Raw genomic sequence first — 49,743 nt, 5'->3', positions numbered from 1 at the left:
GCTATACCAGCACGGTTCGCCGCGAAGCCGAGAAGCGGGGCTTTCCCTGGGCCTATTGGCAGTTCGACGGCGACTTCATCCTGTACGACCTCGACCATGATCGCTGGGTGACACCGATCCGCGACGCCCTCGTCGGGCGGTAGTGCAGCCAGCGGCGCTGCGGCCGTGGCGGAGGGCACGTCGACCTTCGTGCCGCGCAGCAGGACGCGCGCGCGGACGGCACGCACCCATGTCAAGCAATTGGAGGCCCGACCGGGAATCGAACCCGGGTGCAAGGATTTGCAGTCCTCTGCGTCACCACTCCGCCATCGGGCCTCGATGCGTGGAGCCGGCGCGCTAATGCGGCCTGCACCCCAGGTCAACCGCCAAGCACCACGCACGGGGCAAACGCATAGCGAACCCGGCCATCCCGGACGGGTTGGCGACCCGGCTCGCGCAGCGAGAAGAAGAATGTTTCGCGCGGAGGCGCGGAGGTCGCGGAGGTGTTGCGCTTCGGGGCAGCGTCTCGCATCAGAGAGGGGCGATCAGGTCGGGAGCAGCGTTGCTGCGCAATAGGCTCGCCCAGAGCGCGACACCTCCGCGAACTCCGCGCGAACCCAATCTTCTTCGCAATCCTGCTGCTTGTCAGTTGGTCAATCGCGAAGCAATCGAACGAGCGCATCCACCAGCGGCCGATCGGCGTGAGGCATGGGAAAGGCCGGCATGTCGGCAGGGCGGACCCAGGCCAAGGCGGTCGCCTCCAGCGCCTGCGGCTCGCCGGTCCAGTGCCGGACCGCATAGAGCAGCAATAGCAGGTGCCGCGTATCCAGCGCAGCGCTTGCGAAAGCGGTGGCGACCAGCGCATCCGCTGCCAGAACTATCCCGAGTTCTTCCTCCAGCTCGCGGATCAGCGCCTGTTCGGGGCTCTCGCGCGCCTCGATCTTGCCGCCCGGAAACTCCCACAGGCCCGCCATCGCCCTGCCCGGCGGGCGCTGCTGGAGAAGCACGCGGCCTTCACCGTCGATCAGCGCCGCGGCCACGACGGGCAGCAGGAAGGTCGCATTATCAGCCATTCCTTAATACCCCGCCCGCTATCCAATCGGCCATGAACGCCCGAACGCGCATCGTAAAGTCTCGCCGCGCCCGCTCGCTGCGCGCCGATACGCGCGCCGCCACCGCGGTAGAATACGGGCTGATCCTTGCTTTGATGGTCCTGGCGATCATCGGAGGAGTTACCACCTTGGCAGAGGCGACGACGGGAATGTGGAACAACGTCAATGACAAAGTAACCAAAGCACATTGATCGAACGGCGCGCGTTTAAACAATTCTCAACCCTGACGGCCTAATGATTCGCTCGCTGGTCCGGTCACCCGGTCAGCCGGGTAACTGAAGCTCTAGACACGCAGGGAGACCGCAATGCAGACCATCCGCAAGTTCATCAAGAACAACAAGGGCGCGACCGCCATCGAATACGGCCTGATCGCCGCACTGATCGCCGTCGCCGCGATCGCCGCGATGCAGGGACTGGGCAACCAGCTGAAGACGACCTTCACGAACGTCTCGACGAACATGAAGGCAACCTAAGCCACGACGGACTTTCGGGTCCGATCGGCTCGGGGGCGGCAGAGCATCTGTTCTGCCGCCCCCTTTGCTCGTCGGCGTATCACGATGGTACGCAGTCTACGCGTGCCGCTGCGCAATGCGCGCGCCCGTTACCTCCGATCAACGCCGCGGCGCTCGCTGCGCGCCGGCACGGATGCTTTTGCCCCGGTGGAATACGGCCCGGCCGATTCGCGGTGATGCTGGCGATGATGGACCATCCAGCGCTTGAGCGTTTTTTAACCCGGACGCCTTAGTTATCCGCGCGCTGGTGCCGTCACCAAGCCGAGCAACTGAAGCAGTAAACGCACAGGGGGCCGCAATGCAAACCATCCGCAAGTTCATCAAGAACAACAAGGGCGCAACCGCCATCGAATACGGCCTGATCGCCGCGCTGATCGCCGTCGCCGCCATCGCCGCGATGCAGGGCCTGGGCAACCAGCTGACGACGACCTTCACGAACGTCTCGAGCAACATGAAGGCCACCTAAGTCCGCAAGAACTTTCGGGTCCGACCGGCTGGGGGTGGCGGGGCATCTGTTCTGCCGCCCCCAACGCTTGTCGGCGAATAGCGATGTTGCATCATCTACGCGTCCTGCTGCACAATGCTCGCGGCGCTACCGCTATCGAATGCGGCCGGATCGCAGCGCCACCCCGCAGGCGATCCGTTCAGAGCCGGCCCATGGCCAGGAATTTCTCGCGGCGCGCACGCCGCAGTGCGGCCGGCGTCTGCGCATCCAGACCCGCAAGCGACCGCTCCAGCGCATCGCCCAGCGCGGCGATCGCCACCGCGGGCGCGCGGTGCGCGCCGCCGACGGGCTCGATGATGATCGTGTCGATGACGCCGAATGCCTTCAGATCCTGCGCGGTCACCTTCATCGCCTCGGCCGCCTCGGCTGCCTTGTCGGCGGTGCGCCACAGGATCGAGGCACAGCCCTCCGGCGAGATCACCGAATAGACCGCGTGTTCGAACATCAGCACGCGATTGCCCGCCGCCAGCGCGACCGCGCCGCCGGACCCGCCCTCGCCCACGATCACCGCGACGATCGGCACACCCGCCGCCAGGCAAGCCTCGGTCGATCGCGCGATAGCCTCGGCCTGGCCACGCTCTTCGGCCTGGATGCCGGGAAACGCGCCCGACGTGTCCACCAGCGTCACCACCGGCAGCCCGAAACGATCGGCGAGCTGCACCAGCCGGATGGCCTTGCGATAGCCCTCCGGCTTGCCCATCCCGAAGTTGTGCTTCAGCCGGGTCGCGGTGTCGGATCCCTTCTCATGGCCCAGCACCATGACCTTGCGCCCGCGGAACGTCGCGAAGCCGCCCTGGATCGCCTGATCGTCGGCAAACGCGCGATCACCGGCGAGCGGGATGAACTCATCGAAAAGGCCGGCGACGTAATCCTTGAAATGGGGCCGTTCGGGATGGCGCGCGACTTGCGTCTTCTGCCACGGCGTCAGCCGCGCGAACGTGTCCTTGAGCAATTTGTCGGACTTGGCCTGCAAGCGCGCGACATCGGCGGAAATATCGACGTTGCCGTCGCTGGCGGTGTCGCGGAGTTCGTCGATCCGCGACTGTAGCTCGGCGATCGGCTTCTCGAAATCGAGGAAACTGGGCATCGGCGGCGGTTAGGGCGGACGAGGGCGCCCGTCAACGCGGCGGTTGTCCTGGCGCCGACAGAGGGAATGTCAGGGATCGGTCAGCGGATGGCGCGTGTTGACCAGTTCGACCAGGCGGCTTGCATCGACGTGCGTATAGATCTCGGTCGTGGCGATGTCGGCGTGGCCGAGCATCGCCTGCAGCGCGCGCAGATCGGCGCCTCCCTCCAGCAGATGCGTCGCAAAGGCGTGGCGCAGGACGTGCGGGCTGATGCGATCGGGGGGCACGCCGGCATCGGCCGCCAGCGCCTTGACGAGCTGGTAGAGCCGCATGCGCGACAGGTGGGTGCGGCCCGAGGGGAACAGCCACATCCGCTCCACCGGCACATGCGCGCGCCAGGCCGCGACGGCGGCGCGGGCGCGATCCGACAGCGGCACCATCCGCTCGCGACCGCCCTTGCCCTTCAGGATCAGGAACGGCCGATCGGGCGCGATCGCATTGCGCGGCAGCGACACCAACTCGCTCGCGCGCAATCCCGACCCGTAAAGCAGTTCGATAAGCGCAGCGAGGCGCAGGTCGAGCGGATCGGCGGGATCGCGCGCCAGCCGATCGACGATCGCAGCGAACAGCCGGTCGATGTCGGCGTGCGACAGGGTTTTCGGCAGTCCCCTGCCAGCGCCGGGCCGGGGCAGCGCGGCGCCGGGGTCGTCGGCGCGGTGCCCTTCGTCGGCCAGAAAGGCGAAGAAGCGCCGCAACGCCGCCGCCTTGCGCGCCACGCTGGACCGCGCCAGCGCCGACCATTCCGCGGCCAGCCGCGCCAGCGATTCGTCGTCCGCGGACGCCAGCGCCCCGTCCAACGATCGCGACGCGAGCGCCAGGTCGCTGCGATAGGCCGCGACCGTGTTCGCCGCCGCCCCGCGCTCGGCCGCCATCATCTCGAGGAAGCGTTCGATCAGCGCTGCGTCGGGCAGCGCCGCGTCGGGCAGCGGGTGGTCAGGCGCGCGCAATGGCTTCGGCGGCGATCATCCGCGCCTCGCCGCCCAGCCCCACGGCACGCAGGGCGCCGACGATGCGATAGAGCATTTCGGGCGGCACCCCGCGCCACGCGGGCGCCTGCATGCCGATCGCGGCGAGCAGCGCGACGGTGCCGGGCTGGTTCTCACGCGCCGCGCGGTCCAGCGCACGGGTCCAGGCATTCTCCGCGCCGATGCGCACGTCCAGCGCCTGCGCCGCGCGTTCGATGTCGTCGGGAGCAAGGCGCCCCAAACCCGCCAGCCCGGCAAACAGCAACCGTTGTTTAAGCGCGGCGTCGCCGCTGCCCGAATAGCCCGCCAGCGCGCCATAGCTCAGCCGCTCCGACGAATCGGGATCGGCGAGCGTCAGCATCGCCCAGGCATCGCCGCCCTCCTCCACGAACCCGCGCCAGCGTACCGCGGTCCGGTCCAGCCCCGCGGTCAGCAGCGACGCGACGATCCGCGCCTCGTCCGCGTTGCCCGACACCGGCCGCACGCGTGCCACCGCGCGCGCGGTCAGGACCAGACGGCCATAATCGGTACGCGGCGCCGTTCCCCACAATTGCCGCATCGCTTCCAGCCGCGCGCCGATGGTGGTGCCGGTATAGGCCATGCGCAGATCCTGAGCCGCGGCGCTTGCCGGCGCGGGCACGTCGTCGGCCGCGTCGATCGCGCCGTAGAGATCGACCAGCGCCAGGTTGGAAAGCACCCCCTGTCCCGCAGTCGCATCCGCCACCGCCGCGCGCTCGGCGAGCGGTATGGCCGGCGACAGCGCGCGCCAATACGTCACCTGCCGCCCGGCACCGGCATAAAGGTCGTCGGGGATCGCCGCGCCGGTCGCGCTGGCCAGCCCGAAGCGCCAGATCGTCAGCCGATCCACGCCAGGCCATTCGATCGTCACCGCGCCGCCGCCGCCCGCCGCGCCGATGACTTTCTGCGCCAACAGCAGGTCCACACCGCTCGCCACGCCGCGCCGCCGCGCCGACTTGAGCAAGGCGTTCGCACGCGTCGTTCCGCCGGCCAGCGCCGCGCACATCGCCTGCGCCATCGTCCAGCCGCGCTCGCCGGTAGCGCGCGCACCCGCGTCCGCCAGCGGGCACAGCCCCGCGGGGTCGCTGGTCGCCAGCATCGCGTTCATCGCCACCTGATAGAGTTTGGGCGTGTAATTGGCGTTGTCGACGCCCTGCACCACCGCACGCGCCGACATCGCCTCTCCCATGCGCAGCAGCAGCCAGGCGCGCTCTGCGGCATAATCCGCGCCGTTCACCCCGTCCGGCGTCCGCAAGCGTGCCGCCAGCGTGCGCCGCAGCAGGATCGACATCCAGCGCGACGGCAGCGGCGCATCGAGCCTGCGCATGAGCCGTTCGAGGTAAGGCCCGTCCGCGCTGCCGAAGGCGTCCGCCGCAATCCCGCTTTCGCGCGCATCCGCCGCGCCCACCAACGCCAGCGACCGCCGCGCGGACACCGGCATCTCATATTGCGCGAGCAGCGCGGCATCGGGCGTCGGCGTAGCGCTGGGCGTAGGGGACGGTGTTGGCGAGGGGGTGGGAAGCGGCTGGATCGTCGTGGACGGCGTGATGGCCGCCGGCGTGCCGGTGGCCACCGGCGTATCGCCGCCGCGCGGCGCCGGGCGTGCCGGCGGGGCCGCGGGTTCGCCGAAACCGGGCGGGAGGATCGATTCGGGCCGGTCCTGCCCTATGGCGGGGAGCGCGACGCCGGCCAATGCCAGCGTCAGCGCGACCCTAACCCTGGAGGTTCGCAAGCGACACCGGCTTCTCGACGCGGGTCTGGGGGCGCTCCGTCGCGCGGCCGGCGAGCAGGAACAGCGCGCCGATCACGACCACGAGGACGACGACGATCGAGACGAGAAAGCGGGACATGATGACCTTTGCAAAACGGGCGCGGCTGTTGCCCGGCGCCGGCACGCTGTATAGCGCGGGGCCTGATGTTGCAAAGCCCGGCTCCCGAAACGGCCAACGAAGGCCCGCCCGCGCCGCCGCGCGCCTGGGACGGCGGGCCGATCGTGCTCGTCGGGCTGATGGGGGTCGGCAAGTCGACGGTCGGGCGCCGCCTGTCGCAGCGGCTGCACCTGCCCTTCGTCGATGCGGATAACGAAATCGAGGCGGCGGCGGGCATGGGCATCCCCGAAATCTTCGAGCGCTTCGGCGAACCCTATTTCCGCGACGGCGAACGGCGGGTGATCGCGCGGCTGATCGACGGCACGCCAAAGGTCATCGCGACCGGCGGAGGCGCCTTCGTTCAGGACGAGACGCGCGCGCTGATCCTGAGCGAGGCCACCGCGATCTGGCTCGACGCCGATCCCGACGTGCTGGTCGATCGCGTCAGCCGCCGCGACACCCGTCCGCTGCTGCGTGGACGCGATCCGCGCGCGGTGCTTCGCGAACTCGCCCGCGTCCGCAACCCGCTCTATGCGCAGGCGCACATCCGCGTCCTGAGCAACCGTTCGCCGCACGAGGTGACGGTCACCGCGATTCTGAAGGCGATCGGCCGATGAAGACCGTTACCGTCGAACTCGGCGCGCGCACCTATCCGATTCTGATCGAGGCCGGGTTGCTCGCCCGCGCGGACCAGCATCTGGCGACGCCGACGAAGGGTCGCCGCATCGTGATCGTCGCCGACGAGAACGTGACGCAGCATCTGGCGACGCTCACCGCCGCGCTTGGCGGCGCTTGCGAAACCGTCATCCTGCCGCCGGGGGAATCGAGCAAGAGCTGGGCGATGCTCGAACGGCTCTGTGATGCGCTGCTCGCGCATGGCGTCGAGCGCGGCGACCTGGTGGTGGCGCTGGGCGGCGGCGTGATCGGCGATCTCGTCGGTTTCGCATGCGCCATCCTGAAACGCGGCTGCCGCTTCGCGCAGGTGCCGACGACGCTGCTGGCGCAGGTCGATTCGTCAGTCGGTGGCAAGACCGCGATCAATGCGCGCGCGGGCAAGAACCTGATCGGCGCGTTCAAGCAGCCCGAGATCGTGCTGATCGACCCACAGGTGCTCGACACCCTGCCGGCCCGCGAACTGGCGGCAGGCTATGCCGAGGTCGTCAAATACGGGTTGATCGACGATGCCGCCTTCTTCGCCTGGTGCGAGGAGAATGGCACGAACCTGCTCGCCGGCGATGCGCAGGCGCGCGACTATGCGATTACGCACGCGGTGTCGGCCAAGGCGCGGATCGTCGCTCTGGACGAATATGAAACCAACGGCACCCGCGCGCTGCTCAACCTGGGCCATACCTTCGGTCATGCGCTGGAGGCGGAAGCGGGCTTTTCCCAGGCGCTGATCCACGGTGAGGCGGTGGCGGCGGGATGCGCGCTCGCGTTCGGCTTCTCGGCAACACGCGGCTTGTGCACGGAGGAGGATGCGGCGCGCGTTGCCGACCATTTCCGCGCCGTCGGCCTGCCCGACGGGCTTGCCGCCGCCGGCATCGACGCAAGTCCGGCCAAGCTGGTCGCGCACATGCGCCACGACAAGAAGATGGACGCGGGGACGCTCCCCTTCCTCCTCGCGCGCGGCATCGGCCGCACCTATCTGGATCGCTCGGTCGATCTCGCCGAGGTCGAGGCGTTCCTGGCCCACGCGCGCTGATGCCCGACGGCACGGCGAAGCGCGACCTGCCGGAAAAAACCTGCCCTGCCTGCAACCGCCCGTTCGCCTGGCGCAAGAAATGGGCGCGCGACTGGGACCAGGTCGTCTATTGTTCGGATGCTTGCCGCAGGAAACGGTGACTCACCCGCGCGTCGCGATCCACGCCAGCCACACCCAGCCGGCGATCAGCAGCAGCCCGCCCATCGGCGTGATCGCCCCCAGCCAGCGTGGCAGCCCGAGCGCCATCAGGTACAGCGTTCCCGCGAACACCGCGCCGCCGATGACGAACAGCCAGCCCGGCCCGCGCGCCTCCATCCTGAGCGCGACGAGCGCGGCGACCGCGTGGACCAGCTGATATTGCCCACCCGTCTTCAGCCACTCCGCCGCTGCGCCGCTCGCGCCATGCGCCCCGAACGCGCCTGCACCCACCGCCACCGCGCCCGACAGCGCCGCCAACAGCATCAAAAGGTTCATGGCCGCACTCTCGCATCCTGGAGGATCGCGCCGTCGATCCCGGCGCGCATATCGCCGGTGTCGGACTGCGCCCTGAGCCGTTCGGCATCGCGGTCGCGGTAATCGTTTTCGCTGCGATCGACCTCCGCCAGATCGACGCCGATCTCATCGAGCGCAAGGCGGGCCATGCACACCGCCGATTCGAACACCTCGCGCACCGCGCCCTTCATCGGTCCGCCGGCCATCTTGATGAGACTGCGCCGGTCATAAGCGCGTGCGAACACAGCCGTCTGGGGAAAGGCGTGCGCTACCGACGTCAGCAATTCGGCGTCGATCGCATCGCCGTCGATGCAGAACAGCAGCAATTGCGCCTCCCCCGCCCCCGCCTGACGCAGCAGATCGAGTCGGGTGCCATCGCCGTAATACACCTTGGCGCCGAACGACCCCGCGGTCTCGATCATCTCGGGATCGCGGTCGATCAGCGTTACCGCGATCTTCTGCAGGATCAACATCTGCGCCACCGTCTGGCCGAAGCGGCCATAGCCGACGACGATCGCGCTGGCGCCATCGGCCTGCGGCACGGCCAGCCCTTCGTGCTCGCGCACCGGCGCCGCCCGGAAGCGGCGGGTGGTCATCATCAGGAACGGCGTGGTCGCCATCGACACGGTGACGATCGCGGTGAACAGGCTCGCCGCCTCGGGCGCGATCAGCAGCGCCTTCTGCGCCTGCGCAAACAGCACGAAACCGAATTCGCCACCCTGGCTGAGCAGCATGCCCAGCGCCAGCGCCGGCCGCCAGGGCATCGCAAAGGCACGCGCGATCCCGAAGATGATCGCGGTCTTCGTCGCGATCAGCGCGATCGCCATGCCGGCCACGAAGAACGGCCGTTCCGCAATGGCGTTCAGATCCAGCATCATGCCGACCGCCAGGAAGAACAGCCCGAGCAGGATCGAGCGGAAGGGCTCGACATCGGCCTCCAGCTCGTGCCGGTAAGGGCTGTCCGCCAGCATCACGCCGGCGACGAACGCGCCGAGCGCGGGCGACAGCCCCAGCGCTTCCATCACCGCAGCGGCGGCGATGACGGTGAACAGCCCGGCGAAGACGAACATCTCCCGCTCGCCCAGATTGCCGATCAGCCGGAACAAAGGCCGCAGGATGAAACGCCCGGCGAACACCAGCCCCGCGACCGCCAACACCGTCTCGACCGCCAGCAGCCAACCCGGCACGGCATCGACGGGCGCGGGCGCGCGGCTGAGCGCCGCCACGATCGTGATGAGCGGGACGATCGACAGATCCTGGAGTAGCAGGATCGAAAAGGCGCGCTCGCCCACCGGCGTCTTCATCCGCCCCGCCGATTGCAGCATCGGCAGCACCTGCGCGGTCGACGACAGCGCCAGCGGCAGGCCGAGCGCGAGTGCTGCGGCCCAGGAGAATTGCGCCGCGCCCCATATCACCACCGCCAGCGCGACGCCGCACAAGGCGACCTGGAGCAGGCCAAGGCCGAAGATGTCGCGCTTCATCTGCCACAGCCGGGTGGGACTGAGCTCCAGCCCGACGAGGAACAGCAGCAGGGTAATACCGAATTCGGCCAGCCCCAGTTTCGATTCGGCGTCGCCGATCAGCCCGAGCACATGCGGACCGACGACCATGCCGGCGACCAGATACCCCAACGTCGCGCCCAGCCCGAGCCGCCGGAAAAGCATCACGAAGACCAGTGCGAAACCGAACAGAATCACCCCGTCGCGCAGCAGCGACACCGGTTCATCCATCGACACGAACCCGTGCGGCGGTTTCCGCGGCCTCGGCGGCGGCCTCGAACGCCAGCCGGATCGACGCATGTCGCGCGCTGTGCGCCAGCGCGGGTTCGAAGATCGCCAGGCCGGGCCAGTCGGGCGCCGCGCCTGCGCCTGCCAGCCACTCCGTCAGCGCATCGCGCGCCTCGGCGAGTTCGGCCGGCGTGCGCCCGATAACATTAGCGCCGAGCAGCGACGCCGCCGCCTGCCCCAGCGCGCAGGCCCGCACCAGCAGCCCGACCGCGCTCACCCGCCCCTGTTCATCAACGTCGATGTCGATCGCCACCCGGCTGCCGCAGATCGGCGACCGTCGCTCCGCCGTGGCCATCGGAGACGCCAGCCGCTCGTGATGCGGGATCGACGCCGCGAGCCGCAGGATCTCGGCATTGTAAAGCGGTGCGCTCACGGCGCGGCATCCGCGCTCGCGTTATCCGGCGCCTCACCCGCGTCGGCGGCGCGCGCGCCGAACACGGGTTGCCCGCGCCGCCGCCGATCGACGAAGTCGCCGATCCCTGCGCTGGTCGCATTCAGCAGCGGATAGGTCCGCGAATCGGTCATCCACGCCGGTCGCTGCGCTGGGCCGCCGCGCGCGGTATCGACGACCATCGCGGTCAGCAGGAACACCAGGCTGACCAGGATCAGCCCCTTGATCGCCCCAAAGCCGAAACCGAGCGCGCGATCGACCGGGCCCAGAATCGATTCGCGCGTCCGCGCCCCGATCGCGCGCGCCACCATCCGCCCGCCGAACCAGGTGATGCCGACGATCACCGCAAACGCCAGCACCGCCGCGCCCGATGCGGTGCCGACGACGCCGGTCAGCGCCTGCGCCAGCGAAATGTGAAACAACTTCAACCCCGCCACCACCGCGACCCACGCGAACAGCGACAACACCTCGGTCACGAACCCACGCTTGAAGCCAAGCGCGGCCGAGCCGAGCACGGCGAGGAGAACGATGATGTCGAGAGCGGTCAGGGCCATGACGACGCTCCTAGAACGGCGCGCGCGCGCGGACAACGATGTGCATGCCTTGCGGTAGTTTGGGTGTGGTGGGCAGCGGTCCTACCGCTTTGGCGGCACTGGTGGCAGGCAGGTAGAAGCGGATTTAGCCGCCACCTTTGCATCGAACTTTTGCATAGCCGGAGTGCCGGAATTTGGGGCATTCTGAGGTGATGCAAAATCTGTGAGTTTCGCATCAAGAACGCGGAAACTGGTGGTTAGCGGACCTAAGCAGATCAGTCGGGCCAGGAGGATCGTTGACGTGGTATTCCGAGTAGCCGGTCAAGGCTGCGCGCGTACCATCGATCGTTCAATCGCCCAGGAGCGAACCACCGTCTCGATCCGTCTGGCATTTTACGTAGCTCTAGTACTACTCGAACAGTCATCAATCTGCGTTCAAAGGCAAGAGTACCGGCCGTTGGTTCGTCATATACCTCAAGGTTCGACAGTTTTGGCCCTTTCAGTACACGCTTGATCCGGAGTATTGCTGGAACTTCAACAGTACCCCTGTAGCCATTTACGCGAATTACATCGGCATCGACGATTGCATCACTTTCGACAAGGATTCCGGCAGCCCGAGCTTCAAGCTCAGGTTGCGATGGCCGTATATAATTACGGCTGGCTTTTTCACGTGCTTCCGCTACTTGCGGTCCAAAGAGCAGCGTAGATGCCTAGAGCAGTCGAAGTTTCATATGGAGGATTAATAAAGCCCTGAGATACGTATGCAATGGGTGTAAGCGGAGGAGTGCCGATGACCGCTAATGGGCGTCAGCCGACTGGCCGCTTTGCGCCTGTGCGTTGATGCAAAACCCTTGATTTTTGCATCAGGGACGACAGGCCGCAGGATTCATGACGGCAGTCGAACGATCCTGGTCGGGCGCAGTCGCCACTTCCCCGCTGTCCTACAACCATTGCGCGTGCAATGAAGACGGCGAGTCGGCGAAGGTCGGCCCCGCCCTTTCTCAATTGTCGGAAACCCAGGCGATCGGCTAGAGCGTGATGCCTTGATACCGATCCGTTCGTCCTGAGGAGCCGCTGAGCGAAGTCGAAAGCGGCGTCTCGAAGGACAGGTGAGACCCACTGTCCATCGAGACGGGCTTTCGCCTGCGCGTGAGGCCTCCTCAGGACGAACAGAAGTAATTCAATTCAACGTCATCATGCTCTAAACGCGCCGCAAATGAACGCCGTCGATGCACGACTACCTCCCCGCAGCGGGAAAATACCGAAAACACCCTGTAGGATGTGACTTCCAGTGATCTTTCGCGCAACCCGCCCCCGCGCGTCGCCTATCCCCGCCCCAGCATGTGGTCGACGAACGCCCCCAGTGTCTTGAACCCCGACAGCCGCATCGCGGTGCGCTCGTCCTTCGATGCGGCGGGGACCAGCGCGCGTTCGAAGCCCAGCTTGGCCGCCTCCTTCAGCCGCAGCGCGGCGTGCGCCACCGGCCGCACCTCACCCGACAGCGCGACTTCGCCGAACGCCACCGCGTCGATCGGCACCGGCCGTTCGGACAGTGCCGAGACCAGCGCGGCGGCCACCGCCAGATCGGCGGCGGGATCCTGCACGCGGTATCCGCCGGCGACGTTCAGATAGACTTCGCAGGCCGAAAAGCTGAGCCCGCACCGCGCCTCCAGCACCGCCAGGATCATCGCCAACCGCCCCGAATCCCACCCCACCACCGCGCGCCGCGGCGTCGCCCCCGATGCCAGCCGCACGGTCAGTGCCTGGATTTCGACCAGCACCGGGCGCGTCCCCTCCAGCGCGGGGAACACGGTGGTGCCGGTCACGCTCTCGTCGCGCTGCGTCAGGAACAGCGATGACGGGTTGGCGACCTCGGTCAGCCCCTCGCCCTGCATCGCGAACACGCCGATCTCGTCGGTGCCGCCGAAGCGGTTCTTGATCGCGCGCAGGATGCGATATTGGTGGCTGCGCTCGCCCTCGAAGCTGAGCACGGTGTCGACCATATGCTCCAGCACGCGGGGGCCGGCGATCGACCCGTCCTTGGTGACATGGCCGACCAGCACCACCGCGGTGCCGCGTTCCTTGGCGAAGCGGATCAGCTCCTGGCTGGACGCGCGCACCTGGCTGACGGTGCCCGGCGCGCCCTCGATCAGGTCGGAGTGCATCGTCTGGATCGAATCGATCACCAGCAGCGCGGGGGGTTTTCCGATCGACAGGGTGGTGAGAATATCCCGCGTCGAGGTCGCCGCCGCCAGCTGCACCGGCGCATCGCCCAGCCCCAGGCGCCGCGCGCGCAGCCGCACCTGGTCGGCCGCTTCCTCGCCCGAGACATAGGCGACGCCCAGCCCGGCATTCGCCATCTTCGCCGCCGCCTGTAGCAGCAAAGTGGATTTGCCGATCCCAGGATCGCCGCCGATCAGCGTCGCCGACGCCTCGACGAACCCGCCGCCCAGCGCCCGATCGAGTTCCGCGATCCCGGTCGCCATCCGCTCGGGAAGCGCGATATCGGCGTTCAGCCCGACCAGCTGGATCGCGCGGCCGCCGCTTTGCAAATTGTGCTTGGCCTGGAACGGCGTCGCATTCATCGGCGCCTCCTCGACCAGCGTGTTCCATTCCGCACAATCGGCGCACTGACCCTGCCACCGCGACGCGACCGATCCGCACGCCTGACACACATAACGCTTCTGGGGCTTGGCCATGCACACCCTCTAGCTGCATGAGAACGATAAGGGAACACCGTGGCCGCGGTAGCCATTTGGCCGCTCGCCCGTTATCCGCGCCGATGATGCAGCCCACCGACCTTCGCGTCGCCGTGTTCAGCGGCAACTACAATTACGTCCGCGACGGTGCCAACCAGGCGCTGAACCTGCTCGTCAGCTATCTGCTGGAACAAGGCGTCGCGGTGCGGGTCTATTCGCCCACGGTTGCCCGGCCCGCCTTTGCGCCGACCGGCGATCTGGTGAGCGTGCCCGCGCTGCGCCTGCCCGGCGGGCGGGGTGAATATCGTTTCGGACTGGGCATCCGTCGGGCGGTGCGCGAGGATCTGGACGCGTTCGCGCCCAATCTCGTGCATGTCGCCGCCCCCGAACTCCTCGGGCACGCCGCGACGCGCTACGCACGGCGCGCCGGAATCGCCTCGGTCGCATCGCTGCATACGCGGTTCGAGACGTATCCACGTTACTACGGCATGCGCTTCGTCGAGCCGTTTGTCGAGCATCTGCTGACCCGCTTCTACAATCGGTTCGATCGCGTGCTCGTGCCGAGCGCCAGCATCGGCGCACTGTTGCAGGAATGGGGCGTGGAGGCACCCATCGGCATCTGGTCGCGCGGGATCGATCACGCGCGGTTCCGGCCCGATCGCCGTGACCTCGCCTGGCGGCGATCACTCGGGATAGCCGACGACGCGACGGTGGTCGGTTTCCTGGGGCGGCTGGTGAAGGAAAAGGGGCTGAGCGTGTTTGCGCGCGTCGTCACCGATCTTCGCCGCCGCGGCGTGCCCCACCGCGTTCTGGTCGTCGGCGAAGGCCCGGCGCTCGACTGGTTCGCGCAGCGGGTGCCCGAGGCCGTGTTCGCCGGCTTCCTCTCCGGCGATGCGCTGGCGTGCGCGGTCGCGTCGATGGACGTGTTCTTCAATCCCAGCGTCACCGAAACCTTCGGCAACGTCACCACCGAAGCGATGGCCGCGGGCGTCCCCGTGGTCGCCGCACACGCGACCGGCGCGGTCGATCTGGTGGTCGAGGGGGAGACCGGCTTCCTGGTTCCCCCCCGCGACATCGCCGGCTATGCCGATGCGATCGCCCGGATCGTCGCCGATCCGCGGTTGCGCCGCGCGATGGGCGAGGCGGGGCACGCCCGCGCCGCCGCCTATCGCTGGGACAGCGCCAACCGGGCCGTCCTCGACGCCTATCTCGCGGTCATGGCCGAGCGTGCTGCCCCCGCTCTGGCGCAGCCGTCCGCCAGAGAAGTCACCGCGGATCCGCCGATCCTGGGGTGCGACGCGTAAATTGCCTATCGCGCGCCGGATGACGGGCGGCACCCCTTCGCCTATCTAGCTCGTCATGGCCGATCTTTTCGCGGGTATCGAACCCGCTCCCCTGCCCGATGCACAACCGGCCGATGCCCCGCTGGCCGATCGCCTGCGCCCGCACACGCTGGGCGACGTCGTCGGCCAGGATCATATCACCGGCCCGGAAGGCGCGATCGGACGGATGATCGCGGCCGGGCGGCTGTCATCCATGATCCTGTGGGGGCCACCGGGCACCGGCAAGACGACGATCGCGCGGCTGCTGGCCGATGCGGTGGATTTGCGCTTCGTGGCGATCTCTGCGGTCTTTTCCGGGGTTGCCGACCTCAAGCGTGTGTTCGCCGACGCGCGCGAACATGTACGGGTCGGCAAGCGCACCTTGCTGTTCGTGGACGAAATCCACCGCTTCAATCGCGCGCAGCAGGACGGCTTCCTTCCTTACGTCGAGGACGGCACCGTCACGCTGGTCGGCGCGACGACCGAAAATCCGTCGTTCGAGCTGAACGCCGCGCTGCTCAGCCGGGCGCAGGTGCTGATCCTGCAGCGCCTGGGCCGCGACGCGCTCCAAAGCCTTCTGGCACGTGCCGAGGCGCTGGTCGGCGAACCCCTGCCGCTCGACGCGTCGGCGCGCGATGCGCTGGTCGCCAGCGCCGACGGGGACGGGCGCTTCCTGCTCAACCAGGCCGAGACGCTGTTCTCGGTCGACCTTCCCGAACCGCTCGATCCGCCTGCGCTCGCCGCCTTTCTGCAACGCCGCGTGGCGGTGTACGACAAGGACCGCGAAGGGCATTACAACCTGATCTCCGCGCTGCACAAATCCATCCGCGGCTCGGACCCGCAGGCGGCGCTCTATTATCTCGCGCGGATGCTGACCGCGGGCGAAGAGCCGCTGTACCTGCTGCGCCGCCTGACCCGTGCCGCGGTGGAGGACGTCGGGCTGGCCGATCCGCAGGCGCTGGTGCAGTGCATCGCTGCCAAGGACACGTTCGACTTTCTCGGCTCCCCCGAAGGCGAACTGGCGATCGCGCAGGCCTGCCTCTACCTTGCCACCGCGCCCAAATCGAACGCGGTCTATGCCGCGCAAAAGGCCGCGTGGCGCGCGGCGAAGGAGACCGGATCGCTGATGCCGCCAGCCAACATCCTCAACGCGCCCACCAAGCTGATGAGGGACATCGGCTACGGCAAAGGCTACGCTTACGACCACGATACCGAAGAAGGATTTTCGGGCGCAAACTATTGGCCCGACGAGCTGCCGCCGCAGCGCTTCTACGAACCCAGCGATCGCGGCTTCGAAAGGCGGCTCGGCGAGCGGCTGGCCCTTTGGGACGGTCTGCGGGACGAGCGGCGGCAGGAACGCGAGGGTGGCTGACCTGGCCTATGGCCGGCGGTGAGGAGCTTCGCCAACTTCGCGGTGATCGACTGGTCCGGTCAGGCCGTCGCACGGCCGAAGGGCCTCGCGCTGGCGCAGGCCCGCGACGATGGTGCGGCTCCGGACCTGCTGAGGCGGAGCGGCGGTTGGTCGCGCCAGGCGATCCTCGACTGGCTGATCGGCCATGCCGACGCCGGAACCGACATGATCGTCGGAGTCGATCTGTCGCCGGCCCTGCCCTTCGCGGATCGTGGCGCCTACTTTCCAGGATGGAATCGTAGCCCCGCCGATGCCCGATCGCTGTGGCGGTTGGTCGATGAAGTCGGTCGGGACGATCCTTTTCTGGGGGCGAGCAGCTTCGTCGCCGATCCTGCGGCCAGCCGCCATTTCCGGCAGCAGCATGGCTGCGGCGACCTGTTCGAAGCGGGCCGGGGCAGGCTGCGCGTGTGCGAGGCGCGGCAGAGAGATGCGGGCCTGTCGCCGTCGAGCTGCTTCAACCTGATCGGCGCGGCGCAGGTCGGCAAATCCAGCCTCACCGGCATGCGCGTCCTCCACCGGCTCGGCGGGCGCGTGCCGGTGTGGCCGTTCGATCCGGTGCCCGCGGAGGGGCCTGTCATCGTCGAGATCTACACCGCGATCGCGGCGTGCGCGGCTGGCATCCGAAAGGGGCTGAGCAAGATACGCGACGCCGCCACGCTGGACGCCGCCTTGGCAAAGCTGGGCAGCGCGGCGCATCAGCCCCTCGCCGGCTACGACGATCACGCGACCGACGCGATCCTGACCGCGGCATGGCTGCGTCTCGCGGTGCGCGATCCGGGAATCTGGCACCCCGCCACGATGACATCGCATATCGCCGCCACCGAGGGCTGGACCTTCGGCGTAACCTGACGCATTGGCGAATCGCGTTTGTTATCGGGGGCTGCCGCTCCCGGGGCCGGTTTAGCTCAGTTGGTAGAGCGCCAGTTTTGTAAACTGGATGTCGCGGGTTCGATTCCTGCAACCGGCACCATCGTTCCTGCGTGATGTTCTTTTCTTCGGAGGCTTAGCGGCTCGGCTTGGTCGACCAGAACCGCGGAACCGTGGCCAAGCCCAAGCCGAAGCCGAAGCCGAAGCACCAGCAGGAGGCGGTGTTGTCGGCTCCTGCCCTCGCCCCGGCATGCGCCGTCGTCGACGAGGCGTCCGAACGGGGTCGCAAGGGCTGATGCCGATGCACCACGTGTCGCCAGTTCACGCATGCGGCGAACAGCGATGATAGTTGTGTAGCCGCTGGTGTCGCGCTGCTTCCGCACCATGTCCCCTGCGGCCCGACGAGCGATGGCGCCTAGCGGCTGCGGCATGCGGGTCCGCCGCCACCGCCCTCATCTCGCTCTCGCGTCGCGCCACGCGCTCTGCCTCGCGTGCGGCCACCCCAGCGTCGCGAGTCGCAGTCCGTGCCGCGGGCCGCTCTGTAATCGTCTCAGGTCGCTCGACGGCACGAGTTTCACGCGCGTGAGCTCGCGCGGCGGCACGCTCAGCAGCGGTGTCGTTCGTCCTGATGCGGACGGTAGCCGATGTGTCGCCGCTCCTACTCTTGTCCACCAGCCTGCCTTGCTCCGCGGGACCGTCGCTCCAGCAGGCGGGGTAGCGGGCACGGCATGGGGGTGCCAGCGCCATTCCCGCCTGTTCGCGCGTTGGGGCTGCACCGAGAAGGAGAAGACCGTGAACCCCATCCATCCAGGCAACGAACCCGACCCCGGCGACATGTCGACCGAACCCGGCACGGCCCCCGACCTGCCAGCCGATCATAGCCTGCCCGATGCCGAGGCGGAGGAGCTGGGCAACTTCGCGTGACGCCCTCGCGCGCGACCCGCGCAGGAGTTCGACCATAAAGAAGCCGACGCCGTTCCTCTGGTGGGACATGTGGGCAGAGGGGTGCAAGACGAGCATGCGCTTGGCCGCGACGATGGTCGCGGCGCCGGTCGTGGTGAACGCCCGCATGCCGATAATCAGGGCTGCGGCTGGCAACCCGCTAACCGGCGACCGGCCCGAGCTCTACAAGATGGTGGCCGAGAAGGCGGAGGCGTTCACGCTTGCGGGCTTGTCGATCACGCGGGACATGCAGGCGATCCAGGCGGAGATGCTGAAGCCGGTGCGATCGGCGAAGTCGGCCGCGGCGCTGCTCGACCTGGAAACGTGCATGCTGGCATGGTCGGGTGCGCCGAAAGCCATAACCCGGTCCCGATCAGCGGGGGTGCTCGGTCGTACCCGACGCGCTTTGCGACCATAGCTGCGCTTCGATTTCTTCGAGATAGTTACGCAGAGTTCGAATGCTCTGCTCGTCATTCAGTCCTGAAACAAGCCGTCGAGCGCGGTCAGCATCGCGTTGAAGTGCAGGTGGTTTCATGGCGTCGGCCTATTTCCGGATCGTCCGCCGAAAACAGGCTTGCCACCGTGGTTACCGGACGATCGGGGATTCGGTAGCGGCGAGCCGAACTTATCCACAGGGATGCCCGGTCGTGCTTGGCAGGAGGCATCGCTGGGGGACGGATCGCAGGGATGTCCTCCCCGGATGGCCCCGGTGATCATCTTCACCGTTGCGTCGAATTCTGCTTTTGTTCTAGCTAAGCGCATGCCATCGCGGCGGTGATTCGACACGGATGGAGACCACCGGCATGCAGCACGATCTGCGGCTGCGCGCGTAATCTACGACGTCTGCTACCCGTCGGAGGAGTGGGCACCACTCGGCTTCGACGAAGCCGAACGCTACGTCACCATCCACTACCGTCAGGCTATGGGCGCTGCCCAACAGGCCGGGTGCCTTATGGCGATCAAGGCGAGCGACTGCCGCTCTTCGCCTCGGCGTGACGCGGCGCAAGGGCGAGCGTCCCATTGCGGTGCATCTCGATACATGGTCCGCAGATCGTCCCGTAGCGCAGGCGATAGCGCCGGGCAGCGGCTGGCTGGACGCATGGCTGGGGGAGAAGGACACGCCCATCGGGCGCTTGTCCAAGTTGAAAGGCATTCCCGGCGGACGCTTGCTTACCATCGCACAAGGCGACCGCGTCTCGCGCACCGAGATAGACGCGCTCGCCCGCGCGTGGTCGATCAGCAGCAACGCCCTGCTCGCGTCGCTGCCCGACTCCACGTGTGTCGTCGAATAACGAGGCGTGGGTTAAGGCGACGACCAGACCCACATCGGCGAGCGGCTGCGGTGCCTCCAGCATTGCGTGCCTGGTCAACGCAGGACGTCATCGTGCCCGCTGCTCTATGCGTATCGCGCGCAGGGAGAAGATCACGCACCCGGTGCATGGTGGGCGTTCCGTCACCGAATTGCTAAACGATGGCACTCAGCATAGCGCTCGTGCTCGGCGTTCGCGAGCGGGGCACACGCTTGGCCTGTCCGGCGGGGCAGCGGGAATCCGCCACGGCCCATGACGGTGTGATCCATTAGGCCGCTAACGTTCGTTCTTCCAACATGCGCACCAGATCAGACGATGGCATCGGACGACCGATGAAGTAGCCCTGCGCCATGTCGCACCCGGCATTACGGAGGAAAGTCAAACATCCCTCATCTTCAATGCCTTCGGCAACGACCTTCAACCCAAGATTATGAGCGAGATCGATCGTGGATCGCACCATCAACTCGTCGGATCGATTGACATGCGCGTGCTGGACGAAGCTACGGTCGATCTTAAGTTCGGACAGGGGTAGCTGGCGCAGATAGGTCAGCGTCGACTGCCCAGTGCCATAATCGTCCAAGGATACAGCAACGCCCCTGTCTCGGAAGCGGCGCAGGTTGGCAGCGGCTTGCTCCGGGTCGGCGAGCGTGGCGGACTCGGTCACCTCGAAGATCAGGCTTGTCGGCGGCACACGTCCGTCATCGAGCAGACGATCCAACGCAGCGCTGAAGCTGGGTTCGGCGATCAGCAGGGCCGACAAATTCACAGCAGCCGTGAGTTCGAAGCCTTGTCGTTGCCATCTCGCCAGATCATCGATCACGCGATCGAGCACGAACATCGTGAGAGGCCCGATCCTATCCGCCTGCTCCGCCAATGGTACGAATAGGTCCGGGCGAAGCATGCCCCGCTCGGGATGGCGCCATCGCACCAGTGCTTCGACGCTGACGATCGTGTCCGTCTTCAACGACAGCTTGGGCTGGTAATGAACCTCGATCTGGCCATCCGCCATGGCCTGATCGAGTTCACCCATGAGAACGAGGCGTCGCTCCAGGTCACCTTGATCGACGCTGCTCTGCAACCAGAACACGCCGCTCGCTATGGCTTCATCGGCAGCGCGTCCGGCAGCAACAAGCCGGTCTTGGATCGGCCCGCTCGCGTCCGAAACACCGAGATGCGTGGCAGCATCGGTGCGCCTTCCGACGATCTCGACAGGCTGGGTCAGGACCGCGCGCAGCCCGGCGATCTGCTCGAACAATTCGGCCGAGGGAAACGACGAAGGAACGGCGAGTTGGCTGTCCGACAGCCGGTAGACAGTAGCGCTTCCGGCCAACCGTAGGCGGTCGGCAATCCGGAGCACGAGATCGTGGCCGGCACGCTCTCCCATGAGCGCTACGACGTTCGTGTAATTACCGATGGCCGCGACGACGATGGCTGCGTCCGACATGTCGCCTAGATCGCGAACCATCGCATGGCGGTTGGGAAGCCGGGTCTCCTCATCAAAGCATCGTTGCTGCTCGAAGCGGCCGACCAGCTGCATGGCCGCACGACCAAGACCGACGATCACGATCAGTGCCAAGCCGGGTGCGAGCGGTTCCATCCGGTGCAAACCGACCTGAGCCGAGACGGCGGCGGCGAATATCAACAGCGGCGCTGCGACCGCTGCAACGAGCGTCGCCCCCTTCGACCGCAGCCATACGATCGGCAGCCCGAGGAGGGCGGCCAGAATGATGCCCAGAATGCCGCTACCCTGGCCAGGGACGCCGGGCAGCAATGTTTCTGCCGCCAACGCCTGGAGGATTACGCCGGGGATGACGCCCCAATGCGGGGTCGCGTAACGGTCGCCCATCTCAACGGCAGTGGCCCCAATCAACACGTCCCGACCGCGCACCTGCGCCGGATCGAACCGCCCCTGCTCCACGGCGACGAAGCTCAGGTGCGGCAGGCCGCGGTGATCGACCGCGAAGTTGATCGGGAAGAAGGTGTCGGCGACGCCCGACCGGTGCGCCATGAAGGACGACAGTGAGGGCCGCGGCTGCCCTGCCGTGATCGTTCCGAATGGCGCACGTCGGACGACGCCATCCGGATCCGGCTGCATGCTGACGGAAGCGAGGGCCACGTTGGGACGAAAGGCCGGCAACGGCAGCGCGTCAATGGAGCGGGCGTCGCCCGATCGTGCCTGTTGAGCGAACGTGGGCAACGCCACCAGACCATCAGCTCGCGCCAGAGCTGCAGCGAAGGCCGTGTCGCCCGATGCGGACGAGGCTGATGAGAAGTCGACATCGAAGGTGACGGAAGCGGCGCCGGCCGTGCGAAGCCGGTCCAGCACGGTTGCATAATGCTCGCGCGGCCACGGCCAGCGGCGGATCGCGGCGACACTGGCTGCATCCATTTCGACAATTACCACCTGTCCGCTAGCCGGCATTGTCCAGGCTGCGATGCGTAAGGGGTCGATCAGGCGATCAAGCCGCCCGCCTGCGCCGCTTATTGCTAGAAAGCACCCGACGGCTAATGCCGACAGCCAGATGGATAGGCGGCCATGGCGAAGAAGGGCTGCCGGCACGATTGATTAGAACGAACGCGAGAGTCGCAGCGACGGGCGTGGGCTCCGGTCACGCGTGTCGAACCGGTCTGCGTTGAGGGGCAGAGCAAGCTCTACCATTCCGTCCCACCGTCCAGTGCCTGCGCGCAGGCCGAAGCCGGTCGAGGCCAGTGTGCCCCCACCCCTGCCCGCCCGAAGGTTCCCAACCGTGCCACCGTCGACGAAGCCATAGAGCTGGGTGCGGTCCACGACGCCGCGAAGAACCCGGCCAGTGTCGAGGCGAAGCTCCGCCGAGCCCATGATTCCTTTGTCCCCGGTGCGCTCGGCATAGTCGTAACCGCGACCGTAGCCAGGCCCGCCAAGGCCGATCTCGGCAGTCGCGAGCAGCGGGCGCGACGCCGCCTGCCCCACCGATGACAGCACCAGCGTCAACGGCCGCGCCACCTTCTTGGTCCACTCCAGCTGGTAGCCGACCGTCACAAAGCGCCCGTCGCCATCGGCGCGCGAGGTCCGCGGATCGCCCTGCCGCGTCACGCCGGATAGCGGCAGACCAGCCGCCACAGATATGTCACCTCGTACGGCACCGCCCGCGACGCTTGCGAAGCCGTTGAGCGAGCCGGTCAACGTCGCGAGGCGATCGTTGCGTAGGAGGCGGCCGGCCAGCATCTGCTCGATAGACACGGCCCGAAACTCGAACGAACTCCACACGCTATGCTCCCGGCGTCGAAGCAGCGGCCGTGAATAGGCGACGGCCACATCCGTGCTACGCCCGACTACATTCAGCGCTGCCAACAAGGCTCCCGGGTTGGAGCGGCCGAAGGATGTAGAGGCTGAGAGAACTGATCCCGCTGCATCGATCGGTGCGCTGTATCGCAACCGCGCGAAGGCGAACTCGTCCGGTTGGACCGGGGTGTTGGCAACGATCAGCCCAAGCTCGTCGCCATCGCTGGCCAGTCCGCGCAAGCTCGCGAGCGCCGTGGAGCGAACCGGCCCCACCTCATCGCTACCACGGTTGTCGACCTGGACATAGGCGCTTGCTCGGTCGCGCTCGATGGTGACCAGCAGGATTCCGAAGCCGTCCTGCCGCAGATAGCGGGTGTCCTTCACCCGCACGCCGGGGATGTCGCCAACGAGGAGCAATGCCCGCTCCAGCGTCGCCTGCCTGACGGGCATGCGCGCAGCCAGCATCTGCACGAGCAGAGCATCCGCAGTTGCGTTACGCGCGCCTATCACCCGAACGGCGTCGATCCGGCCTTGATCCACCGAGACACGCAGCACGCCGTTGCTCATCGACTGGGGCTCGATAGAAGCGGTAGCGAACGGGTAGCCCTGCGCTCGGACGACGCTGGCAACAGCCCCTGCAAGGTTCCGCAGGTCTGAGCGGGTGAGCTCTCGCCCGACCACAGACGCGATGACGTCGGCATAGGACGAGGGATCGATCCCCTGCGCTCCGGTTACAGAGACGGCTGCAACAATCCCGGTCGCCTGCTGAGCGCTGCCCACCGTAGCGACCGGAGCCTCGACCTGTGAGTCTTGCGGGGCGTTCCGGTTTTCTGGCGCGAGCTGGGGCAGCGTCTGCTCGGTGATCGTAGGATCTGCCCGATCGAGCCTCACTTGCGCTGCATGGAGATGCAAAGGTGCAATCGCGACCGCCGCTGCGGCGATCAACTTCAATATTGGGCAGGATAGCCTGTTCGACCCGATCATGGCTGAGGCGGTAGCAAGCCAGCCTTTGTAAAAGGTTAGTGCGCGAAATTAGCCGGGTAACGCCGCAGTTACCAAGCCACGCAATGCCTGGGAAACCCTGCTGGCCTACGCGATCAGCGGTTGAACACGGGCGTATTGTCCCGCTGGAGTGTCATCTTGCGCAAACACCTTCTCGCCGTCTTAGCTGCCTCCTGCTCGACTGCCGCAGTGGCGGGACCGCAGGGCTGGACAATCAGTGAAGCCGTTGGGTCGGTTCAGGTGTCGCACGACGGCATGGTGAAGACAGCTGCCCGCGGTCTCGAGATCGGCTCGGGCGATACCGTCACCGCTGGCAAGGGGGGCCGCGCTGTCCTGGTGCGCGGAACCGAGTTCATGATGGTCGCGCCTAACTCACGGGTCAGGCTGCCTGCCGCCGCGGAAGAGGCGAGCGGATTTACGCGCATTTTCCAGGACTTCGGCAACGTCGTTTTCATGATAAAGAAGAAGATGACACCGCACTTCGAGGTCAAGACACCGTATTTCGCCGCAGTCGTCAAGGGCACCACCTTTAGCGTCAACGTCGCCGAACGCGGCACATCCCTTCAGGTTCTGGAAGGTGCCGTGGAGGTCGCAACCCGCGATGGCGGCGCGCATGATCTGATCACGCCCGGCGCAATCGCAATCGTTTCCGCGAGCAACCAGTTCCGCATGGAAGTCGAGCGTGACGGTGTGCGGACGGTGATCGACTCGCCTGCATCTCCGCCATCTGCGCCCACGCCGGCACCTGCTGCGGCTGCGTCCCAAACCGCGTCTGCGGAGCCTGCTGTAGCTGCCCCCGAGCCGGCCCCTGTCGTTCTCGCTGCCCTGTCACAGCCGGTTTATGCCGCGCCTATTTCGCTGCAGGTGACCACCGGTGGCATGGTGCAGGGCACCGTGGGCCAAGAGACCGCTGCCTTGGCAATGGCCGAAGTGGCCCAAGCGACCCGCGTCGCCACCGAAGCCTCTACAGCCGCGGTGAAGGTGGTTGAGGTCGCCGCTGAGATCGTTGCTACCCAGTCCAAACAGGCGGTCGCCGTAGCCAGCGTCGCCAAGACCAGCGCCGATGCAGTCGCTGCTACGGAGACGACGGCAAGCGCGGACAAGGCCGCGCAGGATGCCGCCGCCGCCGCGGCCCGCTCTGCCGAAGCAGCAGCAAAGGCCAGTGCCGAGCAGGAGCAGGCAGCAGCGGCACGCGCGGCAACCGCTACGGCGGCGCAGGATGGTGCAAAGGCTGCCGCGGCGGCAGCCGACGCTGCGGCTCAAGCCGAGACCGAGCGTGTTGCCATGAACGCGGCCCAGGCCAAGGCTCAGGCAGATGCGGCCGCCGCGGCGAAGGCTGCCGACGATGCACGCAAGGCCGCTGAGGACAAGTCTAGCGAGGACGCGGCCAAGGCTGCGGCACTGGTCGCCGCCAAGGCTGACGACGAGGCGCGACGGGCAGCTGATGCTGCGGCCGCAGCCGAAGCCCAGCGCGTCGCGCAGGAAGCCCAGAAGCAGGCTGCCCAAGCCGCTGCCGACAATGCCGCACGCGCTGCAGTGAAGGCAGCTGACGAAGCAGCGGCAGCTAACGACGCGGCGAGCAGGGCCGCAGCCGAGCAAGCGGCACAATCTGCCGCCAAGGCCGCTGATGACGCTGCCAAGGCATCGAAGGCGTCCGATCAGGCCAACGCCGACAAGGCGGCCCGAGACGCAGAAAGGGCTGCTGCCCAGGAGGCGGCAAAGGCAAGCAGAGACGCCGAGAAGGCGGCGCGCGATGCGGCCGACAAGTCTGCTGCCGAGGCGGCCAGGGAGGCGGACAAGGCTGCGAAGGAGTCGGAGAAAGCGGCCAAGGATGCCGAAAAGGCGGCGGCGGACGCCGAGAAGGCCACGTCAGACAAGGCGGCCAAGGACGCTGCCAAGGCTGCTTTGGACAAGGAAGCTGAAAAGGCGGCAAAGGACGCACAGAAGGCTGCGGACGACGCCGCGAAGGCAGCCTCCGACAAGTCTGCCAAGGACGCTGAGAAGGCGGCGAAGGATGCCGAGAAGGACGCGGCCAAAGCTGCAGCCGATGCTGCCAAGGATCAAGAGAAGGCCGCGAAAGACGCGCAGAAAGCAGCAGAGGATGCCGCGAAGGAGGCCGCGAAGGCCGCAGACGATGCTTCCAAGAAGGCCGGCAAGGATGCGGAAGACGCCGCCAAGCAGGTGATCGAAACTCAGAAGGGTAAGAAGGGCTGAACTGCACTATATCGATACACGAGAGCATTTATGCCCTACCGCGCCGAAGCAGATCACCGCGATAACCGTCGGTATAAGGCGTTTTACTGGCAACCCTGAATCTCGCATCGGGACCGGTGCGCTGCCACATACTGAACCTGTCATACTCTGGAGCGCTCGTGCACGCTGGCACGAACCTGTCTCAAGACCCGCATGTTGATATTCAGTTCGCCGGCACAAAGCGCCGCGGCAGGGTCGTCTGGAATAAGGGTGGTCGTCTCGGTTTCGAGTTCGAGCGAGGCCTGTCAGTTCCTGAGCTGCAAGGGGCGCTAGCGTTCGATAGTGCCCGTGGGTGATCCATCTCTCGAGGCTCTTCCGTCAGCTGGCCGGTGATCGCACGCCGCCGCAGCCCCGACCGCACCTGCTTAGTGGAGCGCTACCAGGCTAAGAGGTGGTTTCGTACCATCGGGTGAGAGGTGCAACATGAACCTTCCCGCGAGCACGGGGTTATTCCGCCTAGGGGCCACGGGGCGAGAGCCATCCAGGCGATGGATCAGCAGTCCTGTCACCCGGCTTTCCTCCACGGGAGAATACCTATGAGCGACAACGACACGAGCGCATTCGGCTTCGACGATCCCAAGCGCGGTCCCCTTGATCGTGCGGCAAACGCGATCACGGGTGGAAGCGGCGGAGTATCGGCAGCGCTGCACGGCGATGATCCAAACCGTGGCCAGCTCGATCGCACCGCGAGTGCGGTTGCGGGTGGAAGCGGTGGCATCGCTGCGGCCAGCGGCACAGCCGTTGGAGGATCGGGCGGCTCGTCGTCAACCGTCTCGGCAATCTTCGATAGCCGAGCCGAAGCAGAACGAGCGTTGGCCGAGCTGCGCCAAGCTGGCGTTAGAGATGAGGCTCTGTCGGTGATCGCCACGAGCGGCAACACGACGACGACGCGCGCTGGCGACGGAGAAATCACGGACGAGCACCATGAGAATTATACGCGTGGCATTCTTGGCGGTGGTGCGCTGGGTGCTGGCCTTGGTGTCCTCGCGCTCGCCATCCCGGGCGTCGGACCGCTCGTCGCGGCGGGAGCGATCGCAGCCTCGGCGGTCCCGGGCGCGATGGCGCTCGGTGCAGCGGCCGGTGTCGCGGCAGGCGCCTTCAACGAAACGCTGAAGGACCATGGCGTCAGCGATGACGACGCGGCCTATTACGGCGACCGGCTCAAGGGCGGCGGCATATTGGTGACCGTCCAGGCGAACAGCGCGGACGCGGCACGAGCCCGGGACGTTCTATTCCGCAACGGGGGACACTCGTCGACCCAGGCGCGCGCCGCGGCGTATTGACGGGCGGCCGGGGGCTTCGGCTCCCTGCCCACCCTTGTCTCAACTGCTGGCAACCTTGGTAGCCCAAGTGGTAAAGCGATCCACCCGGGAGAAATCCCGCGGGTGTGTTGCGTTATTTTATCGCAAGTCCGGGAGAGTATCTTGACAGAATATCGGAACGGAGAAGGCGCTCGCGTCGACAGGCGCGGTGGTGCCGGCAAGACGATAGCGATCATCGTCGTGATCGCCTTGCTGATCGTTGCAGCACTGTTTTTTACTGGGTTCTGGCGGCTCAACACGAGCGGCGAGTTCAAGGCACCTCAGGTTAGCGTCAAGGGCGGCGAGTTGCCGAACGTCGACGTCGACTCGAAGAAGGTCGTCGTCGGGACCAAGGAGACCACCGTGGACGTCCCCAAGGTAGAGACCGAGAAGAAGACGATCGACGTGCCGGTGGTTGGCACGACTGAGGGCAAGAAGGACTGAACCGGTTGGGGAGGGCGTAAGCCGCCCTCCCTTTGGCCGACTGCATCGCACCCGAGCGTCGTCCGGGTGCGGTTCGGAGGCAAGGCAACGACGCTCCCATCTACGCCCGAGAAGCCGACACCTGCGCGTCCGGCCAGGTTAACCCGGCGAACCGAGCCATACGACCGCACGCGTTCTACTCGGGCGAGGAAAGGCCAAAATGGGGAGCGTGATGGCCGGGCATTACCCGTCCTCGGGCGCAAGCCGCTCGGCCATTTCCATCAGGTTCCTGGCGGCATCTCGGTCGGCGGTGTCCTTGAACGCCACATCCAGATCGGGCGCGGCGCCCAGCGTGAACAGCAGCGTCCACAACGCGAATCGTCGGGATCGATCCTTCTCCAAGCCAAGGTCGACGCGCATCCGTTCAACGCCAGCGGCGAGCGCGGCGGGCGGCACCGCGGCCAAGTCGTCGGTGCCGAAATAGCGGCGCATCTGGTCGTCGAGGTCCATGGTGGCCGACTACCCCATTATCGTCGTGCCGCAAGCCAACAACATCGCCCCGATCTTGAGCCGCGCTCCGGCGGCAATCTTAATAGGCAGCGTCACCTGCGGAATGCTGCGGCGCGATCAGGGTGCATGTCTTTACGACGGGTTCTCGCCGCCGTCGGTCATGGCCTGGATGCTCCCGCTAATTGCCGCCCGTCGTTCCCTTGGTTGAGACGTCGGCGGACATTGGAGCCGCAGGAATCAGCGTCACGTCAAGCGTCTCAAGGGGAGTGCGACATGTCGTTGCTTGGTCGATCCAACCTGACTCGGGTATATGGAGGCTTCGCCTGTCCAGCCAGGTTCATCCTGGATGAGGATGACCCACGAAAGTGATAGCGAGCAAATCCACAATCGTGACAGCCGATCGCTGTTCCAGAAGCGATGCTGCTTACATGTGATGCGGGCTGGACTCAGCGCCGCGTCCCGAACCCAGCCCGGCTGTTCTCCCCGTTGTCCGTCCCTCCGCGGCCGGCCAGGACGTTCTCCAGCTCGTCAAGCGTGTGCGGCACGTCCAGGTGTGGGCACCGAGAAACTCGCGAGCCGACCCCCTCGGAACGGCATGCGTCAGCTTGTCGATGTCGACCAGCGCCTTGCCGCGGGCAGCATCTCGATCTCAACAAAGCGCGTCGTCATCTCCGGGTCATGGCCGCGCGATCGTGCCCGGCGCTGAGCCGAACGCACGATCGACGAAATCGCCCGCGTTCGCCCCCACAACCGCGGGCGCATCGTTCATCTAGGCGGAGGACACCGCCATGCGGCGTCGGTCCCGGCGGTCCCTTCGTCACAGCACTTGGGGATCGACAGGCGCTCGCGGTCGCGCTCGATCACCGGGTCCATCCCGGCCTTGGCGGCGTTGCGCAGCAGGCCCGCCTTTTCACGCGCCTCGCTCAACGTCAACACCTTCCGGTGCAGGTCGGGATCGCGATCGGCGGCTCTCGCCCTTCTAGGTGGCGCGGGACGAAGTGTCGACCGGATCGAACCCGACGTCCCGACGCTTGCCGTCCACCTGGACCCGGAGCGGCCACGAGCGCGCGCCCGTCGGCTTGACCAGCAGATAAAGGCCCCTCCCGTCAGCGTGTCGACCGGGCTTGGCGTTCCTGACCGACAAGGCGGTTAGCTGAGGCATATGGTTCCCATGTCCGTTCCCCCACTCTGATGCGGCTGCTGGCGAACGTCAGCTAGCAAAGGCGAAACGCGGAACGTGAATCAACAGGGAACGCCAAGGCTTGGACGGCCAACCGCGAACGACTACGAACATGAACGACTACGAACATATAGTGGGGTGCCTGCAACCGGCACCATTCCTTTCGCGTTGGGTGGCCACGGATGATAAAGGTCGCCAGCTACAACATGCGCAAGGGGATCGGCACCGATCGCCGCCGCAGCCCGGAACGCATCCTGGACGTGCTGCGCGAAATCGACGCTGACGTCATCGCGCTTCAGGAGGCGGACCGCCGTTTCGGCGAGCGTGCCTGCGTGCTCACCCCGCATCTGCTCGCCGATCACAGCGACTGGCAGGCTGTCGGCATTGCCAAGCGCGCGCAGTCGATGGGCTGGCACGGCAACGCCATCCTCGTCCGCAAATCCGCGCGGATCGACGCGTGCGAGGCGATCCACCTTCCCGCGCTCGAACCCCGCGGCGCGGTGCGCGCCGACGTGCGGACCGCATCCGGCTGCCTGCGCGTCGTCGGCATGCACCTCGATCTGTCCGGCCTCTGGCGCCGCAAGCAGGCTTCGGCCATCATCGGCCATGTTCAGGACTGCGCCGCACAAATGCCTACCGTGCTGATGGGCGACCTGAACGAATGGACCGCGGCCGCCGGGTGCCTGCGCGATTTCGCTCGCGATCACGATTTCGCGGTTACCGGCCCCAGCTTCCACGCGCGCCGGCCGATCGCCCGGCTGGACCGGATCATGGTGTCGCGCGACCTGAGGATCGTCGACTGCGGGGTCCATGCAAGCGCCGCTGCGCGCAAGGCGTCAGACCATCTGCCCATCTGGGCGATGCTGGACGCCATCTGAGGTGCACGAGAAGGAACTCCGCCTGGCGCTCGTCTGCTACGGCGGGATCAGCCTGGCGGTGTACATGCACGGCATCACCAAGGAGGTATGGCACCTCGCCCGCGCCAGCCGCGCACGCGCCGACGGCATGCCGGCGGTCGGCGGCACGGCCAACGTCTATGCGATGCTGCTCGACGAGATGGAGGCGCAGGCCGGCATCCGTGTCCGCGTGCTGGCCGACATCGTCGCGGGCGCCAGCGCGGGCGGGATCAACGGCATCTTCCTGGCCCAGGCGATCGCCACCGGGCAGAGCCTCGATCCGCTCACCGACCTGTGGCTGACTTCGGCCGACGTCGAGGCGCTGATCGACGCCGATGCGGCGCCGCATTCGCGCTTTTCCAAGGTCTGGGCGCTGCCGCTGGCCTGGCTGGCGGCGGGGCGCAGCGCCGATGCGGTGGAGAAGCTCGACGATCCGGCAACGCGCGAGGAGGTGCGTGCCAAGCTGTCGCACTTCGTCCGATCGCGCTGGTTTGAGCCGCCGTTCGGTGGCGCGACCTTCACCGGCCTGCTGCTCGACGCGTTCGATGCGATGGCGGCGAGCGAGCGCGGCCCCCGCCTGTTGCCCGCCGGTCAGCCGCTGGACCTGTTCGTCACCGTCACCGACTTCACCGGCCACCCCGAGCGCCTGAGTCTCAACTCGCCCCCCGAGGTGGTAGAGACCGAGCACCGGCTGGTCGTCAGCTTTACCGACGGCGGGCAGGCGCTCGATACGCTGGCGGTGGCGCCCGAACTCGCCTTTGCCGCACGAGCGACCTCCAGTTTCCCCGGCGCCTTCCCGCCGTTCACCGTGCGCGAACTCGACCGCGTGCTGGCGGATCGCCAGGTCGGCTGGCCCGAGCGGCAGACCTTTCTCGCCCGCGTCCTGCCCCGCCATGCGGCAGCGCGCAGTGCCGAAGAGGCGATCCTAATCGACGGATCGGTCCTTGCCAACGCACCCTTCCGCCCCGCGATCGACGCGCTGAAGCAACGCCCCGCGCGCCGCGAGATCGACCGGCGGTTCATCTACATCGACCCCTTTCCGGGATTGAAGTTCCGCCTCGGCAAGAAAGGCGGCGATCCCGGCTTCTTCCAGATCATTCTGGGTGCGATCAGCGAATTGCCGCGCCAGCAGCCGATCCGCGACAATCTGGAGGCGATCGCGGAACGCTCGACACGGATCGACCGCATGCGTCAGATCCTGAGCGCGATCCGTGCCGAGGTCGAAGGCGAGGTCGAACATCTGTTCGGCTACACCCTGTTTCTCGATCGCCCCACCGCCGCGCGCCTGGCGACGTGGCGCCGACGGGCACAGGTCGCCGCCGCCACGGGCGCGGGCTATGGCTATGCCGCTTATGGGCACATGAAGCTGGCGGGCATCGTCGAGGCCCTGGCGCAATTGCTCGACCACGGCGACGGTCCGGGCGGTCCGCGGCGGCGGCGGTTGCGTGCGCGGCTGGAGGCGAGCATCGCGGCGAGCGGCGCCAGCGAGATCGGCGGCGGCTTCGCGGGCAAGGCCAGCCCCGCGGCGATCGACTTCCTCCGCCGCTTCGATCTGGGATTTCGCATTCGCCGCCTTCGCCTTCTGGCGCGCCGCGTCGCCGAGGTCGAAGCCGCGGGCGAGGACGTCGTGGCCATGCGCGAAGCCGTGTACGATTCGCTCGCCGCCTACCTTAATCTTCAGCGCCGCGATCTTCACACGGGCCTGCGCAGACTGCCGCGCGGGGATGGCGCGGTGCTGCTCGATGCGATCGCCGCCGCCTATGACTTGCCTCGGCAGGACGCCGAAACCGATGCTCGCCTGGCAGAGGCGATGGCGACGCTGACCAAAGATGCGCGCCGTCCGCTGCTGCTCGCCTATCTGGGATTTCCCTATTTCGACATCGCCACGCTGCCGCTGTTGCAGGGGGAGGGGCTGGACGAGTTCGACGCCATCAAGGTAGATCGCATCGCCCCCGACGACGCCACCGCGATCCGCCAAGGTGGCGCGGAGGCGACGCTGAAGGGCATTCAGTTCAACAGCTTCGGCGCGTTCTTCAGCCGTGCCTATCGCGAGAACGACTATTTGTGGGGCCGCCTGCACGGCGCCGAGCGGATGATCGACATCACCATATCCACCCTGCCGGTGCGTCTGCGCGCAGGCAGGGCCGCGGCGATCAAGCGCGCAGCCTTTCTGGCGATCCTCGACGAGGAGGAGCCGAGGCTGACTGCGATCGCGGCGCTGTTCGCGACGCTGCGCCGCGAGATCGGTTAAACGCGGTTTGCGTCAACCTGCTGGTCAAGGGTACACCTTGGCGCTAGCCTGCGATGCCGGATCACAGCGGAAAGCGCGCCGATGCAATTCCTGAAAATCCTGTTCTGGTGCCTCCTCGCCTTCATGGCGGCGGTGTTCACCGTCGGGAATTGGACGCGGGTGGACATTCGCCTGTGGAACGACATCACGGCCAGCGTAAACCTGCCGCTGCTGCTGCTCGTCACCTTCCTGGCCGGGCTGATCCCGACGTTCATCTATCACCACGCGGTACGCTGGCGTTTGCGGCAGCGCCTTGCCGCCGCAGAACGACGCGTTGCGGTTCCCGCGCCATTGCCCGTCCCCGAGCCGGTTATTCCATCAGGCCCGCTTACGGCTGATCCGCTGACGCCGACGGCGGCGCCAAGCGCATGACCAGCCGCATCTATCTGGCGCTGGACACCACCGATCTTGCCGCTGCCAAGGCGCTGGCGACCCGCGTGCGCCATCACGTCGGCGGAGTGAAGCTCGGCCTCGAATTCTTCTGCGCTCACGGCCAGCCGGGGGTGCGCGAGATCGCGGCGCTGGGGCTGCCGATCTTCCTCGACCTCAAACTCCACGACATTCCCAATACCGTGGCGAAGGCGGTTCGCGCGCTGGCGCCGCTGACCCCGGCGATCCTGACCGTCCATGCCGCGGGCGGCCGCGCGATGATGGAAGACGCCAAGGCCGCCGCACCGCCCGATACGAAGGTGGTCGCGGTGACGATGCTGACCAGCCTCGACGCGCCCGACCTTGTGGCGACGGGGGTCTCCGGCACCGCCCACGATCAGGTCGTTCGCCTGGCCGAACTGGCGCGCGCCTCCGGGCTCGACGGCATCGTCTGCTCGGGTGCCGAGGTGGCGGCGGCCAAGGCGGTGTGGCCCAAGGGCTTTTTCGTCGTTCCGGGCGTCCGCCTCCCGGATCACGCCGCCGGGGATCAAAAGCGCGTCACCACGCCGCGCGCCGCGGTGGATGCGGGCGCCTCGATCCTCGTGATCGGCCGCCCCATCACGCACGCGCAAGACCCCGATACCGCCGCCCGCGCGATCGGGGCGACCCTCTGATTCCTCTGCCGCTGGGATAAGGAGCGGAGTCGGAAGGCGCGCCCCCTCCCCCTACCGGCAATCAGGGCCTAGAGAGCCGCCATGACCCTCGCCAAAATCTGTGGCCTCTCGACGCCTTCGACCCTCGATGCAGCCCTGCGTGGCGGCGCCAGCCACGTCGGCTTCGTCTTCTTCGCACCCTCTCCGCGCAACCTGGGGTTCGAACGCGCTGCCGAACTTGCCGCCCGCGTGCCCGACCACATCCGCCGCGTCGGCGTGTTCGTCGATCCGTCCGACGAATTGCTGGAGCGCGCGGCGCCCCACATCGACACGGTACAACTTCACAACACCGCGCCCGCACGCGCAGCCGCCATCCGGGGAAAGCTCGCGTGCGACACCTGGGCGGCGGTCGCGGTACGCACCCGCGCGGATCTGGACGCGGCGCAGACCTATGCGGGCGCCGCCGACCGCATTCTCTATGACGCCAAGACGCCGGAAGGCGCATCGCTCCCCGGCGGAATGGGCATTCGTTTCGACTGGGCTTTGCTCGACGGCTTTCGTCATCCGCTGCCCTGGGCGCTTTCGGGCGGACTCGACCCCGGCAATGTAGCCGAAGCGATCCGCCGCACCGGTGCCGCGCTGGTCGACGTGTCCTCCGGCGTCGAAAGCGCGCCGGGCGTCAAGGATATGGACAAGATCGCCGCCTTCCTTAAAGCCGCGAACCCATGAACGCTCCCAATTCCTTTCGGACGCACCCCCCCCAGGGAGCGAACAGCTTCCGTCAACAACCGGACTCGCGCGGCCATTTCGGCGACTTCGGCGGTCGCTACGTCGCCGAGACGCTGATGCCGCTGGTGCTGGATCTCGACCGCGAATATCGCGCCGCCAAGGCTGATCCCGCCTTCCAGGCCGAGTTCGACGACCTGCTCGAACATTATGTCGGGCGCCCCAGCCCGCTGTATCATGCCGAGCGCCTGAGCGCGGCGCTGCGTGAGAGCGCGCCCGAGGGGATGGGCGCGCAGGTGTGGTTCAAGCGCGACGAACTGAACCATACCGGCGCGCACAAGATCAACAATTGCGTCGGCCAAATCCTGCTCGCGATCCGCATGGGCAAGACCCGGATCATCGCGGAGACCGGCGCGGGCCAGCACGGCGTGGCCACCGCGACGGTCTGCGCGCGCTTCGGCCTGCCCTGCGTCATCTACATGGGCGCGCGCGATATCGAGCGGCAGCAGCCCAACGTATTCCGCATGAAGCTGCTCGGCGCCGAGGTCCGCCCGGTCACCAGCGGCGCCCACACGCTCAAGGATGCGATGAACGAGGGGATGCGCGATTGGGTCGCCAACGTCCACGACACCTTCTACATCATCGGCACCGCCGCCGGCCCGCATCCCTATCCCGAACTCGTCCGCGATTTTCAGAGCGTGATCGGCCGCGAGGCACGCGAACAGATGCTCGCGCGCACCGGTCGCCTGCCCGACCTGCTGGTCGCGGCGATCGGCGGCGGATCGAACGCGATCGGCCTGTTCCATCCGTTCCTCGACGACGCCGACGTCGCGATGCTGGGCGTCGAGGCGGCCGGGCATGGCCTCGACAAGGAACATGCCGCCAGCCTGGCGGGCGGCGCGCCGGGGATCCTGCACGGCAACAAGACCTATCTGCTTCAGGACGAGGACGGCCAGATCACCGAGGCGCATTCGATCTCGGCTGGGCTGGACTATCCCGGCATCGGCCCGGAACACGCGTGGCTGCGCGACATCGGCCGGGTGCAATATGACAGCGCCACCGATGTGGAAGCGCTCGACGCCTTCCAGCTGCTGTGCCGGACGGAAGGCATAATCCCCGCGCTCGAACCTTCGCACGCCATCGCAGCGGTGGCTCGCAAGGCACGGGAAATGCGGCAGGATCAGATCATCCTGGCGAATCTGTGCGGGCGTGGCGACAAGGACATCTTCACCGTGGCCCATGCGCTCGGCGTCGAGATGTGATAAGGGTCGTCCCATGAACGCCTATAATCCCCTCGATTCGATGCGTCGCCTTGAGGCTGCCGGGCTGGAGCGCCGTCAGGCCGAGGCGATTGCCAACGAAATCAACGAGGGCAAGAGCGACCTCGTGACGAGGGAGGATCTGAAACAGCAACTCGACGCAATCGCCGACAAGCTGTTGATAAAGGTCGGGATCATGGTTGCAGCGATCGTTGCTATGGCGTGCTCGATCATGGGCGTTCTGATCTCCGTCAAGTGACCCGCCTTTCCGCAAAATTCGCGCACGCCGCCACGCAGCGTCGCGCCGCCCTCGTCGCCTTCGTCACCGCCGGCGATCCCTCGCCCGCCTGTACCCCCGCGATCCTCGACGCGCTGGTCGCGGGCGGGGCCGACGTGATCGAGCTCGGCATGCCGTTCACCGAGCCGATGGCCGACGGCCCGGCGATCCAGGCCGCCAACATCCGCAGCTTGAACGCCGGCACGACGACCGCCGATATCCTGCTGGTCGCAAAGGGTTTTCGCAGCCGAAATCCGGATGTGCCGCTCGTCCTGATGGGCTATGCCAATCCGATGCTCCGCCGCGGGCCGGAATGGTTCGCGCAAAGCACGGCCGACGCCGGGGTCGACGGCATCATCTGTGTCGATCTCCCGCCCGAGGAAGACGACGCGCTCGGCCCGGCGCTGCGCGCGCATGGCATCGCACCGATCCGGCTCGCCACCCCGACCACCGATGCGGCGCGGCTGCCCGCGGTGCTCGATGGCGCGAGCGGCTTCGTCTATTACGTCTCGGTCGCCGGGATCACCGGGTTGCAACAAGCGCAGCAGGCGTCGATCGATGACGCCGTCTCCCGGCTGAAGGCGGCGACGGACCTGCCGATCGCGGTCGGCTTCGGCATCCGCACGCCAGAACAGGCCGCCGCCGTCGCGCGCGTCGCCGATGGCGTCGTCGTCGGCTCGGCGATCGTCGACATCATCGCCCAGCACGGTGCCGATGCCGCCGAACCGGTTCGACTCTATATCGCAAGTCTCGCCCAAGCCATTGCTGCGGCTAGGAAGGTCCATCCATGAGCTGGCTCAACAGCGTCCGCAACGCGCTCCCCTTCGTCTCCAAGCGCGAGACGCCCGAGAACCTGTGGCACAAGTGCAAGGGCTGCGGGCAGATGGTCTTCACCAAGGAATTGGAGGAGAATGCGTTCGTCTGCCCGAAGTGCGACCACCATGATCGCATCGGACCCAACGAGCGCTTCCGCCAGTTGCTCGATCCCGGCAGCACCGTGATCGTGGCCGCTGCCAAGGTGCCCGAAGACCCGCTGAAGTTCCGCGACACCAAACGCTACGCCGATCGCCTGAAGGCCGCGCGCGCGGATACCGCCGAGCCGGATGCGCTGGTCAACGCGACCGGCACGATCGAGGGCCACCGCGTCGTCGTCGGCGTCCAGGATTTCGCCTTCATGGGCGGTTCGATGGGCCTGGCGGTCGGCGAGGCGTTCGTGCGCGGCGTCGAGACCGCGATCCGCGAACGTTGCCCCTATGTCATCTTCACCGCCAGCGGCGGCGCGCGCATGCAGGAGGGCATCTTCAGCCTCATGCAGATGCCGCGCAGCACCGTCGCGATCCAGATGCTCCACGACGCCGGCCTGCCCTATATCGTGGTGCTGACCGATCCGACCTCGGGCGGGGTGATGGCCGCCTATGCGATGCTCGGCGACGTCCAGATCGCCGAGCCGAAGGCGACGCTTGCCTTCACCGGGCGCCGCGTCATCGAGAGCACGATCCGCGAGAAGCTGCCCGAGGATTTCCAGACCAGCGAATATTATCTCGATCACGGGCTGATCGACATGGTCGTCCATCGCCACGAACTGCGCGCGAGGCTGGCGACGGTGATCGGCTATCTTTGTGGGCAGGATCGGGGCGGGCACAAGCGCGCGGCCTGAGCGCGTGCCCGATCACGCGACGTCGTCCGACGCGGGTGTCCAGGCGCAGCTCGACCGGCTGTGGGCGCTGTCGCCCGGCGCCGACGTGCTCGGGCTGGAACGGATCACGCGCCTGCTCACGCGGCTGGGCAATCCTGAACGTCATCTTCCGCCGGTGTTCCATGTCGCGGGCACCAACGGCAAGGGTTCGACCTGCGCCTTCCTGCGCGGTACGCTGGAGGCGGCGGGCCACCGCGTCCACGTCTATTCCAGCCCCCACCTGGTCCGTTTCAACGAACGTATCCGCCTGGCCGGCACGCTGATCGGCGACCGCGATCTCGCATCTCTGCTCGGCGAGATCCTCGATCAGGCGGACGGCATCGGCGCCAGCTTCTTCGAAGTCACCACCGCCGCCGCTTTCCTGGCTTTCGCGCGCACGCCCGCCGATGCCTGCGTGATCGAGGTCGGGTTGGGCGGCCGGCTCGACGCCACCAACGTCGTCGTCCCGCTGGTCACCGGCATCGCCGCGCTGGGCATCGACCACGAGGCGTTCCTCGGCGACACGCTGGTCGGGATTGCCGGCGAGAAGGCGGGAATCGCCAAGCGCGACGTGCCGCTGGTGACGATGGACTATCCCGCGCCGCTTGCCGATCGGATCGCGCAGGTAGCTGCCGCAGTCGGAGCACCGGTGTTCGCCCGCGGCGCGGCATGGACAAGTTCCGGCGAGGGCGGGCGACTGTCCTTCAACGAATTCGGCTACGCTTACGAAGGCCCCCTGCCCAGCCTCACCGGCGATTATCAGGCCGACAATTTCGCGCTGGCGCTGGCGATGATCCGCCGCCAGCAGGCACTGGTCGTGCCCGATGCCGCGCTGCACGTCGCCGCGGAGACAACCCGCTGGCCCGCCCGCCTGCAACGCCTCGGCGAAGGCCCGCTCGCCAGCCGCTTTGCCGTCCCGCGCGGTATCTGGGTGGACGGCGCGCACAATCCGTCCGCCGCCGGCCCCGTGGCCGCCGCATGGAAGAGCATCGCCGCTGGAAAGCCGACCGCACTCGTCATCGGCATGCTGGCAAACAAGGATGCCGACGCAGTGCTCGCGCTGCTCACCGACGTCGGCGCGCCCTCCCACGTCGTCGCCGTGCCGGTCGCCGGTCACCCGTGCCACACGCCCGAGACGCTCGCCGGAATCGCGCGGAGTCGAGGCGCGCAGGCAAGCACCGCGCCGACACTCGCCGCCGCAATCGACCTCCTCTCGGCCGAACGGAAAGCGGCGTCGGTGCTGATCGCCGGCTCGCTCTACCTCGCAGGAGAGGCACTCGCCGCAAACGCCGAGCCTCCGTCCTAGTTGCTATTGACTTGCAATAACTGACAAGCGATCATGTGGCATCTCATCGGAGCCTGCTGCATGACGCAAGTCTCACCCGTCGCCCTGCTGCCTCATGCGCTGCCCGCCGATCCGGCCGCGCGCATCGCGCTGTTCGCGATTCGGCGAATGGGTGCCCACGGCCTGGCCGACGCGCGCGCCGCGCAAGCCATTTTCTATGCCTTCCGCCGCAACTTCCGCCGTCCGCTCGTCCTGCTGCGTGCGCTGATGGCCGATCTCGCGGCAAGTGCGGCAGGGACGATCGCGATCGCACCATGTTGCTGCGCGCGCATGACCTCGGCCGAGGCCGCCTTGCTGGCGATCCTTGCGCGTGTGGAAACCCAGCCCGATTCAGCGCACGTATTGCTCAGCGACCTCCTCGGCACCCGCCGCACCGACGGCGTACTGGCCAGCGCCGCGGCGGTGGCGACCGCCTTCGCCGACGCAGGGCGCCCGATCAGCTGTTAGCCGCGCCGGGCTGGCGGACACTCTCCACCACGAAGCCACCCCGCCACAGCAGCCACAGCAGCACCATGCCCGGCGTCGCCACGACCATCGTCAGCATCCAGAACCCCGGCCACCCCAGCGCGTCCGCAGCGATGCCGGAGGGCGTGGCCAGCCACGTGCGCCCCACCACCGCCACCGACGACAGCAGCGCGAACTGGGTCGCAGTATAGGCCAGATTGGCGAGGCCGGAGAGATAGACCGCGAACACGGTGAGGCCGATCCCGCTGGTCACCTGCTCCGTCGCCACCGCAATGCCCAGCCACAGCGGCGAATGTCCCTGCATGGCCAGGACAACGAACATGAAATTGCTGAACAGCATCATCAGCCCGGAGACGAACAACGCACGTCCCATGCCGAGCCAGGCCAGGAACGGCGCTGCCACCGCGATACCCGCGATCAGGCCCCAGAAGCCCACCACCTTGTTGATCGCGACGAACTCCATGTCGCTGAAGCCGAGTTCGACGATCATCGGATTGAGCATGCCCTGCCCCATCGCGTCGCCGATCTTATAGAGCATGACGAACAAGAGGATCAGCAACGCGCCCCGGCGGGAGAAGAACTCGCGGAACGGGCCGATGATCGTCTCCCGCAGCCAGGAACCGGGCGCCTGCCGAATGGCGGCGCGCTCGTGCATGCCGCGACCCGCCCAGAGCGCAGCGACCGCGCCCGGCAGAACGCAGAACCCGGTGAAGCCATAGGCGGCCGCCCAGCCCAGCCCTAGCCCGTCGTTGGACGCCAGCGCGATCGTGCCCACCCCCGCCAGGAAGGCGCCGAGGCGATAGCCGAATTGGTTGTTGGCCGTGCCGTGCGGCAGTTCCTCGTCGGAAAGGATCTCGATCCGATAGGCGTCGATCACGATGTCCTGCGTCGCGCCCAGGAAGGCCGTCACGATCGCCCACAGCGCGAACCAGCCGATATGGCGCGCGGGATCGCTCGCGCCCAGCATCCACACGCTGGCAAATAGCAAGGCCTGCACCAGGAACAGCCACGCCCGCCGCTGACCAAAGGCACGCGCCAGGATCGGCAGCCGCACCGTGTCGATCAGCGGCGCCCAGAGAAACTTCAACGTGTACGGGGTCGTCAGGCCGATCGCGAAGCCGATGGTCTTCTTGTCGATGCCGACGCGCGCCAGCCAGAAGGTCATGGTGCCGAGCAGCAGCGCAAGAGGAAAGCCACTCGAAATGCCCAGCAGGAATGCCGCGAGCGGACGTGGCCTGAGATAAGGCCCCATCGTCTCCGCGAACCCCTTGCGCGTCGTCCGGTCCATCCCGCCCCCTCGCTCCAACCAGGGGCGGACCTTAGAACGCGGCGGCGCTATCGCAAAGCGTCGGCTTTATTCGGGCGCTGCGGCGAACAACCGGAACCCATTGGGCAGGCGCTTCGCCGCCGCCTTGCCGTCCATCATCTGCTCGATCGCACCGATCGCACCGATCAGGTCGCGTTGCGCATAGGGTTTGGAAAGGCAGCCGTGCGCCATCTCCGACGCCTCCATCGGGCAGTTGCCGGTGACGAACAGTACCGCCACCCCCGCCGCCTGTGCCGCGCGCGCGACGTCGATGCCCGATCCGTCCGCAAGTTCGACATCGAGCAGCACCATGTCCACGCTCTCGCCGCCGTCGATGACCGCGATCGCGTCCGCAACCCGATCGACGGTGGCGACGATCGTATAGCCCGCATCGGTCAGGCTATGTTCGGTATCGAACGCGACCAGCGGCTCGTCCTCGACGACCAGCAGGCGTTCGATCCGCCGCTTCTTCCTCCCGAACAGCATGCAATTCCCCGGACGACTCGCTCGCGATAACGCGTGTGCAACGAATCGCGTCGCATGAATCGGCTCGGCACGAAAATTTTCGCATACAGGGGCTTTCACCTGTATCGGGTTGTCCGATGACAACCGAAACACGCCCAGAACATCGTATCGCCAAACTCCTCGCGCGTGCCGGCATCGCCTCGCGCCGGGAGATCGAGCGGATGATCGCGGAAGGGCGCGTTTCGCTCGACGGCAAGGTGCTGGATACGCCCGCCACGCTGCTGCGCTCGCTGAACGGGGTGACGGTGGACGGCAATCCCGTCGAGGCGGCGGCGCCCGCACGGCTGTTCGTCTATCACAAGCCACCCGGTCTGCTGGTCACCGAGCGCGATCCCGCCGGGCGACCGACCATCTACGATCGCCTGCCGCAGGATTTGCCCCGCGTCGTACCCGTCGGTCGTCTCGATCTGGCCACCGAGGGCCTGCTGCTGCTCACCACCGACGGCGGATTGAAGCGCACGCTGGAGCTTCCCGCGACCGGTGTCGAGCGGGCCTATCGCGCGCGGGCTTATGGCGAGATCACGCAGGCGATGCTCGAAGACCTGATGCAAGGTGTCGAGATCGAGGGTATCCGCTACGGCCCGATCAACGCCAATCTCGAACGCCGCACCGGTGCCAACGTGTGGATCGAGCTGATCCTGACCGAGGGCAAGAACCGCGAAGTCCGCCGCGTCCTCGAATATCTGGGGCTTCAGGTCTCGCGCCTGATCCGCACGCGCTACGGCCCGTTCATCCTCGGCGATCTGCCCGCCGGCGCGGTCGGCGAAGTCCGCCAGCACGATCTGGTCGCCTTCACCAAAAGCCTAAAGGAGGGCAAGTCGAGCGACGTGCGGGTCGAGGCTGTCGAGCCGCGCACCGCCAGCCGAAGCGCACGGTCGCCGGAAAAACCGTCGAACTCGGACGAGCAAGCACCACGTCGCTCGCCCGCCCACGCTCAAAGGAAGACCCCCAGTCGCCACCCGGGCGAAAACCGGGGTCCATCGTCCTCCCAGGCTCGGATCGCGCGGCCGACGCACGCCGCAACGACGAACGAACGGGCGCCGCGCGCCAATACAGCTGCCGCGCGCGCCGTCCGCTCCGACTCAAGCCCGGCCGCCCCGCCCCGCGCCGGCTTCCGCGCGGCAAAGGCGGCGACCGACGCCCGATCCGCCCGATCCGCCCGATCCGCAACCTTCGCCGAACGATCGCAGCGCACGCGTGCCGAGGACCGCGACGAAACCCCGGCACGCGCCGAGCGCTCCCCCGCCAGGCCCGGCCCGGCGGGCGGCAGAGGCAGGCCCGCGCGCACACCGACTTCAGGCGATGCACCGCTCCGCCAGCGCGACAAGAGCGACGACAGCCGTCCTGGCCGCACCGGCCCGCGCGCGGCACGGCCAGGTCAGGCCGCTCGTCCGGACGCCCGCGGCGGCAGCGCCGGCGGCTGGGTGGATCGCCCTGCGCCCGGTCAGCGCGAAGACCGGCCTCGCGCGGCCCGTCCTGATGCAAAATCCCACGCGGCCGGCCCGCGTTCGGCAAACCCCCGTGGCGCCGACCGCAACGAGCGACCCTCACCGCCGGCCCGCGTACCACGCGGTGACTCGCCCGGCCGCCCGAAGACCGGCGGCTTCCGCTCGAAGCCGGGCCAGCCCCGCCGCCCCGACGGCCCCCCGCGGGGCAAGCGCTGATGCGCGTCATCGCAGGCCAGTGGCGCGGCCGCACCATCGTCGCGCCGAAGGACGACGCCACCCGCCCCACCGCAGACCGCGTGCGCGAGGCGCTGTTCTCGATGCTTACCAGCCGCCTCGGCAGTTTCGAGGAGCTGGCGGTCGCAGACCTGTTCGCCGGCTCGGGCGCGCTCGGGATCGAGGCGCTGTCGCGCGGCGCCGCCTCCTGCCTCTTCGTCGAGCAGGACCGCGCCGCCCTCGACGCCCTACGCGCCAATTTGGCGAAGCTGGAGATCCGCGGCGGCGACGTGCGCGCCGGATCGGTGATGGCACTCCCGCCCGCGGCCAAACCGCTCGACCTGATCCTGATGGACCCGCCCTACGGCACCGGCGCCGGCGTCGTCGCGCTGGACCGGCTGGCGCGCCTGGGTTGGACAGGGCCGCACACGTGGGTCAGCATCGAGACCGCCAAGGCGGAGGAGGTCACGGTCGCCGGCTTCGAAGTCGATGCCACCCGCGTCCACGGCAAGGCTCGGCTTACGCTGCTCCGAGCAACGAGCGAGTCGTAAAGGGGTAGATCCTCCCCCGCCAGGGGGAGGTGGCACGCAAAGCGTGACGGAGGGGGAGGTAAGCGATGCGCCTACAAGGTTCCCCCAACAGCCAACGCAATGCCAAACGCCTCCGCCGCACCATAACCCCGCCGGAGATCGCCCTCTGGCTCGCGCTCCGCAGCAACGAGGCGGGCCTACGTTTCCGCAAGCAATACCCCGCAGGCGAGTACGTCCTCGATTTCTACTGCGCGCCCGCACGCCTCGCGGTCGAAGTCGACGGCGAAGCACACGAACGCGGCGATCGCCCCGCACGCGATGCGAACCGCGACGCGTGGCTCCGCTCGCAAGGCGTTAGCATCGTCCGCTACTCGGCCAAGCAGGTGCTGACCAACTTGGAAGGCGTACTGCGCCAGATAATCGCGATCACGGTCGAGCGTCGGCGCACTCTCGAAGCGCATCGCCAACCTCCCCCTCCGTCGCCTCCGGCGCCACCTCCCCCTGGCGGGGGAGGATAGAAGGGCCGGGGATGGCGGCTGGCTATTTTTGATGCTGATCGAAGCGGAGGGCGACGGTTCGATCCTCCCCCGCAAGGGGAGGTGGCCGCCGCAGGCGGTCGGAGGGGGAGGACTCCCGAAACTACGTTAGTCCTTCCTCCCCTCCGTCATGCTGCGCATGCCACCTCCCTCTAGCGGGGGAGGATGAAGGTCTGCCGATGATGGACTGCGGACGTTCCGGTCAGTCGCGCGGCAGCTTCTCGGCGATGCGCTCGAACTCGTGAGCTGTGAAACCCGTCAAGGTCGGCATCTCCCAATCGAAGAACTGTTTGTTCGAAATCGCATGAAGGATCAGGCTTCGGACGCCTACAAGTTCACCGCACGACAGATTAGTGCTTGGAACTATGCCAAGTGCTGCTTCGACAAGTCGATCTGCCAACGGCTCTATGCTCGCCGAAGTTATTACAATCTCCCCGTCGCGCTCAAGTTGGCTTAAAGCGATAGCGATCACCCGGCTCAACCGTTCGTCGGTCACGCTTCTAACTCCAGCTGATAGCCCATGATGGCGCAGGGCCGCAGTGTCCGTAAATGGCCGTTTGCTTCCATTATGCTCCCCCGCTTCATGGCCCTTCGATTGCATTTACCTTCGTGCTCCCCCGCCCCCGCATCGCCACCAAGGCCACCAAACTCAACCCCGCCGCCCCACTCAAATACCACCCCACCGCCGCCAGCCCGTGCTCCATCGCCAGCCCCTGCGCGACGAGCGGGGTCAGCCCGCCGCCGATCACCCCGGCGACGTTGAACGCGATCGACGCGCCGGTGTAGCGCACCCGCGGCGGAAACAGCCCCGGCAGCCACGCGCCGAGCGGCCCATAAACGAAGCCCATCGCGAACAACGTCAGCGCCAGAAAGGCGAACGCCCCGCCCGCCCCTGCGGCCATCAGCGGCGCGATGGTGAAGCCGACCGCGATGGTCGCCACGCATCCGCCCGCCAGCACCCGCCGCTCGTCCCAACGCGTGTCGGCGAGCCAGGCGGCGATCCATATGCCGGCCGCCATGAACAGGATCGCGCCGAGCTGCATCAGCAGGAAATTCTGCATCGTGAAGCCCAGCGTCTTCGTGCCATAGCCCAGCAGGAACGCGGTCCCGACATAATAAGCCGCAAAGCAGGCGATCGCGCCGATCGTGCCGGTCAGCGTGGCACCCAGGTGGCGGCGCAGCAGCTCGGCGATCGGCACCGCGGGCGGCGGCGCCTCGCTGAGTGCTGCCGCGAACTCCGGGGTTTCGGTCAGCTTGAGCCGGATCCACAATCCAACGACGACCAGCAAGGCACTGACCGCGAACGGGATGCGCCAGCCCCAGTCGCGAAACTCGCCCGGCGTCAGCCACACGCCCAGCAGCAGGAACAGGCCATTGGCGGCGATGAACCCCGCCGGAGCGCCCAGTTGCGGGGCGGAGCCGTAGCGCGCGCGCCATCCCGGCGGCGCATGCTCGACCGCAAGCAACGCCGCCCCGCCCCATTCGCCGCCCAGTCCGAACCCTTGCCCGAAGCGCAGCACGCACAAGGCGACGGGCGCCGCCCAACCCGCCTGCGCATAGGTCGGCAGGATCGCGACCAGCGTGGTCGAGATGCCCATGACCAGCAGCGAGGCGACCAGAGTAGATTTGCGCCCGACGCGATCGCCGAAATGCCCGAACATCACGCTCCCCACCGGCCGCGCGAAGAACGCCACCGCCAGCGTCGCGAACGCCGCCAGCTGCTGCGCACCGGGCGCACCCTTGGGAAAGAACAGGTCGCCGAACACCAGCGCCGCGGCCGTTGCATAGACGTAGAAGTCGTAGAATTCGATGGTCGTGCCCACGAAGCTGGCGGCCAGGACGCGGCGGGGAGAGGCGGGTGACGTCATAGCACCACTCCTATGCCGCTCAGCCGCCCCGCGCCAGCACCGCGGCCATCTGCGGCACAACCGCCTGCAAGCCCTTGATCGGCCGCATCATCACCGTGAATTCGGTAATCAGCCCCGCCTCGTTCCAGGCGATCATGTCGATCCCGTGCACCGCGACGCCGTCCAGATCGAGCGCGAATTCCAGCACCGCCGACCGCTCGCCATGCCATTCGCCCCGATATTCGAACGACGGCCCCCCCAGCACCTCGGCCGCGGCGAGCAGGTATTTCAGCGTCACCGCCTTGCCCACCTGCGGCGTGTGGACCGCGGGCGATCGGAACACCACGTCCTCGGCCAGCAACGCACTCAGCGCAGCCTCGCTCGGCGCCGCCAGATAGGCGTGCCACGCCGCTACCGTATCGGCGACATGCCCGGCCGCTTCGACAGCCGCCAGTTCATGCCCGTCGGGATCGCGAAAATGGAAGCGCCGGCTACCGGGAAAGGCAAAGGCAGGCTTGGTCACGACGCCCCCCGCCGCCTCGACCGCGGCCAGTGCCGCTTCAAGATCATCGACGTCGATCACCGGCAGCGCAGCACTGGTCCGCTCGGCAGCATCCGCCTGGAAACCGATGTCGGTGTCTCCGCTCGTGGTCGCCGCATAATCGGGTCCGAAGTCCACGAACGACCAGCCGAACGCCGCCGCATAAAAGGCTTTTGCCCGTGCCGTATCCGCCACCGGCAGTTCCAGATAGTTCAGCCGCGCCATCGTCGCCTCCCCCGTCACGCCGCTTGCCGCGGCCGTCGCCGTTCCCTACCTGTTCGGCGGTGACCGTACCAGCCCCAACCCCGACCGCCCCCGCAAACCGCGCGCCGACGCGCGCCGAAGACCCGCCATACCTGCGCGGCCTGAACCCGCCCCAGCGCGAGGCGGTGCTGACCACCGACGGCCCCGTGCTGATGCTCGCGGGGGCGGGCACCGGCAAGACCGCGGCGCTCACCGCGCGGCTTGCGCACCTGCTGTTCACCCGCAAGGCCTACCCCTCCGAAATCCTCAGCGTCACCTTCACCAACAAGGCCGCACGCGAGATGCGCGAGCGCGTCGGACGGCTCGTCGGCGATGCGGTGGAGGGCATGCCCTGGCTCGGCACCTTCCACGCGATCGGCGCCAAGATGCTGCGCCGCCACGCCGAACTGGTCGGGCTGCAATCCAATTTCACCATCCTCGACACCGACGACCAGCTGCGCCTGCTCAAGCAGCTCGTGCTGGCGGCGGATATAGACGAGAAGCGCTTTCCCGCGCGCTCGCTCGCCGGCCTGATCGACGAGTGGAAGAACAAGGGCCTGACCCCGCGCGAGATCGACGCGGGCGAGAGCGAGCGCTTTGCCAATGGCCGCGGCGGCGAATTGTACGAGCAATATCAGGCGCGGCTGAAGGCGGTGAACGCCTGCGACTTCGGCGATCTGCTGCTCCACATGCTGGTGATCCTGAAAACCCACCGCGACGTCCTCGAACTCTATCAGCAGCGTTTCCGCTACATCATGGTGGACGAATATCAGGACACCAACAGCGTCCAGTATCTCTGGCTCCGCCTGCTCGCGCAGGAGCGCCGCAACATCGCCTGCGTGGGCGACGACGACCAGTCGATCTATTCCTGGCGCGGTGCGCAGGTGGAAAACATCCTGAAGTTCGAAAAGGATTTTCCGGGCGCCAAGGTCATCCGCCTGGAACAGAATTACCGCTCCACCCCCCATATCCTAGGCGCGGCGGGCGGCGTCATCGCGCACAATACCGGGCGCCTGGGCAAGCAACTCTGGACCGAACTGGACGCGGGCGAGAAGGTCCGCGTGATCGGCGTGTGGGACGGGCCGGAGGAGGCACGCCGCGTCGGCGAGGAGATCGAGCGCTGCACCCGCGCCGGCAAGACCCTCGACGACGCCGCCATCCTCGTCCGCGCGCAGCACCAGACCCGCGAGTTCGAGGATCGCTTCATCGCGATCGGCATGCCCTATCGCATCGTCGGCGGCGCGCGCTTCTACGAACGGATGGAGATTCGCGACGCGCTCGCCTATCTGCGCGTCGTCAACCAGCCCGCCGACGATCTGGCCTTCGAACGCATCGTCAACGTGCCCAAGCGGGGCCTGGGCGACAAGGCCGTGGCCAAGGTCCACCAGCTCGCCCGCGCGCTCGGCGTGCCGCTGACCACCGCCGCCGCGCGCATCCTCGACAGCGACGAACTGACCCCGCAGGCGCGACGCGCGCTCGGCAATCTGGTCGGCGACATCGCCCGCTGGCGCGACATGGCGCGCGACCTGCCCCACGCCGAACTCGCCCGCCAGCTGCTCGACGAAAGCGGCTATACCGCGATGTGGCAGGCCGAGAAGTCGGCGGAGGCCGCCGGACGCCTGGAAAACCTCTCCGAACTCGTCCGCGCGATGGAGGAATATGAATCGCTCGGCGCATTCCTCGAACACGTCAGCCTCGTCATGGACACCGAAGGCGGCCGCAACGATCCGCAGGTGACGATCATGACGATCCATGCCGCCAAGGGGCTGGAATTCGACACCGTGTTCCTCGTCGGCTGGGAGGAAGGCCTGTTCCCCTCGCAGCGCGCGATGGACGAAGGCGGCACGCGCAGCCTCGAGGAGGAACGCCGCCTCGCCTATGTCGCGATCACCCGCGCACGCCGGCTCGCAATCATCCTCCACGCCAGCAACCGCCGCATCTACGGCCAATGGACGTCCAGCATCCCCAGCCGCTTCGTCGGCGAACTGCCGCCCGAGCATATCGAGGCGGAGACCACGATGTCCGGCGGCGCATCGCTCTGGCAGGCCAATTGGAGCGAACGCGCGGACCCCTTCGCCGACGTCACCCGCGGCAGCGGTCGAGGCCCAGGCTGGCAGCGCGCGGTCACCGCCGCCTCGGGATACACCACCACCCCGTCGCGCGTCGTCGAAAGCCGCGCAAGCGCCGTCAGCCTGGGCAACAAGGGCCGCAGCGACGTGACGGTCGGCATGCGCGTGTTCCACCAGAAATTCGGCAACGGCGTGATCGCGGAGATCGAGGGCAACAAGCTGGAGATCGACTTCGACGCCGCGGGGCGCAAGCGAGTGATGGATAGTTTTGTCAGTGTGAGCGAGTGAAGACGACCCGCTACTTCGACGAGCAGGTACTGCGAAAGCGACCATATCTGCGTGCGGAATGGATCGAGGCAACCCTCACCCACCCCGCGCACCGGATCGATCAACCCGACGGTCGCATCCGGCTATGGCGGCGCGTTGAGTTGGAGGACGGCAAAGCGTATATGCTCCGTGTCGTGACGCTGGCGGACGGCGAAACCGTCCACAACGCCTTCTTCGACCGGGACGCAAAGGAGGCCGAAGGATGAAGCTGCACTATTACCCCGAGACGGACAGCCTCTATATCGAACTGTCCGCCTCGCCGAGCAGTGAAACGCGGGCTATCAGCGATACGGTGAACGTCGACTTCGATGAAGACGGCGGTGTCATCGGCATTGACATTGACCACGCGTCTGAACGGATTGACCTTGCCACCTTGGAGACTTCCGCCCTGCCATACGAAGGTCTGCGCGCAGCGTAGAGCACAACAACTGGCCACGTCATCCTTGTCGAGCAAGGACAAAAGTGCCCTCGTCTTCGTCAAGCTCGACCACGCGCATCTTGAGGTCAGGATGCGGGAAGCACCGCAGGATGGAACGTGGAGACACCTGCTTGTCTCACGCCTGTGCAAGGATGACGCGGACCTCCCCATCTAGAGCGCGATGACTTGATACCGATCCGTTCGTCCTGAGGAGCCGCTGAGCGAAGTCGAAGCGGCGTCTCGAAGGACAGGTGAGACCCACTGTCCTTCGAGACGGGCCTTCGCCTGCGCTCAGTCCCTCCTCAGGACGAA

At 67.2% G+C, this 49,743-nt stretch carries 53 protein-coding genes, 2 tRNA genes and 2 pseudogenes; 36 read left to right on the top strand and 21 right to left on the bottom strand.

Annotated features, from left to right (window positions below; all coding sequences use genetic code 11):
- Positions 1–241: 241 nt before the first annotated feature.
- Together VF643_RS12855 and VF643_RS12850 are read right to left on the bottom strand one after the other, a co-directional pair.
- A tRNA-Cys gene (locus tag VF643_RS12855) sits at positions 242–315 on the bottom strand.
- 317 nt (positions 316–632) lie between these two features.
- Positions 633–1,052 (bottom strand): (deoxy)nucleoside triphosphate pyrophosphohydrolase, encoded by a 420-nt coding sequence (locus VF643_RS12850; RefSeq protein WP_331043783.1) that lies wholly within the window; start codon positions 1,050–1,052, stop codon positions 633–635.
- 32 nt (positions 1,053–1,084) lie between these two features.
- On the opposite strand from VF643_RS12850, the gene VF643_RS12845 reads away from it, so the two are divergent.
- From VF643_RS12845 to VF643_RS12835, 3 genes are all read left to right on the top strand, one after another.
- Positions 1,085–1,282 carry a Flp family type IVb pilin gene (locus VF643_RS12845; protein WP_331043782.1) on the top strand — a complete coding sequence of 66 codons (198 nt, stop codon included), beginning with the start codon at positions 1,085–1,087 and terminating at the stop codon, positions 1,280–1,282.
- Positions 1,283–1,396: 114 nt separating this feature from the next.
- A complete protein-coding gene (locus VF643_RS12840) occupies positions 1,397–1,564 on the top strand; it encodes a Flp family type IVb pilin (protein ID WP_331043781.1) in 168 nt (55 codons plus the stop codon).
- A 337-nt stretch (positions 1,565–1,901) separates the two neighbouring features.
- A complete protein-coding gene (locus VF643_RS12835) occupies positions 1,902–2,069 on the top strand; it encodes a Flp family type IVb pilin (protein ID WP_331043780.1) in 168 nt (55 codons plus the stop codon).
- Between the two features lie 178 nt (positions 2,070–2,247).
- Here VF643_RS12835 and VF643_RS12830 read toward each other — a convergent pair whose 3' ends face one another.
- From VF643_RS12830 to VF643_RS12815, 4 genes are all read right to left on the bottom strand, one after another.
- Positions 2,248–3,195 carry an acetyl-CoA carboxylase carboxyltransferase subunit alpha gene (locus VF643_RS12830; RefSeq protein WP_331043779.1) on the bottom strand — a complete coding sequence of 316 codons (948 nt, stop codon included), beginning with the start codon at positions 3,193–3,195 and terminating at the stop codon, positions 2,248–2,250.
- A 69-nt stretch (positions 3,196–3,264) separates the two neighbouring features.
- Positions 3,265–4,182, bottom strand: coding sequence for a tyrosine recombinase (locus tag VF643_RS12825; protein ID WP_331043778.1), 918 nt, complete (start codon positions 4,180–4,182; stop codon positions 3,265–3,267).
- On the bottom strand, positions 4,169–5,950 hold the full coding sequence (locus tag VF643_RS12820) for a hypothetical protein (protein WP_331043777.1): 1,782 nt from the start codon (positions 5,948–5,950) through the stop codon (positions 4,169–4,171). The genes VF643_RS12825 and VF643_RS12820 overlap by 14 nt, the downstream gene beginning before the upstream one ends.
- The gene (locus tag VF643_RS12815) at positions 5,931–6,068 is read right to left on the bottom strand and encodes a hypothetical protein (RefSeq protein WP_331043776.1); all 138 of its coding nucleotides are present in this window, start codon (positions 6,066–6,068) and stop codon (positions 5,931–5,933) included. The genes VF643_RS12820 and VF643_RS12815 overlap by 20 nt, the downstream gene beginning before the upstream one ends.
- A gap of 65 nt (positions 6,069–6,133) precedes the next feature.
- On the opposite strand from VF643_RS12815, the gene VF643_RS12810 reads away from it, so the two are divergent.
- Genes VF643_RS12810 through VF643_RS12800 form a run of 3 tightly spaced genes read left to right on the top strand, consistent with a single transcriptional unit; the run spans position 6,134 to position 7,928 of the window.
- Positions 6,134–6,703, top strand: coding sequence for a shikimate kinase (locus VF643_RS12810; RefSeq protein WP_331043775.1), 570 nt, complete (start codon positions 6,134–6,136; stop codon positions 6,701–6,703).
- Positions 6,700–7,788, top strand: coding sequence for a 3-dehydroquinate synthase (aroB, locus tag VF643_RS12805; protein WP_331043774.1), 1,089 nt, complete (start codon positions 6,700–6,702; stop codon positions 7,786–7,788). The genes VF643_RS12810 and aroB overlap by 4 nt, the downstream gene beginning before the upstream one ends.
- Positions 7,788–7,928: a DUF2256 domain-containing protein gene (locus tag VF643_RS12800; protein ID WP_331043773.1), complete on the top strand. Its 141-nt coding sequence runs from the start codon at positions 7,788–7,790 to the stop codon at positions 7,926–7,928. Before aroB ends, VF643_RS12800 begins: the two co-directional genes overlap by 1 nt.
- 1 nt (position 7,929) lies before the next feature.
- Here VF643_RS12800 and VF643_RS12795 read toward each other — a convergent pair whose 3' ends face one another.
- From VF643_RS12795 to radA, 5 genes are all read right to left on the bottom strand, one after another.
- Entirely contained in the window at positions 7,930–8,262 is a 333-nt protein-coding gene (locus VF643_RS12795; protein WP_331043772.1) for a DUF423 domain-containing protein, read from the bottom strand.
- Complete coding sequence (locus VF643_RS12790) at positions 8,259–10,010, bottom strand: cation:proton antiporter (protein ID WP_331043771.1); 1,752 nt, start codon at positions 10,008–10,010, stop codon at positions 8,259–8,261. Before VF643_RS12790 ends, VF643_RS12795 begins: the two co-directional genes overlap by 4 nt.
- Positions 10,003–10,440: an iron-sulfur cluster assembly scaffold protein gene (locus tag VF643_RS12785; protein ID WP_331043770.1), complete on the bottom strand. Its 438-nt coding sequence runs from the start codon at positions 10,438–10,440 to the stop codon at positions 10,003–10,005. Before VF643_RS12785 ends, VF643_RS12790 begins: the two co-directional genes overlap by 8 nt.
- Positions 10,437–11,012, bottom strand: coding sequence for a CvpA family protein (locus VF643_RS12780; protein WP_331043769.1), 576 nt, complete (start codon positions 11,010–11,012; stop codon positions 10,437–10,439). Before VF643_RS12780 ends, VF643_RS12785 begins: the two co-directional genes overlap by 4 nt.
- Positions 11,013–12,316: 1,304 nt before the next feature.
- The gene (gene radA / locus VF643_RS12775; RefSeq protein WP_331043768.1) at positions 12,317–13,690 is read right to left on the bottom strand and encodes a DNA repair protein RadA; all 1,374 of its coding nucleotides are present in this window, start codon (positions 13,688–13,690) and stop codon (positions 12,317–12,319) included.
- Between the two features lie 86 nt (positions 13,691–13,776).
- Here radA and VF643_RS12770 point away from each other — a divergent pair, with 86 nt between their 5' ends.
- The 8 genes from VF643_RS12770 (at position 13,777) to VF643_RS12735 (ending at position 19,524) form a co-directional block, all read left to right on the top strand.
- A complete protein-coding gene (locus tag VF643_RS12770) occupies positions 13,777–14,994 on the top strand; it encodes a glycosyltransferase family 1 protein (RefSeq protein WP_331043785.1) in 1,218 nt (405 codons plus the stop codon).
- A 55-nt stretch (positions 14,995–15,049) separates the two neighbouring features.
- Entirely contained in the window at positions 15,050–16,384 is a 1,335-nt protein-coding gene (locus VF643_RS12765; RefSeq protein WP_331043767.1) for a replication-associated recombination protein A, read from the top strand.
- Positions 16,385–16,402: 18 nt separating this feature from the next.
- Positions 16,403–17,272: a hypothetical protein gene (locus tag VF643_RS12760; protein ID WP_331043766.1), complete on the top strand. Its 870-nt coding sequence runs from the start codon at positions 16,403–16,405 to the stop codon at positions 17,270–17,272.
- A gap of 45 nt (positions 17,273–17,317) precedes the next feature.
- Positions 17,318–17,393 (top strand) — tRNA-Thr (locus VF643_RS12755).
- A 46-nt stretch (positions 17,394–17,439) separates the two neighbouring features.
- Positions 17,440–17,586 (top strand): hypothetical protein, encoded by a 147-nt coding sequence (locus VF643_RS12750; protein WP_331043765.1) that lies wholly within the window; start codon positions 17,440–17,442, stop codon positions 17,584–17,586.
- Positions 17,587–18,082: 496 nt separating this feature from the next.
- Positions 18,083–18,214 carry a hypothetical protein gene (locus VF643_RS12745; RefSeq protein ID WP_331043764.1) on the top strand — a complete coding sequence of 44 codons (132 nt, stop codon included), beginning with the start codon at positions 18,083–18,085 and terminating at the stop codon, positions 18,212–18,214.
- A 94-nt stretch (positions 18,215–18,308) separates the two neighbouring features.
- Positions 18,309–18,650, top strand: coding sequence for a hypothetical protein (locus tag VF643_RS12740; RefSeq protein WP_331043763.1), 342 nt, complete (start codon positions 18,309–18,311; stop codon positions 18,648–18,650).
- A gap of 574 nt (positions 18,651–19,224) precedes the next feature.
- Positions 19,225–19,524 (top strand): hypothetical protein, encoded by a 300-nt coding sequence (locus tag VF643_RS12735; protein ID WP_331043762.1) that lies wholly within the window; start codon positions 19,225–19,227, stop codon positions 19,522–19,524.
- A 286-nt stretch (positions 19,525–19,810) separates the two neighbouring features.
- Here the strand turns inward: VF643_RS12735 and VF643_RS12730 are convergent, their stop codons facing one another.
- Entirely contained in the window at positions 19,811–21,964 is a 2,154-nt protein-coding gene (locus VF643_RS12730; protein WP_414713859.1) for a putative bifunctional diguanylate cyclase/phosphodiesterase, read from the bottom strand.
- Between the two features lie 144 nt (positions 21,965–22,108).
- On the bottom strand, positions 22,109–23,788 hold the full coding sequence (locus VF643_RS12725) for a ShlB/FhaC/HecB family hemolysin secretion/activation protein (RefSeq protein ID WP_331043760.1): 1,680 nt from the start codon (positions 23,786–23,788) through the stop codon (positions 22,109–22,111).
- 156 nt (positions 23,789–23,944) lie between these two features.
- On the opposite strand from VF643_RS12725, the gene VF643_RS12720 reads away from it, so the two are divergent.
- The 4 genes from VF643_RS12720 to VF643_RS12710 all read left to right on the top strand — a co-directional run bounded on the left by VF643_RS12720 (position 23,945) and on the right by VF643_RS12710 (position 27,804).
- On the top strand, positions 23,945–26,020 hold the full coding sequence (locus VF643_RS12720; RefSeq protein WP_331043759.1) for a FecR family protein: 2,076 nt from the start codon (positions 23,945–23,947) through the stop codon (positions 26,018–26,020).
- A gap of 86 nt (positions 26,021–26,106) precedes the next feature.
- Complete coding sequence (locus VF643_RS16155; RefSeq protein WP_414713858.1) at positions 26,107–26,355, top strand: PilZ domain-containing protein; 249 nt, start codon at positions 26,107–26,109, stop codon at positions 26,353–26,355.
- A 516-nt stretch (positions 26,356–26,871) separates the two neighbouring features.
- The gene (locus VF643_RS12715; protein ID WP_331043758.1) at positions 26,872–27,342 is read left to right on the top strand and encodes a hypothetical protein; all 471 of its coding nucleotides are present in this window, start codon (positions 26,872–26,874) and stop codon (positions 27,340–27,342) included.
- A 141-nt stretch (positions 27,343–27,483) separates the two neighbouring features.
- Positions 27,484–27,804 carry a hypothetical protein gene (locus tag VF643_RS12710; RefSeq protein WP_331043757.1) on the top strand — a complete coding sequence of 107 codons (321 nt, stop codon included), beginning with the start codon at positions 27,484–27,486 and terminating at the stop codon, positions 27,802–27,804.
- Between the two features lie 222 nt (positions 27,805–28,026).
- On the opposite strand, the gene VF643_RS12705 is transcribed toward VF643_RS12710, so the two are convergent.
- Positions 28,027–28,293, bottom strand: a complete 267-nt coding sequence (locus VF643_RS12705) for a hypothetical protein (protein ID WP_331043756.1) — start codon at positions 28,291–28,293, stop codon at positions 28,027–28,029.
- Here VF643_RS12705 and VF643_RS12700 point away from each other — a divergent pair.
- The gene (locus VF643_RS12700; RefSeq protein WP_331043755.1) at positions 28,292–28,501 is read left to right on the top strand and encodes a hypothetical protein; all 210 of its coding nucleotides are present in this window, start codon (positions 28,292–28,294) and stop codon (positions 28,499–28,501) included. The genes VF643_RS12705 and VF643_RS12700 overlap by 2 nt on opposite strands.
- A gap of 557 nt (positions 28,502–29,058) precedes the next feature.
- Here the strand turns inward: VF643_RS12700 and VF643_RS12695 are convergent.
- Positions 29,059–29,220: a hypothetical protein gene (locus VF643_RS12695; protein ID WP_331043754.1), complete on the bottom strand. Its 162-nt coding sequence runs from the start codon at positions 29,218–29,220 to the stop codon at positions 29,059–29,061.
- 52 nt (positions 29,221–29,272) lie between these two features.
- On the bottom strand, positions 29,273–29,455 hold the full coding sequence (locus VF643_RS16150; protein WP_414713857.1) for an Arm DNA-binding domain-containing protein: 183 nt from the start codon (positions 29,453–29,455) through the stop codon (positions 29,273–29,275).
- Positions 29,456–29,655: 200 nt separating this feature from the next.
- Here VF643_RS16150 and VF643_RS12690 point away from each other — a divergent pair, with 200 nt between their 5' ends.
- The 11 genes from VF643_RS12690 (at position 29,656) to VF643_RS12640 (ending at position 39,410) form a co-directional block, all read left to right on the top strand.
- Complete coding sequence (locus VF643_RS12690) at positions 29,656–30,351, top strand: endonuclease/exonuclease/phosphatase family protein (RefSeq protein WP_331043753.1); 696 nt, start codon at positions 29,656–29,658, stop codon at positions 30,349–30,351.
- Between the two features lies 1 nt (position 30,352).
- Positions 30,353–32,620: a patatin-like protein gene (locus VF643_RS12685; RefSeq protein ID WP_331043752.1), complete on the top strand. Its 2,268-nt coding sequence runs from the start codon at positions 30,353–30,355 to the stop codon at positions 32,618–32,620.
- Positions 32,621–32,701: 81 nt separating this feature from the next.
- Positions 32,702–33,031, top strand: coding sequence for a hypothetical protein (locus VF643_RS12680; protein ID WP_331043751.1), 330 nt, complete (start codon positions 32,702–32,704; stop codon positions 33,029–33,031).
- Entirely contained in the window at positions 33,028–33,702 is a 675-nt protein-coding gene (gene pyrF, locus VF643_RS12675) for an orotidine-5'-phosphate decarboxylase (protein WP_331043750.1), read from the top strand. Before VF643_RS12680 ends, pyrF begins: the two co-directional genes overlap by 4 nt.
- An 81-nt stretch (positions 33,703–33,783) precedes the next feature.
- The gene (locus VF643_RS12670) at positions 33,784–34,410 is read left to right on the top strand and encodes a phosphoribosylanthranilate isomerase (RefSeq protein ID WP_331043749.1); all 627 of its coding nucleotides are present in this window, start codon (positions 33,784–33,786) and stop codon (positions 34,408–34,410) included.
- Positions 34,407–35,669, top strand: coding sequence for a tryptophan synthase subunit beta (gene trpB, locus VF643_RS12665; RefSeq protein WP_331043748.1), 1,263 nt, complete (start codon positions 34,407–34,409; stop codon positions 35,667–35,669). Before VF643_RS12670 ends, trpB begins: the two co-directional genes overlap by 4 nt.
- Positions 35,670–35,682: 13 nt before the next feature.
- Positions 35,683–35,925, top strand: coding sequence for a hypothetical protein (locus VF643_RS12660; RefSeq protein WP_331043747.1), 243 nt, complete (start codon positions 35,683–35,685; stop codon positions 35,923–35,925).
- A complete protein-coding gene (gene trpA / locus VF643_RS12655) occupies positions 35,922–36,734 on the top strand; it encodes a tryptophan synthase subunit alpha (RefSeq protein ID WP_331043746.1) in 813 nt (270 codons plus the stop codon). The genes VF643_RS12660 and trpA overlap by 4 nt, the downstream gene beginning before the upstream one ends.
- Positions 36,731–37,600 (top strand): acetyl-CoA carboxylase, carboxyltransferase subunit beta, encoded by an 870-nt coding sequence (accD, locus tag VF643_RS12650; RefSeq protein WP_331043745.1) that lies wholly within the window; start codon positions 36,731–36,733, stop codon positions 37,598–37,600. Before trpA ends, accD begins: the two co-directional genes overlap by 4 nt.
- Positions 37,601–37,604: 4 nt before the next feature.
- Positions 37,605–38,924 carry a folylpolyglutamate synthase/dihydrofolate synthase family protein gene (locus VF643_RS12645; protein WP_331043744.1) on the top strand — a complete coding sequence of 440 codons (1,320 nt, stop codon included), beginning with the start codon at positions 37,605–37,607 and terminating at the stop codon, positions 38,922–38,924.
- Between the two features lie 60 nt (positions 38,925–38,984).
- The gene (locus VF643_RS12640) at positions 38,985–39,410 is read left to right on the top strand and encodes a DUF6628 family protein (protein WP_331043743.1); all 426 of its coding nucleotides are present in this window, start codon (positions 38,985–38,987) and stop codon (positions 39,408–39,410) included.
- Here VF643_RS12640 and VF643_RS12635 read toward each other — a convergent pair.
- Together VF643_RS12635 and VF643_RS12630 are read right to left on the bottom strand one after the other, a co-directional pair.
- Positions 39,400–40,716 carry an AmpG family muropeptide MFS transporter gene (locus tag VF643_RS12635; protein ID WP_331043742.1) on the bottom strand — a complete coding sequence of 439 codons (1,317 nt, stop codon included), beginning with the start codon at positions 40,714–40,716 and terminating at the stop codon, positions 39,400–39,402. The genes VF643_RS12640 and VF643_RS12635 overlap by 11 nt on opposite strands.
- Positions 40,717–40,782: 66 nt before the next feature.
- Positions 40,783–41,220: a response regulator gene (locus VF643_RS12630; RefSeq protein ID WP_331043741.1), complete on the bottom strand. Its 438-nt coding sequence runs from the start codon at positions 41,218–41,220 to the stop codon at positions 40,783–40,785.
- 140 nt (positions 41,221–41,360) lie between these two features.
- On the opposite strand from VF643_RS12630, the pseudogene VF643_RS12625 reads away from it, so the two are divergent.
- The 3 genes and pseudogenes from VF643_RS12625 to VF643_RS12615 form a co-directional block, all read left to right on the top strand.
- Positions 41,361–42,077: pseudogene (locus tag VF643_RS12625) on the top strand (pseudouridine synthase); the annotation flags it as partial.
- A gap of 845 nt (positions 42,078–42,922) precedes the next feature.
- On the top strand, positions 42,923–43,471 hold the full coding sequence (rsmD, locus tag VF643_RS12620) for a 16S rRNA (guanine(966)-N(2))-methyltransferase RsmD (protein ID WP_331043740.1): 549 nt from the start codon (positions 42,923–42,925) through the stop codon (positions 43,469–43,471).
- Between the two features lie 65 nt (positions 43,472–43,536).
- Positions 43,537–43,968, top strand: a complete 432-nt coding sequence (locus VF643_RS12615) for an endonuclease domain-containing protein (protein WP_331043739.1) — start codon at positions 43,537–43,539, stop codon at positions 43,966–43,968.
- Between the two features lie 220 nt (positions 43,969–44,188).
- Here VF643_RS12615 and VF643_RS12610 read toward each other — a convergent pair whose 3' ends face one another.
- The 3 genes and pseudogenes from VF643_RS12610 to VF643_RS12600 all read right to left on the bottom strand — a co-directional run.
- Complete coding sequence (locus tag VF643_RS12610) at positions 44,189–44,482, bottom strand: hypothetical protein (RefSeq protein ID WP_331043738.1); 294 nt, start codon at positions 44,480–44,482, stop codon at positions 44,189–44,191.
- Positions 44,483–44,567: 85 nt separating this feature from the next.
- A complete protein-coding gene (locus VF643_RS12605) occupies positions 44,568–45,854 on the bottom strand; it encodes an MFS transporter (RefSeq protein ID WP_331043737.1) in 1,287 nt (428 codons plus the stop codon).
- A 415-nt stretch (positions 45,855–46,269) separates the two neighbouring features.
- Positions 46,270–46,599 (bottom strand): annotated as a pseudogene (locus VF643_RS12600) (VOC family protein); the annotation flags it as partial.
- A gap of 59 nt (positions 46,600–46,658) precedes the next feature.
- On the opposite strand from VF643_RS12600, the gene VF643_RS12595 reads away from it, so the two are divergent.
- From VF643_RS12595 to VF643_RS12585, 3 genes are read left to right on the top strand one after another with little or no spacing between them, the layout of a single operon-like run.
- Positions 46,659–48,974, top strand: a complete 2,316-nt coding sequence (locus tag VF643_RS12595) for an ATP-dependent helicase (RefSeq protein WP_414713856.1) — start codon at positions 46,659–46,661, stop codon at positions 48,972–48,974.
- The gene (locus tag VF643_RS12590) at positions 48,971–49,219 is read left to right on the top strand and encodes a hypothetical protein (RefSeq protein WP_331043736.1); all 249 of its coding nucleotides are present in this window, start codon (positions 48,971–48,973) and stop codon (positions 49,217–49,219) included. The genes VF643_RS12595 and VF643_RS12590 overlap by 4 nt, the downstream gene beginning before the upstream one ends.
- Positions 49,216–49,431, top strand: coding sequence for a DUF2283 domain-containing protein (locus VF643_RS12585; RefSeq protein ID WP_331043735.1), 216 nt, complete (start codon positions 49,216–49,218; stop codon positions 49,429–49,431). Before VF643_RS12590 ends, VF643_RS12585 begins: the two co-directional genes overlap by 4 nt.
- Positions 49,432–49,743 lie beyond the last annotated feature (312 nt).

The sequence above is a fragment of the Sphingomonas sp. genome (assembly GCF_036387595.1).
GTDB lineage: Bacteria > Pseudomonadota > Alphaproteobacteria > Sphingomonadales > Sphingomonadaceae > Sphingomonas.
This window is presented reverse-complemented; position numbering and strand designations above follow the sequence as displayed.

What these genes read in the sequence shown, in the direction of transcription:
- VF643_RS12605 (WP_331043737.1), bottom strand. Translation starts at nt 45,854, where the DNA reads ATGACGTCACCCGCCTCTCCCCGCCGCGTCCTGGCCGCCAGCTTCGTG.
- VF643_RS12845 (WP_331043782.1), top strand. Translation starts at nt 1,085, where the DNA reads ATGAACGCCCGAACGCGCATCGTAAAGTCTCGCCGCGCCCGCTCGCTG.
- VF643_RS12585 (WP_331043735.1), top strand. Translation starts at nt 49,216, where the DNA reads ATGAAGCTGCACTATTACCCCGAGACGGACAGCCTCTATATCGAACTG.
- VF643_RS12680 (WP_331043751.1), top strand. Translation starts at nt 32,702, where the DNA reads ATGCAATTCCTGAAAATCCTGTTCTGGTGCCTCCTCGCCTTCATGGCG.
- VF643_RS12795 (WP_331043772.1), bottom strand. Translation starts at nt 8,262, where the DNA reads ATGAACCTTTTGATGCTGTTGGCGGCGCTGTCGGGCGCGGTGGCGGTG.
- VF643_RS12700 (WP_331043755.1), top strand. Translation starts at nt 28,292, where the DNA reads ATGGTGGCCGACTACCCCATTATCGTCGTGCCGCAAGCCAACAACATC.
- VF643_RS12780 (WP_331043769.1), bottom strand. Translation starts at nt 11,012, where the DNA reads ATGGCCCTGACCGCTCTCGACATCATCGTTCTCCTCGCCGTGCTCGGC.
- VF643_RS12810 (WP_331043775.1), top strand. Translation starts at nt 6,134, where the DNA reads ATGTTGCAAAGCCCGGCTCCCGAAACGGCCAACGAAGGCCCGCCCGCG.
- VF643_RS12630 (WP_331043741.1), bottom strand. Translation starts at nt 41,220, where the DNA reads ATGCTGTTCGGGAGGAAGAAGCGGCGGATCGAACGCCTGCTGGTCGTC.
- VF643_RS12660 (WP_331043747.1), top strand. Translation starts at nt 35,683, where the DNA reads ATGAACGCCTATAATCCCCTCGATTCGATGCGTCGCCTTGAGGCTGCC.
- VF643_RS12740 (WP_331043763.1), top strand. Translation starts at nt 18,309, where the DNA reads ATGCGCTTGGCCGCGACGATGGTCGCGGCGCCGGTCGTGGTGAACGCC.
- VF643_RS12770 (WP_331043785.1), top strand. Translation starts at nt 13,777, where the DNA reads ATGCAGCCCACCGACCTTCGCGTCGCCGTGTTCAGCGGCAACTACAAT.
- VF643_RS12830 (WP_331043779.1), bottom strand. Translation starts at nt 3,195, where the DNA reads ATGCCCAGTTTCCTCGATTTCGAGAAGCCGATCGCCGAGCTACAGTCG.
- VF643_RS12765 (WP_331043767.1), top strand. Translation starts at nt 15,050, where the DNA reads ATGGCCGATCTTTTCGCGGGTATCGAACCCGCTCCCCTGCCCGATGCA.
- VF643_RS12815 (WP_331043776.1), bottom strand. Translation starts at nt 6,068, where the DNA reads ATGTCCCGCTTTCTCGTCTCGATCGTCGTCGTCCTCGTGGTCGTGATC.
- pyrF (WP_331043750.1), top strand. Translation starts at nt 33,028, where the DNA reads ATGACCAGCCGCATCTATCTGGCGCTGGACACCACCGATCTTGCCGCT.
- VF643_RS12635 (WP_331043742.1), bottom strand. Translation starts at nt 40,716, where the DNA reads ATGGACCGGACGACGCGCAAGGGGTTCGCGGAGACGATGGGGCCTTAT.
- radA (WP_331043768.1), bottom strand. Translation starts at nt 13,690, where the DNA reads ATGGCCAAGCCCCAGAAGCGTTATGTGTGTCAGGCGTGCGGATCGGTC.
- VF643_RS12690 (WP_331043753.1), top strand. Translation starts at nt 29,656, where the DNA reads ATGATAAAGGTCGCCAGCTACAACATGCGCAAGGGGATCGGCACCGAT.
- VF643_RS12725 (WP_331043760.1), bottom strand. Translation starts at nt 23,788, where the DNA reads ATGATCGGGTCGAACAGGCTATCCTGCCCAATATTGAAGTTGATCGCC.
- VF643_RS12670 (WP_331043749.1), top strand. Translation starts at nt 33,784, where the DNA reads ATGACCCTCGCCAAAATCTGTGGCCTCTCGACGCCTTCGACCCTCGAT.
- VF643_RS12640 (WP_331043743.1), top strand. Translation starts at nt 38,985, where the DNA reads ATGACGCAAGTCTCACCCGTCGCCCTGCTGCCTCATGCGCTGCCCGCC.
- rsmD (WP_331043740.1), top strand. Translation starts at nt 42,923, where the DNA reads ATGCGCGTCATCGCAGGCCAGTGGCGCGGCCGCACCATCGTCGCGCCG.
- trpB (WP_331043748.1), top strand. Translation starts at nt 34,407, where the DNA reads ATGAACGCTCCCAATTCCTTTCGGACGCACCCCCCCCAGGGAGCGAAC.
- VF643_RS12790 (WP_331043771.1), bottom strand. Translation starts at nt 10,010, where the DNA reads ATGGATGAACCGGTGTCGCTGCTGCGCGACGGGGTGATTCTGTTCGGT.
- VF643_RS12850 (WP_331043783.1), bottom strand. Translation starts at nt 1,052, where the DNA reads ATGGCTGATAATGCGACCTTCCTGCTGCCCGTCGTGGCCGCGGCGCTG.
- aroB (WP_331043774.1), top strand. Translation starts at nt 6,700, where the DNA reads ATGAAGACCGTTACCGTCGAACTCGGCGCGCGCACCTATCCGATTCTG.
- VF643_RS12835 (WP_331043780.1), top strand. Translation starts at nt 1,902, where the DNA reads ATGCAAACCATCCGCAAGTTCATCAAGAACAACAAGGGCGCAACCGCC.
- VF643_RS12730 (WP_414713859.1), bottom strand. Translation starts at nt 21,964, where the DNA reads ATGCCGGCTAGCGGACAGGTGGTAATTGTCGAAATGGATGCAGCCAGT.
- VF643_RS12705 (WP_331043756.1), bottom strand. Translation starts at nt 28,293, where the DNA reads ATGGACCTCGACGACCAGATGCGCCGCTATTTCGGCACCGACGACTTG.
- VF643_RS16150 (WP_414713857.1), bottom strand. Translation starts at nt 29,455, where the DNA reads ATGCCTCAGCTAACCGCCTTGTCGGTCAGGAACGCCAAGCCCGGTCGA.
- VF643_RS12840 (WP_331043781.1), top strand. Translation starts at nt 1,397, where the DNA reads ATGCAGACCATCCGCAAGTTCATCAAGAACAACAAGGGCGCGACCGCC.
- accD (WP_331043745.1), top strand. Translation starts at nt 36,731, where the DNA reads ATGAGCTGGCTCAACAGCGTCCGCAACGCGCTCCCCTTCGTCTCCAAG.
- VF643_RS12615 (WP_331043739.1), top strand. Translation starts at nt 43,537, where the DNA reads ATGCGCCTACAAGGTTCCCCCAACAGCCAACGCAATGCCAAACGCCTC.
- VF643_RS12800 (WP_331043773.1), top strand. Translation starts at nt 7,788, where the DNA reads ATGCCCGACGGCACGGCGAAGCGCGACCTGCCGGAAAAAACCTGCCCT.